Annotated in this window: 51 protein-coding genes and 1 pseudogene (1 of these 52 running past the window's edge); 24 read left to right on the top strand and 28 right to left on the bottom strand. The window is 59.4% G+C overall.

Annotated elements, in window-relative coordinates; all coding sequences use genetic code 11:
- The 5 genes in view from GSQ93_RS21195 to GSQ93_RS21175 are tightly spaced (at most 35 nt apart) and all read right to left on the bottom strand, a layout consistent with a single transcriptional unit that may run on beyond the window.
- Positions 1–331 carry the start of a VWA domain-containing protein gene (locus GSQ93_RS21195; RefSeq protein WP_158937606.1) on the bottom strand. 1,259 nt of this gene lie to the left of the window's left edge, so only the first 331 of its 1,590 coding nucleotides appear in the window; it begins with the start codon at positions 329–331; its stop codon lies off the left edge, out of view.
- The gene (locus GSQ93_RS21190) at positions 321–1,361 is read right to left on the bottom strand and encodes a VWA domain-containing protein (RefSeq protein ID WP_158937605.1); all 1,041 of its coding nucleotides are present in this window, start codon (positions 1,359–1,361) and stop codon (positions 321–323) included. Before GSQ93_RS21190 ends, GSQ93_RS21195 begins: the two co-directional genes overlap by 11 nt.
- Positions 1,348–1,875, bottom strand: coding sequence for a DUF4381 domain-containing protein (locus GSQ93_RS21185; protein ID WP_158937604.1), 528 nt, complete (start codon positions 1,873–1,875; stop codon positions 1,348–1,350). The genes GSQ93_RS21190 and GSQ93_RS21185 overlap by 14 nt, the downstream gene beginning before the upstream one ends.
- Complete coding sequence (locus GSQ93_RS21180; RefSeq protein WP_158937603.1) at positions 1,872–2,834, bottom strand: DUF58 domain-containing protein; 963 nt, start codon at positions 2,832–2,834, stop codon at positions 1,872–1,874. The genes GSQ93_RS21185 and GSQ93_RS21180 overlap by 4 nt, the downstream gene beginning before the upstream one ends.
- Before the next feature lie 35 nt (positions 2,835–2,869).
- Positions 2,870–3,829, bottom strand: coding sequence for a MoxR family ATPase (locus GSQ93_RS21175; RefSeq protein WP_158937602.1), 960 nt, complete (start codon positions 3,827–3,829; stop codon positions 2,870–2,872).
- A gap of 430 nt (positions 3,830–4,259) precedes the next feature.
- Between GSQ93_RS21175 and GSQ93_RS21170 the strand changes: the two genes are divergently transcribed.
- The 4 genes from GSQ93_RS21170 to GSQ93_RS21155 all read left to right on the top strand — a co-directional run bounded on the left by GSQ93_RS21170 (position 4,260) and on the right by GSQ93_RS21155 (position 11,130).
- Positions 4,260–5,513 (top strand): formylglycine-generating enzyme family protein, encoded by a 1,254-nt coding sequence (locus GSQ93_RS21170; RefSeq protein ID WP_158937601.1) that lies wholly within the window; start codon positions 4,260–4,262, stop codon positions 5,511–5,513.
- Positions 5,514–5,583: 70 nt separating this feature from the next.
- Positions 5,584–6,651, top strand: a complete 1,068-nt coding sequence (locus tag GSQ93_RS21165; RefSeq protein ID WP_158937600.1) for an HAD family phosphatase — start codon at positions 5,584–5,586, stop codon at positions 6,649–6,651.
- Between the two features lie 134 nt (positions 6,652–6,785).
- The gene (locus GSQ93_RS21160; protein WP_158937599.1) at positions 6,786–8,477 is read left to right on the top strand and encodes an arylsulfatase; all 1,692 of its coding nucleotides are present in this window, start codon (positions 6,786–6,788) and stop codon (positions 8,475–8,477) included.
- Between the two features lie 64 nt (positions 8,478–8,541).
- Positions 8,542–11,130 carry a fused MFS/spermidine synthase gene (locus tag GSQ93_RS21155; RefSeq protein WP_158937598.1) on the top strand — a complete coding sequence of 863 codons (2,589 nt, stop codon included), beginning with the start codon at positions 8,542–8,544 and terminating at the stop codon, positions 11,128–11,130.
- A 255-nt stretch (positions 11,131–11,385) separates the two neighbouring features.
- Here the strand turns inward: GSQ93_RS21155 and GSQ93_RS21150 are convergent, their stop codons facing one another.
- From GSQ93_RS21150 to GSQ93_RS21120, 7 genes and pseudogenes are all read right to left on the bottom strand, one after another.
- Positions 11,386–11,784 (bottom strand): hypothetical protein, encoded by a 399-nt coding sequence (locus GSQ93_RS21150; protein WP_158937706.1) that lies wholly within the window; start codon positions 11,782–11,784, stop codon positions 11,386–11,388.
- A 407-nt stretch (positions 11,785–12,191) separates the two neighbouring features.
- A complete protein-coding gene (locus tag GSQ93_RS21145) occupies positions 12,192–12,914 on the bottom strand; it encodes a hypothetical protein (RefSeq protein ID WP_158937597.1) in 723 nt (240 codons plus the stop codon).
- A complete protein-coding gene (locus GSQ93_RS21140) occupies positions 12,911–13,627 on the bottom strand; it encodes a DUF2092 domain-containing protein (protein ID WP_158937596.1) in 717 nt (238 codons plus the stop codon). Before GSQ93_RS21140 ends, GSQ93_RS21145 begins: the two co-directional genes overlap by 4 nt.
- Before the next feature lie 115 nt (positions 13,628–13,742).
- Positions 13,743–14,717 carry a transporter gene (locus GSQ93_RS21135; protein ID WP_158937595.1) on the bottom strand — a complete coding sequence of 325 codons (975 nt, stop codon included), beginning with the start codon at positions 14,715–14,717 and terminating at the stop codon, positions 13,743–13,745.
- Between the two features lie 33 nt (positions 14,718–14,750).
- Positions 14,751–15,163: pseudogene (locus GSQ93_RS21130) on the bottom strand (glycine zipper domain-containing protein).
- 92 nt (positions 15,164–15,255) lie between these two features.
- On the bottom strand, positions 15,256–16,662 hold the full coding sequence (locus GSQ93_RS21125) for a DUF1254 domain-containing protein (RefSeq protein WP_254073973.1): 1,407 nt from the start codon (positions 16,660–16,662) through the stop codon (positions 15,256–15,258).
- A gap of 14 nt (positions 16,663–16,676) precedes the next feature.
- Positions 16,677–17,597: a hypothetical protein gene (locus GSQ93_RS21120; RefSeq protein ID WP_254073972.1), complete on the bottom strand. Its 921-nt coding sequence runs from the start codon at positions 17,595–17,597 to the stop codon at positions 16,677–16,679.
- A 611-nt stretch (positions 17,598–18,208) separates the two neighbouring features.
- Between GSQ93_RS21120 and GSQ93_RS21115 the strand changes: the two genes are divergently transcribed.
- The 5 genes from GSQ93_RS21115 (at position 18,209) to aqpZ (ending at position 22,436) form a co-directional block, all read left to right on the top strand.
- Positions 18,209–18,613: a helix-turn-helix domain-containing protein gene (locus GSQ93_RS21115; RefSeq protein WP_158937594.1), complete on the top strand. Its 405-nt coding sequence runs from the start codon at positions 18,209–18,211 to the stop codon at positions 18,611–18,613.
- 87 nt (positions 18,614–18,700) lie between these two features.
- Positions 18,701–19,309: a hypothetical protein gene (locus GSQ93_RS21110; protein ID WP_158937593.1), complete on the top strand. Its 609-nt coding sequence runs from the start codon at positions 18,701–18,703 to the stop codon at positions 19,307–19,309.
- Positions 19,310–19,431: 122 nt separating this feature from the next.
- On the top strand, positions 19,432–20,850 hold the full coding sequence (locus tag GSQ93_RS21105; protein WP_158937592.1) for a DUF2252 domain-containing protein: 1,419 nt from the start codon (positions 19,432–19,434) through the stop codon (positions 20,848–20,850).
- A 177-nt stretch (positions 20,851–21,027) separates the two neighbouring features.
- Complete coding sequence (locus GSQ93_RS21100; RefSeq protein WP_254073971.1) at positions 21,028–21,303, top strand: hypothetical protein; 276 nt, start codon at positions 21,028–21,030, stop codon at positions 21,301–21,303.
- Positions 21,304–21,695: 392 nt separating this feature from the next.
- Complete coding sequence (gene aqpZ / locus GSQ93_RS21095) at positions 21,696–22,436, top strand: aquaporin Z (RefSeq protein ID WP_158937590.1); 741 nt, start codon at positions 21,696–21,698, stop codon at positions 22,434–22,436.
- Between the two features lie 168 nt (positions 22,437–22,604).
- On the opposite strand, the gene GSQ93_RS21090 is transcribed toward aqpZ, so the two are convergent.
- The gene (locus GSQ93_RS21090) at positions 22,605–22,808 is read right to left on the bottom strand and encodes a cold-shock protein (protein ID WP_031362205.1); all 204 of its coding nucleotides are present in this window, start codon (positions 22,806–22,808) and stop codon (positions 22,605–22,607) included.
- A 277-nt stretch (positions 22,809–23,085) separates the two neighbouring features.
- Here GSQ93_RS21090 and GSQ93_RS21085 point away from each other — a divergent pair, with 277 nt between their 5' ends.
- The gene (locus tag GSQ93_RS21085) at positions 23,086–26,541 is read left to right on the top strand and encodes an autotransporter outer membrane beta-barrel domain-containing protein (RefSeq protein ID WP_158937589.1); all 3,456 of its coding nucleotides are present in this window, start codon (positions 23,086–23,088) and stop codon (positions 26,539–26,541) included.
- Positions 26,542–26,670: 129 nt separating this feature from the next.
- Here the strand turns inward: GSQ93_RS21085 and GSQ93_RS21080 are convergent, their stop codons facing one another.
- Together GSQ93_RS21080 and GSQ93_RS21075 are read right to left on the bottom strand one after the other, a co-directional pair.
- Positions 26,671–26,925 carry a DUF6440 family protein gene (locus GSQ93_RS21080; protein WP_158937588.1) on the bottom strand — a complete coding sequence of 85 codons (255 nt, stop codon included), beginning with the start codon at positions 26,923–26,925 and terminating at the stop codon, positions 26,671–26,673.
- A gap of 170 nt (positions 26,926–27,095) precedes the next feature.
- The gene (locus GSQ93_RS21075) at positions 27,096–28,214 is read right to left on the bottom strand and encodes an aminotransferase class I/II-fold pyridoxal phosphate-dependent enzyme (RefSeq protein ID WP_158937587.1); all 1,119 of its coding nucleotides are present in this window, start codon (positions 28,212–28,214) and stop codon (positions 27,096–27,098) included.
- A gap of 175 nt (positions 28,215–28,389) precedes the next feature.
- On the opposite strand from GSQ93_RS21075, the gene GSQ93_RS21070 reads away from it, so the two are divergent.
- From GSQ93_RS21070 to GSQ93_RS21060, 3 genes are all read left to right on the top strand, one after another.
- The gene (locus tag GSQ93_RS21070) at positions 28,390–29,283 is read left to right on the top strand and encodes a LysR family transcriptional regulator ArgP (protein ID WP_158937586.1); all 894 of its coding nucleotides are present in this window, start codon (positions 28,390–28,392) and stop codon (positions 29,281–29,283) included.
- Positions 29,284–29,407: 124 nt separating this feature from the next.
- Positions 29,408–31,117: a dihydroxyacetone kinase subunit DhaL gene (gene dhaL / locus GSQ93_RS21065; RefSeq protein WP_158937585.1), complete on the top strand. Its 1,710-nt coding sequence runs from the start codon at positions 29,408–29,410 to the stop codon at positions 31,115–31,117.
- Positions 31,118–31,152: 35 nt separating this feature from the next.
- Complete coding sequence (locus GSQ93_RS21060) at positions 31,153–31,944, top strand: SDR family NAD(P)-dependent oxidoreductase (RefSeq protein ID WP_158937584.1); 792 nt, start codon at positions 31,153–31,155, stop codon at positions 31,942–31,944.
- Positions 31,945–31,959: 15 nt separating this feature from the next.
- Here the strand turns inward: GSQ93_RS21060 and GSQ93_RS21055 are convergent, their stop codons facing one another.
- Positions 31,960–32,859, bottom strand: coding sequence for an NAD(P)-dependent oxidoreductase (locus GSQ93_RS21055; RefSeq protein ID WP_158937583.1), 900 nt, complete (start codon positions 32,857–32,859; stop codon positions 31,960–31,962).
- Positions 32,860–33,370: 511 nt separating this feature from the next.
- On the opposite strand from GSQ93_RS21055, the gene GSQ93_RS21050 reads away from it, so the two are divergent.
- Positions 33,371–34,264 (top strand): glutamate/aspartate ABC transporter substrate-binding protein, encoded by an 894-nt coding sequence (locus GSQ93_RS21050; RefSeq protein WP_158937582.1) that lies wholly within the window; start codon positions 33,371–33,373, stop codon positions 34,262–34,264.
- A gap of 69 nt (positions 34,265–34,333) precedes the next feature.
- Here GSQ93_RS21050 and GSQ93_RS21045 read toward each other — a convergent pair whose 3' ends face one another.
- The 3 genes from GSQ93_RS21045 to GSQ93_RS21035 form a co-directional block, all read right to left on the bottom strand.
- Complete coding sequence (locus GSQ93_RS21045; protein ID WP_158937581.1) at positions 34,334–34,888, bottom strand: carboxymuconolactone decarboxylase family protein; 555 nt, start codon at positions 34,886–34,888, stop codon at positions 34,334–34,336.
- A gap of 25 nt (positions 34,889–34,913) precedes the next feature.
- A complete protein-coding gene (locus GSQ93_RS21040; protein ID WP_158937580.1) occupies positions 34,914–36,260 on the bottom strand; it encodes an aspartate aminotransferase family protein in 1,347 nt (448 codons plus the stop codon).
- 351 nt (positions 36,261–36,611) lie between these two features.
- On the bottom strand, positions 36,612–37,472 hold the full coding sequence (locus GSQ93_RS21035) for a MurR/RpiR family transcriptional regulator (protein ID WP_158937579.1): 861 nt from the start codon (positions 37,470–37,472) through the stop codon (positions 36,612–36,614).
- Positions 37,473–38,185: 713 nt separating this feature from the next.
- Here GSQ93_RS21035 and GSQ93_RS21030 point away from each other — a divergent pair.
- From GSQ93_RS21030 to GSQ93_RS21000, 7 genes are all read left to right on the top strand, one after another.
- Positions 38,186–38,563: a PAAR domain-containing protein gene (locus tag GSQ93_RS21030; protein ID WP_158937578.1), complete on the top strand. Its 378-nt coding sequence runs from the start codon at positions 38,186–38,188 to the stop codon at positions 38,561–38,563.
- Positions 38,556–39,098 (top strand): PAAR domain-containing protein, encoded by a 543-nt coding sequence (locus GSQ93_RS21025; protein WP_158937577.1) that lies wholly within the window; start codon positions 38,556–38,558, stop codon positions 39,096–39,098. Before GSQ93_RS21030 ends, GSQ93_RS21025 begins: the two co-directional genes overlap by 8 nt.
- A 3-nt stretch (positions 39,099–39,101) precedes the next feature.
- Positions 39,102–39,725, top strand: coding sequence for a type VI secretion system amidase effector protein Tae4 (locus GSQ93_RS21020; RefSeq protein WP_158937576.1), 624 nt, complete (start codon positions 39,102–39,104; stop codon positions 39,723–39,725).
- Entirely contained in the window at positions 39,722–40,336 is a 615-nt protein-coding gene (locus GSQ93_RS21015) for a hypothetical protein (RefSeq protein ID WP_158937575.1), read from the top strand. The genes GSQ93_RS21020 and GSQ93_RS21015 overlap by 4 nt, the downstream gene beginning before the upstream one ends.
- Before the next feature lie 781 nt (positions 40,337–41,117).
- The gene (locus GSQ93_RS21010) at positions 41,118–41,606 is read left to right on the top strand and encodes a hypothetical protein (protein WP_158937574.1); all 489 of its coding nucleotides are present in this window, start codon (positions 41,118–41,120) and stop codon (positions 41,604–41,606) included.
- A 124-nt stretch (positions 41,607–41,730) separates the two neighbouring features.
- Positions 41,731–42,828 (top strand): TRAP transporter substrate-binding protein DctP, encoded by a 1,098-nt coding sequence (gene dctP / locus GSQ93_RS21005; RefSeq protein WP_216857649.1) that lies wholly within the window; start codon positions 41,731–41,733, stop codon positions 42,826–42,828.
- Positions 42,829–43,164: 336 nt separating this feature from the next.
- Positions 43,165–43,908, top strand: coding sequence for an SDR family oxidoreductase (locus GSQ93_RS21000; RefSeq protein WP_158937573.1), 744 nt, complete (start codon positions 43,165–43,167; stop codon positions 43,906–43,908).
- A gap of 406 nt (positions 43,909–44,314) precedes the next feature.
- Here GSQ93_RS21000 and glmS read toward each other — a convergent pair whose 3' ends face one another.
- The 5 genes from glmS to GSQ93_RS20975 form a co-directional block, all read right to left on the bottom strand.
- Positions 44,315–46,132 (bottom strand): glutamine--fructose-6-phosphate transaminase (isomerizing), encoded by a 1,818-nt coding sequence (gene glmS, locus GSQ93_RS20995; protein WP_158937572.1) that lies wholly within the window; start codon positions 46,130–46,132, stop codon positions 44,315–44,317.
- A gap of 88 nt (positions 46,133–46,220) precedes the next feature.
- Positions 46,221–47,588 carry a bifunctional UDP-N-acetylglucosamine diphosphorylase/glucosamine-1-phosphate N-acetyltransferase GlmU gene (gene glmU, locus GSQ93_RS20990; protein ID WP_158937571.1) on the bottom strand — a complete coding sequence of 456 codons (1,368 nt, stop codon included), beginning with the start codon at positions 47,586–47,588 and terminating at the stop codon, positions 46,221–46,223.
- 111 nt (positions 47,589–47,699) lie between these two features.
- On the bottom strand, positions 47,700–48,608 hold the full coding sequence (ttcA, locus tag GSQ93_RS20985; protein WP_158937702.1) for a tRNA 2-thiocytidine(32) synthetase TtcA: 909 nt from the start codon (positions 48,606–48,608) through the stop codon (positions 47,700–47,702).
- A 56-nt stretch (positions 48,609–48,664) separates the two neighbouring features.
- Positions 48,665–49,066 (bottom strand): dihydroneopterin aldolase, encoded by a 402-nt coding sequence (locus GSQ93_RS20980; protein WP_158937570.1) that lies wholly within the window; start codon positions 49,064–49,066, stop codon positions 48,665–48,667.
- Between the two features lie 44 nt (positions 49,067–49,110).
- Entirely contained in the window at positions 49,111–49,947 is an 837-nt protein-coding gene (locus GSQ93_RS20975; RefSeq protein ID WP_158937569.1) for an SDR family oxidoreductase, read from the bottom strand.
- Positions 49,948–49,960: 13 nt separating this feature from the next.
- Between GSQ93_RS20975 and GSQ93_RS20970 the strand changes: the two genes are divergently transcribed.
- Together GSQ93_RS20970 and GSQ93_RS20965 are read left to right on the top strand one after the other, a co-directional pair.
- A complete protein-coding gene (locus GSQ93_RS20970) occupies positions 49,961–51,175 on the top strand; it encodes a class I SAM-dependent methyltransferase (protein WP_158937568.1) in 1,215 nt (404 codons plus the stop codon).
- Between the two features lie 4 nt (positions 51,176–51,179).
- Complete coding sequence (locus GSQ93_RS20965; protein WP_031362236.1) at positions 51,180–51,374, top strand: DUF2905 domain-containing protein; 195 nt, start codon at positions 51,180–51,182, stop codon at positions 51,372–51,374.
- Between the two features lie 12 nt (positions 51,375–51,386).
- Here the strand turns inward: GSQ93_RS20965 and GSQ93_RS20960 are convergent, their stop codons facing one another.
- The 4 genes from GSQ93_RS20960 to GSQ93_RS20945 form a co-directional block, all read right to left on the bottom strand.
- Positions 51,387–52,625, bottom strand: a complete 1,239-nt coding sequence (locus GSQ93_RS20960) for a multifunctional CCA addition/repair protein (RefSeq protein WP_158937567.1) — start codon at positions 52,623–52,625, stop codon at positions 51,387–51,389.
- A complete protein-coding gene (locus GSQ93_RS20955; RefSeq protein ID WP_158937566.1) occupies positions 52,622–53,242 on the bottom strand; it encodes a glutathione S-transferase family protein in 621 nt (206 codons plus the stop codon). Before GSQ93_RS20955 ends, GSQ93_RS20960 begins: the two co-directional genes overlap by 4 nt.
- 33 nt (positions 53,243–53,275) lie before the next feature.
- Complete coding sequence (locus tag GSQ93_RS20950) at positions 53,276–54,232, bottom strand: complex I NDUFA9 subunit family protein (protein WP_158937565.1); 957 nt, start codon at positions 54,230–54,232, stop codon at positions 53,276–53,278.
- A 118-nt stretch (positions 54,233–54,350) separates the two neighbouring features.
- Complete coding sequence (locus GSQ93_RS20945; protein ID WP_158937564.1) at positions 54,351–56,321, bottom strand: lytic transglycosylase domain-containing protein; 1,971 nt, start codon at positions 56,319–56,321, stop codon at positions 54,351–54,353.
- A gap of 23 nt (positions 56,322–56,344) precedes the next feature.
- Here GSQ93_RS20945 and GSQ93_RS20940 point away from each other — a divergent pair, with 23 nt between their 5' ends.
- A complete protein-coding gene (locus GSQ93_RS20940) occupies positions 56,345–56,938 on the top strand; it encodes a 5-formyltetrahydrofolate cyclo-ligase (protein WP_158937563.1) in 594 nt (197 codons plus the stop codon).
- Positions 56,939–57,104 lie beyond the last annotated feature (166 nt).

Here is a 57,104-nt window from a genome sequence, read left to right as displayed (position 1 = left end):
CGGTTGCGTCCATTGAATGGGCGAGTTCAAGGACGATCACGAGCGGCGCCTTGTCCTGGTTAAACGGGGGACGCTCCTGTTGCCAGGTTGGACCCGCAACCGCAATCGCTCCCATGGCGATAAGCACTGCCAGCGTATGGGCCGGTTGAATGCGTCGGCCTGCTGTATCGCCGACTATCAGATGTTCAAGCAACAGAGGGTCGATGATGTTGCGCCACCGAGCCCGGACACTGTTACGTCGAAACCAGATTACGGGCAACAGGGCAGCGGGGACGAGCAACCATAACCATAGAGGCCGCAGGAAATGAAAGGCGGTCAGGTCAATTTCCATGGCTCGCTCCGTCAATCTCCATGGTCTTTGGCCCTTGCTTTCGTCCCGGTGCACGAAGCGCGGCAATCGCTAATGCAAGACAGTGATATAGCGTCAGGATCGACAGCGCGAGAGCCAGCGGTATCCAGAAGAAATCGCGTTGCGGCCGATAAATTTCCCGCTTCACTTTCTCGGGCGTCATCTTGTCGAGCGTCGTGTAGACGTCCGCGAGTTCTTGCGGGTTGCCTAGCGCGTGGAATGCGCGACCGCCTGTTATATCGGAGATTCGCTGCAACGCGTCCAGGTCGACCTTGTCCTCGCCCGTCGCACTCGGGTCGCCGATACCGACCGTATGTATCACCAGCTTGTTGTTCTTCGCTATGTCGGCGGCACGCTCGGGTGGGATGGCGCTGCTCGTGTCGTTGCCATCGGTCAACAGGATTAACACCTTCTCCTGTGCCGGCGAATTCTCCATCAGCTTTACAGTCAGGCCGATAGCGTCGCCTATTGCCGTACGCGGACCCGCCATGCCGATCTGCATCTGATCTAAAAGCAGAAGCACGCTGTCGTAATCGAGCGTTAAAGGCGCTTGTGGATAAGCCGCCTCGCCAAACACCACCACTCCAATGCGATCCCCTTTGCGCTTCGCCACGAAGTCCCTGACCACCTGTTTGACTGCAGTCAGCCGGTCCATGCGCTCGCCGGTTTGCGGATTCACGAAGTCGCGCGTGCTCATCGATTCAGACAGGTCGATCGCCAGCATGAGGTCGCGAGCGGGTTCATCGCGCGTGACAGGCGGCTCGACGAACACAGGTTTCGCAGCGGCAATCACGAGCAAGATCCATAGCAGCGGCATCATCAACCGTTGCACTACGTTGCGGCGCAAACGGACGCCGCCGGGCGCCGGTTGCTCGCCGGCCGCTTGCGCCATCTCGTGGAAAAACGGCATGCGGATCGCCGATGTAGTTGCGCGCCATGCGGGTGCCAGCCACCACACGAAGACCGGCAAGGGCAGCAGCAGGAACATCCACGGGAAGTCAAATTTCCACATGATGGCGCTGGATCCAGTCGCGGGTGACGCTCACCAGGGTCTCGACTTCGAGCGGTGTTATCGAGGCGATCTGTTCAGCGGGTGCGTAGCTCACGAGTGTCAGGAGGGCGCCGCTGCGTTCGTCGAATCGTCCTCGCGTGCGCTTGAGAAACGCGAGCCATTCATCACCGGACAGCGGCGCGACACGTTCGCGCGGAGCGGCAGCGAGCGAAGTGCGTTTGATGAGCGACGGGATGGCGGCGAGCGCGACCGTGCGCCGTTGCGCATCGCTTAGAGCCACCTCGATGTCCGCCAACTCCGCCAGCGCCACTCGCCGGTAATGCTCCCGCTTATAACGACGCCAACCCATCCAGGCGGCCCAAAGCGCGGCCACTATCAGCAAGACCGAAACCGCCGCCCATCCGATGGTTTGAGGCGCCCAGGACACCGGCTCGGGCAGCGGCAACTCCTGCAGCGGCTTGAGTGCCGCAGGCGTATCGGCGGGCGTTAGCGAGGTTAAGGGCGACGCATTCATAAGCCGCTGCCCGTGGTCGGCCTGACGCGTTCACCGAACAGACGTCGAACCTGATCCACGGTGGGTTCATCGGTCGATAACGCCATCAGCGGCACACCACTCGATCGCAGCAGATCCGCCACCTCTGCGGTGCGGCCTTTGAACATGCTTGCAAGCGGCGCTCGGACCTTCTCCTGCTCAATGCGCAGTTCCACTTGAAGACGCCCTTCGCTGACCACCAGCGCGCGGCGCTCGGGCATGCGCTGCCAGAGGGGATCGAAGACCATCGCGGCGATAACGTCATTGTGTTTCGATAGCTGGCGCAACAGCTTGCGAGTACGTTCGCTCGCACCCGCAAAATCGCTCACGATACAAATAAGGTAGTCATGTCCCGCAAGCTGCAGCACGCCTTGAAGCGCGGTATCGAGCTGACCGTAGTTCGTTCTGGACGCGCTCTCGGCATGCAACGTTCTGTTCATCCCCGCGATTGCACCGAACAGCACCTTGATCCGGCTGCGGCTACGCAATGGCCTTACGCGGACGACGTGGTCGTCATCGAAGATCACGCCGCCCACGCGATCACCGGCGGCGAATCCCATCCATACCGCGAGCGCTGCGGCCTCCGCCGCCACTACCGACTTGAACGCACGGCTCGACCCGAAAAACATGCTCATGCGCTGATCGACAACCACAAGAAGCGGCCGGTCCCGCTCTTCGGTGTAAGCGCGAATCTGCGGTTTGCCGAGACGCAACGAAACCTTCCAGTCGATGTGACGAATATCATCGCCGGGAAGGTAGCTGCGAATCTCTTCGAAGTTAAGGCCACGGCCGCGCAACCGCGACGCGTGGTTGCCCGACAAGATGCTGGATAACGGCGCAGGCGCGACGAAGCTCAATCCGCGCGCACGAAATTCGAGCTTCGCGAGATGTGCCGCGTCGACATACACGCGGCCAATAGCAGCTTCGGATGCCACGGCCATTGATCGTCCTCTAGCGTGTGAGCGCGACTCCTGCGCTAAGCCGGCACGGCAACTTTCTCAATCAGGCGGTCGATCACATGGTCCGCGCTGACGTTGTCCGCGTTGGCATCGTATGAAAGTATCAGCCGATGCCGCAGCACCGGATGGATGACGGCCCGCACGTCGTCGGGCGTCACGAAACTGCGGTCCTGAAGCCACGCCTGCACACGGCTCGCACGGTCGAGCCCGATCGCGCCACGCGGACTCGCACCAATTTCGACCCACTTGCCGAGGTCCGCGTCGAGTTCGCCACCATGCCGCGTTGCATTGACCAGCGAGACAATATATTCGTCGATAGCCGGCGCCACCGTGATCTGCCGCACCGCCTGGCGCACGGCGAAAATGACATCCTGAGACAGGGCATCGGTCACTTGAGGCGCGTCGTTGCTTTCACGTCTAAGCAATCGCAACATCTCGCGCTCGCTTTCCGGCGACGGATAAGTAATCAGGACCTTGAAAAGAAACCGGTCCATTTGCGCTTCCGGCAAGGGATACGTCCCTTCCTGTTCAATCGGATTTTGCGTGGCCATCACCAGGAACAAATCCGGCATCTTGTGCGTTTTTCCGGCGACGGAAATCTGCCGTTCTTCCATGGCTTCGAGCAATGCGGACTGAACCTTGGCGGGCGCGCGATTAATCTCGTCCGCGAGAATCAGGTTGCCGAAAATGGGGCCCGGCTGGAATGTCAGCGTTCGCTCCGTGCCGGACTGCAGCAGCGTTTCCGCACCCGTGATGTCGGAAGGCAGGAGGTCGGGCGTGAACTGAATGCGGCTCATGGTTGCCGCCAGCCGCGTAGCAATGGCTTTGACGGTGCGTGTCTTTGCAAGCCCCGGCAGGCTCTCGAGCAGTACATGGCCGTCCGCCAGAAGCGCTATCAACACCTGCCGGACAACGGCTTCCTGACCGACGATTGCTTCATCGACGCTGGCTTCAAAGCGAAGGATAGTTTCACGCATGGGTACCGATCCGTTAACCGTTTCATTATTGGGTACGCGGGCACTGACGCTGTTTCACTGAGACCTTCGCGCAGACGTTAAAGCACACCACGCCGTTCGTCAAAGATTCAGTACCTCTTAAAAAATCATGAAAAAGGCGTGGAAAAGTTGTTGCCTGCTTTTAACAAATATGAGATTGGTGACTACTATCGAAAGCCAAGTTACGCGTTTGTAAGACGCAATGGTGCGACCCATGTGCGCGTGAAAAAACACGCCGCGGGGTAGCTGTTTGCGTCCGGACGCTATCGAGCAGATCACTGGAATAGCGATAGATACAACTGCGCACATATAACGACAGTGTTTAGTCATACTTATTTTCTCTTGGCGCAGCGAGAGATGAATTTATCAAGAGTCCATGCACGATGCCCTGACCGGCGTGAGGTAACAGGCCATGAGTGTACAAAAACGGTTATCGCCCAAAGCGGGTGAGACGAACGAAACCCCATCCAGCACGCCGACAGACGCTAAAGCACGCGCGAAACCTTATCGCAAGCTGCTGCTTTGGGGCGCGCTGCTGGTGATCCTGCCGGCTGCTGTCGGCGCTGCGGTCAGCTTGGCGGTTACGTCCCGTGCCGCGCCGCATCCGCAGATCGTCTACGGCGACGGCACGCGGGGCCCGCTCGACATGGCCTGGGTACCGGCCGGGCAGTTTGAAATGGGAAGCGACTCCAAGCAGGCTCAGGCCAATGAGCGTCCTGCGCACAAGGTCCGCGTGCACGGCTTCTGGATGGACCGTCACCACGTAACCAATGCTGAATTCGCCAGGTTCGTGGCAGCCACCGGCTACGTAACAACTGCCGAGAAAAAACCGGACTGGGAGTCACTGAAAGTCCAGCTTCCGCCTGGCACGCCGCAACCGCCCGACAGCGCGATGGTGGCGGGCGCGATGGTTTTCGTAGGGACGACTCAACCGGTACCGCTGGAAGACTATTCACGCTGGTGGCGTTACGTGCCTGGAGCGGACTGGCGCCATCCTACCGGTCCGGACAGCAACATAACCGGCAGAGACGACCACCCGGTTGTGCAGGTCTCGTATGAGGACGCGCAGGCCTACGCAAAGTGGGCGGGCAAGCGGCTGCCGACCGAAGCGGAATGGGAATTCGCGGCGCGGGGCGGCCTCGATCAAGCCACCTATGCATGGGGTAATCAGTTCGCGCCGGACGGCAAGCAGATGGCCAATGTCTGGCAAGGCCAGCAGCTCCAGTCGTTTCCGGTGGTAAACCCGAAGGCCGGCGGGGCGCTCGGGACCAGCCCGGTCGGAACGTTCCCGGCCAACGGTTACGGGCTGTCGGATATGACCGGCAACGCGTGGCAGTGGACGGCCGACTGGTATCGCGCGGATCAGTTCAGACGCGAGGCTTCCACAGGAAACGTGATCGACAACCCGGCGGGCCCCAAGGATTCCTGGGACCCGGCAGACGCAAGCGCGGGTGTGCCCGTGCAGGCGCCCAAGCGTGTGACACGCGGCGGCTCGTTTCTCTGCAACGAGGCTTATTGCCTGAGCTACCGGCCCAGTGCGCGGCGCGGTACGGACCCCTATAACAGCATGTCGCATCTCGGCTTCAGGCTCGTGATGGACGAGAGTACGTGGGCGGACTCGCATCAGCGGCAACAGTTTGCACGCGCCGACGTCCCGGCCAAATAAGCTCACGTTCCCCACGTCCCGCACTCACTGGTTTTGATCATCGAATGGCGTCACTTGCAAGGGAGTCCTGATGCAGCTTTACCACCGACGACGCGACTGGTTATGTCGCGCCTCCGCTCTCCTGGGCGCCGCGCTGGTTGCCGTGTCGCTTGCAGGCTGTGTCGGTGTAGACAGCGCGGGCAGCACCAACGCAACGCAGCCGGTGTCGCCAGCCACGGCCGACGCCTTGCCGTCCTGGCGCGATGGAACCGCGAAGCAGACGATCACGAAGTTCGTCGGCGACGTCACGCGCGAGGGGTCGCCGAGCTTCGTCGCGCCGGCCGAGCGTATTGCCGTGTTCGATAACGACGGCACGTTGTGGAGCGAGCAGCCGCTGTATTTCCAGTTCCTCTTCATGCTCGATCAAGTCAAGGCTGCGGCGCCCAGCCATCCGGAATGGAAGAGTAATCCCGCCTTCAAGGCGCTGCTTGCCCACGACTATCCCACCCTTGCCAGTCACGAAAAGGAGTTGCTGCAACTGGTCGCGGTTGCGAACAGCGGCATGAGCGTCGACGAATACGACAAGACCATCCGAGACTGGCTGGCGACAGCACGACACCCCAAATTCAAACGGCCGTACACCGAGCTTGTGTATCAGCCGCAACTGGAACTGCTCGCTTATCTACGCGCAAACGGGTTCAAGACGTTCATCGTTTCGGGAGGCACGATCGAATTCATGCGTCCGTGGGCCGGGAAGGTCTACGGCATTCCGCCCGAGCAGGTGATTGGTTCGAGCCAGCTTGTCCGGTACGAACTGCGCGATGGTCAGCCGACGCTTATACGTTTGCCCAAGATCGATTTCGTTGATGACGGTCCGGGCAAGCCTGTTGGCATCTATCGGAACATTGGGCGCAAGCCGATTCTCGCGTTCGGCAATTCGGACGGCGATTTGCAGATGCTGCAGTACACAGCCTCAGGCAGTAGTCCGCATCTCGCGCTGCTGGTCCATCACGACGACGCCGCGCGGGAGTTCGCCTACGACCGGCAATCGAAGGTAGGAAAGCTGGATAAAGCCTGGGACGAAGCAGTTGCCGATGGATGGACCGTGGTGAGCATGAAAGACGACTGGCAAACGATCTATCCCGTTTCAAAGCCGTAGCGGACGAATAAGCGGCAAACAAGCAGCACGAGAGAAACATCGATTCGCAAAGTACTTGCGGTTCGAGCAAGCCAATCCGCATTGCCCCGACAGGGTAGTGCGGAGACTGGAATCAACGTCATTGGAGCAACACGATGAGACCTTTGTTCAAGAAAGGGCGCTACGCAGCGGGGGCGTCGCTTATAGCCTTCGCTGTGATTTGCGCTTTGATCATCCCGCCGACCAATGCACCGGCTCAAACGCAAGGTGCGGTTAAACCCGCTACGCCCGCAGCAACGAGCGCGGCCAAACCCGCTAATCAAAATAGCGCCAAGCCGAACATCCTTGTGATTTTCGGCGATGACATCGGCCAGTCGAACATCAGTGCTTACGCGCACGGCGTGGTGGGCTACAAGACACCGAATATTGACAGTATTGCGGCACAAGGGATGATGTTCACGGACTACTACGCGGAAAATAGCTGTACCGCTGGCCGCTCGTCGTTCATCACCGGTCAGGTGCCGCTGCGCACGGGGCTATCCAAGGTGGGCGCGCCGGGTGCGCCCGTCGGTCTGCAAAAAGGTGACATGACCATTGCGCAGGCGCTCAAACCCCTTGGTTATGCAACCGGTCAGTTCGGCAAGAACCACCTCGGCGACCGGAACGAATACCTGCCGACCAATCATGGTTTCGACGAGTTCTTCGGCAACCTCTATCACCTGAATGCCGAGGAAGAGCCCGACCGCCCGTACTGGCCGCAAGACAAGAATAACCCTTACGTGAAGAACTTTTCTCCACGAGGCGTCATTCACAGCACGGCCGACGGCAAGGTGGAAGATACCGGTCCGCTCAATGCGAAGCGGATGGAAACCATCGACGATGAAACCGGCGCCAAGGCGGCCGACTTCATCACCAAACAAGCCAAGGCCGGCACACCCTTCTTCGTCTGGATGAACTTCACGCGCATGCATGTGTACACGCACGTGCGGCCCGAGTTCAAAGGCAAGAGCGGCATGCCCGGCAATGAATACGCCGATGGCATGTGGGAGCACGATCAGGACGTCGGCAAGTTGCTCAAGCTGCTCGACGACTTGAAGATTGCGAAGAACACCATCGTGGTCTATACGACTGACAATGGGCCGAACATGTTCTCCTGGCCCGATGCCGCCATGACACCGTTCCGCAGCGAGAAGGACTCCAACTGGGAAGGCGCGTTCCGTGTCCCGGCGATGATCCGCTGGCCGGGCGTGATCAAGCCGGGCGAGGTATCGAACGAACTGTTCTCCGGGCTTGACTGGTTCCCGACGCTGCTCGCCGCAGCAGGTGACGGCGGCGTAAAGGACAGGCTGCTCAAGGGATGGGCGCCGAAAGCAGGTGGCACCAGTTTCAAGGATCACCTCGACGGCTACAACCAGCTACCGTATCTGACAGGCAAGGCGCCCAAGAGCGCGCGCACGGAGTTCTATTACTTCGACGACGACGGTCAGTTGGTCGCCATGCGATGGGAGCAGGACAACATGGCCTGGAAGGCAGTCTTCTGCGAGCAGCGCGCGCCGGGGAACCTGAACATCTGGCAAGACCCGTTCGTCTGTCTGCGTTTGCCGAAGATCTTCAACTTGCGCATGGACCCGTACGAACGAGCGGACATTACGTCGGATCAGTACAACGACTGGCTGGCCAAGAACGCTTATCTGACCGGCATCGCGACCATGAAGGCATCGACCTTCCTCCAGACCTTCGTCGCCTATCCGCCTAGCCAGAGACCGGCGAGCTTCAGCGTCGATGGCGTCCGGCGGCAAGTGGACAAGAAGATCGACGAGTCGTTCAAGAAGCGCGGGCTGGAGTAAGCCGTCCCCTGCCGCGTCCGCCGGTTTCAGAGCCGGCGGACGCGGCTTCATTTTCGATGAACCCATGACCCAGACGCTCGCTACTCGTGCCAAGGCGACGCATCGCGAAAAACGCGAGCGTACGCAACGTGAGACCCGCACGCATGAGCGCACGCAACCGGCCGTGCCTGATGCGCCGGGTTTGCACGCCGCATGGGCGGCATTGCTTCTGCTGGCATCGGGTGCGGCATCGCTGATCTATCAGGTCCTGTGGATCAAGCAACTCACACTCGTGGTCGGCGCCGAAGTACTGGCGGTCACCACAGGCGTCAGCGCCTTTTTTGCGGGTCTCGCGTTGGGTGGATGGATATTCGGCCGGCTCGCCGACCGCCAGCACCATCCGCTGCGCGTCTATGCAAGCATGGAAATCGGTGTGTCGATATTGGCCGTCGGCGCAACGCTCGGCCTCGCCCACTCAGCTCAGCCGTTCGCGGCGCTACAAGATCATGTCGGTGCGCTGGCCTGGTTGCTGCCCTTCGCGCTCGTCGGCATTCCCGCCGTCCTGATGGGCGGTACGCTGCCGGTCCTGATGCGCGCAGTCGCGCCGTTATCCATGCATATCGGCCGGGCCGGCGGTCGTTTGTATGCGGCCAATACCGCTGGTGCGATCGCCGGAACGCTAGTCGTTCCGTTTGTACTGATTCCCGCGCTCGGTGTGTTGGGCAGTGCCTTCGCCGCCGCCGCGCTGAATGCTGCTGCGGCGTTGACCGCGCTGCTTCTCAACCGCCGCGTGCATGCGCCAGTTGTGGTCACGGCCGCGCCACCTTCAGCGGCTCCGGCTACGGATCGCGCCCGCCTCGCCCTCGTGCTGTATGCGCTCGCCGGGGGCATCGCACTGGGCTACGAGGTCGTGTGGTCGCAAGCTATCGTCCAGTTCATCAGCACCCGAAGCTTCGCCTTCTCGATCGTGCTGGCCACCTACCTGTGCGGTCTCGTGCTTGGCAGCGCATTGGTGTCGCGTCATGTCGACCGCGCACGCGATCCTTGGGGAGCGTTCGCGCTGCTGATCGCAGCGGCAGGTCTCGTTGCGCTGCTCGAGATCAGCTTCCTCGGCGAATGGTTGTTGCAAGGACAGGCACGGGTAGCCAGCGCAGTCTTCGCGGCTACAGGAAACATGTTCGCTGCCATGTGCGCGCGCTTCACGCTGGCAGGTCTCTGCATCGTCTTCGTGCCGACCTTGTTGCTGGGTGCTGCGTTCCCCTTCGCGATCCGTCTTGGCGTGAACAGCAGCCGTGTAGGACGCGATGTCGGGATCGTCATCGCGATGAACACAGCGGGCGGCATTGTGGGCACGATGCTCGCCGGCTTCGTCCTGGTGCCAAAGCTAGGCATCGTTCATGCGCTTGCGGCACTGGCCCTTTCGGCGAGCGTAGTCGGATTGATCGCAGTCTTTCGCGGTTCCGGCGCCCGTTTATTCGCGCGCGGGTGCGTCCTTGCGCTCGCCGCATGCGCGCTATGCGCTGCGGTGTTCACGCCTTCAGACCGGCTCGCCACGATGCTCACCCAAGCCCGTGGCGGTGACCTGACCTTCTATGCGGAAAGCGAAGGGGGAACCGTTGCGGTCGTCGCGCAAAGGTCAGGCGAAAATCGCTTTAAACGCCTGTACATTCAGGGCGTATCCAATTCCGGCGATGCCATGACGTCGCTACGATACATGCGCTTGCAAGCCATGCTGCCGCTGATCATTCATCGCGGCACGCCGCGCTCGGCGCTCGTGATCGGCATGGGGACGGGCATTACGGGCGGCGCATTGTTGCCTTATCCCGGTCTCGAACACCGGGTGGTTGCCGAATTGCTTCCGGCTGTGGTGCGTGCAGTGCCGCAATTCAAGGGTAACTATGGTGTGAGCACGGACCCGCGCATGGAGATCCGGCTGCACGACGGGCGGCGCGAACTACTGCGCGACTCGCAGCGCTACGACCTGATCACGCTGGAACCACCGCCGCCATCGGCCGCGGGTGTCGTCAACTTGTACTCGTCGGATTTTTATCGATTGGCGGCGTCGCGCCTGCAAGCGGGTGGGCTTGTTGCGCAATGGTTGCCCCTGCCGACGCAAAATGAGGAAGACACGCGTGCGTTGATCAAGAGCTTCGTCCAAGTGTTTCCCTACGCCACGATGTGGACCACCGAGCTGCACGAAATGATGCTGGTAGGTTCAATGGAACCGATTGAGCTCGACGTGCCGCGTATTCGCGAACGCTTCTCGCAACCGGGTGTTGCTGCGGCGTTGCGCGAGGTGGGTATTGCATCTCCGGCGGCACTGCTTGCGACATGGATAACGGATCGCGCCGGCCTCGAGTACTACGCCGCCGATGCGCAACCCGTAACGGATGACCGGCCCGGCATTGAATACGCTGCGTGGGTGCGCAGCGCCGACTTCCCCAAGGTATTGGCCCAGTTGCTGGCGTTGCGCAGCGAGCCCCCGCTACAGGGCGCGGATAACGCGTTCCTGGACTCCGTGCAAACCGAACGCACCACATTGCAGGCTTTCTACGATGCGGGGCTCGCGGCTTATCGCGGGGATCGCGATGCGTGGCAGGAAAATATACGCCGGGTCATGCGCGACGACGAAAGCAATCCGTATTACCGGTGGTTTGTCGGTGTGGGTGGTTGAGCACTACCGCGAGGGAGTGGACTTTGCTTGAGTCTTGCGATGAAGCTTGCGTCCCGCTGCCAGTTGAATGGACGAACGCTCGCGTGCAGGTGTCGGCCGGGCCCGCGCGCGAGCTCCGGGCCGACCATCAAAACTACTGGGCGGGCGCGTTCGTGTTCGTTCTCGTCAGGAATCCATATACGTGCTCCGATGCTCCAAGACAACGTGCTGGGTAATGCGACCGGTTTCCCCTCCAATGAATCGAACGCATGGCGGTCATGCGCACTCGCGGTCACGCTCCTGATGACGCGCATGCAGAGCATGTAAATGGACTTTCGCGCGCTCAGCGGCAACCAGTTCGCGCTTGCCTTTCAAGGTCGCGCTTTTGAACCGCGGGTCGCCCATCGCTGCGACATACTTGTCCCATCGATGCTTCTGATAGCGGCGGAAGAAATCCGGCCCGGGCAGGCCGTTGTCGCATGCAAGCAGCACACCGTAATCAATATCGGGCCCATCGTTGAGTTCCCGCAGAGCGGCGTCGAGCACCTCGTATCGCCGGGTCAACGGGACCGTGCGCTCAAACAGGACATGAAAACGTTTATACGGTAATACCGTACTTTGCAGCGCGGCCCGTTCAAGTGCTCGGATGACAAGGGGCAGCGGATTCGGGTCCATACGAGTCTCCGGTTGAACAACAATCATCGCCATGCACGACCGGCTTGAACGTGAATTGCGTTCCGCCAGGCCCGTGCGGTTGAGTAAAAAATTTACGCGTGTCTCCTGATCCACGATCGCGCCATCTTTTCAGCCCGTTTTTCCAGTAGGGAAATTCGATGACCTGTCGAGGCGATCGGGCCGAACTCCGTGCGTTGCATCGAGGAACGAATTTCCAGGCCGACACGCTGCTGACTATTGCGAATTCGAAAAAAACGTTGCGTAAGCGTCCAGTGATCGAGCTTGATCGAGCGGATCAGCGTACGAACTTATAAAAGCATCGCACTACGGACGATCAGCAATGATCTCTCGCATTTCGCCCAACCGGTCTCGAGTAATGAAAGAACCGGCTGGGCTATCGACACCCATCATCTGGGCGCCGTAACAACGACGTACTGCACTTGAGTTCCAACGTATTGCGGCTGATACCAGTTCGGCCCGCAATGCTGGTAAGCAAGGCCGTTCACCACGATGCTCGAACAGCTCGGCGGCAACGATGCAACCGTCGCGCCGACCACCACGGCAGTCGTCACGCCAACCGCTACGCCCACTGCCACCGGGTTCGCGTACCAACCGCCGTCGTGATAGTGATCATCGTCGTGGTGATGATCATCATCGTGATGGCCGTCGTCGTGGTGACCGTCGTCATGGTGGTCGTCGCCACCGCCGTTGTGGTGGTCGTCGCCTCCGCCGTTGTTACCGCCACCGTTGTGATTGCCACCACCGTTGTTGTGATCGCCCCCGCCGTTGCTGCCACCGCCGTTGTGATCGCCTCCACCGTTGCTGCCACCACCGTTATGACTGCCACCGCCGTTGCTTCCGCCACCGCTGTGACCTCCGCCACCGCCACCGTTACTGCTATGGCCCACACCGCCGGGATGCGCACCCATCTGTTGGCCGCCGCCCGGACCACCGGGGTGAAAACCGCCACCACCGCCACCCCCGCCGCCGCCATGAAAACCGCCTCCTGGCGGTGCGTGGATACTCGTGCGTGCGCCCCCGCGGAAACCAAACGCGTGAACGCTCAACGACGTCGCCAGAAAGACGCCGGCAATACCCGCAGCCGCCAGTTGTTTTGTGCGTGACATCATTCGCTCTCCTCATACGGCGTATGCGTAGCAGGCTTCAGTTCGATCGCTTTTGCATTCGCCGCGGGCCGGAAAGTAAAGGTCGACGCAGAAAAATCGGGATTGAGTTTCCAGTGATAAGTCACGACGTGTCGTGGACGTGCGTCCTGGGTTGTATCGACAATCTCCATGCGGCACGGCAACGGGCGTGTTCCGCTCTGAATCCAGAGCTCCCAGTCGGCGCCCTGCTGCTGATACGCGTAGTGATTGCACCAGCGCGTATCCACGCGCTCCAGCCCGATGAAAAGCGCTGACGTCAACGCCGCGTCATCGACCTTGCCGTCGCCCCAGTAAAACAAATCCGCGAGCGGGGTATCAATGTTGTACACGGTCGACAACTCGCGAACCAGCAGGTCGATCGTGGCCGGCGCAGGGTTCTTCGAGTAGTAGCCCTCGGACGTATTGAAGATGGTGAATGTCCTGCCGTCGTAGATCAGCCCTTTGTCGCCGCGACTTCCGGTGATATCCGCCCTCATGCGATTCGGCCGCTCCACCTTCAGGTCTGTTTCATGAAGAAACGCGACGGTCTGTCCACTATCGAGAACGGCATCGGTCGCGGTCGACGCGGTCACGTCGAGGCGGCTCAGCGAGCGCAGATAGCGTCCCATGGACGACAACGCATCTAGCGCCTGCTGCTGGCGCTCGGGTTGCGCAGCAGTCGCTGCGGATGTGGCCACTGCAGCGCTCGCCGGGTCGGGGCTTGTTTGCGCGAATGCATTGACCGCGCTGATGCCCAACGCGATAAGCACGCCGCGTATTGGTCGGTGATAGTGTCTTGGCACGTCGCCCCCTTTATTGGAAAGTGGCGCTGATTGAAAGTTCGACCGCATTTCCCTTCGGGCGGTTACTCACTGCAAATTCATTGACCCATCGCAGCGATGCCGACACCGGCGTGCTGCTCAGCTTCCCTGACCACGTCGCCGTTGGACCGATCCCCAAGGAATGACCACTGGTGCCACCTGTCAAGTTGGCGATGCCGCCGGTGTCATCGCCGAGCTGCTGAATCCAGCCGCCGACCACACCCACACCCCATCCTCCCGTGAAGCGCTTCAGCGCAAGCAGGTCGAGCACGCTGATCGGGGCGTTGTGGTAGTGCGTCTGGTCGTTAGCCGTATAGAACTCGACACCGTAGTTCGCTGACAGTTCGACGTTATGTTCAGGCAGGAGCTTCGTGTACGCGACAGTCGGAATGAACGTCCACGTGTTCTGTCCGGCGTTGGCAAGACGGCTGGTGCTGTAAGCGCCGGTGGGTGCATACATCTGGACGCTCAACGCAATATGGTCAGTCTTGGTCAGGTGGTATCCAGCCACGACCGGCGTAAAGAAAATATCCGCGAATTGCGTGGCCTTATCGTTTGGCAGCCGGCCATTGAACGACGACACCGACGTGTATTGAAATGGCACGCCGAACGACGATGCAAAGTTCCATCCCCCGGCTGTGATACCCCACGTCTTGACCGCGTTAAGGATGGTGTATGAGACGTGGAAATTGAGACCAGCAGTAACCGTCCCCGCGATTGGGATTGATTTACTTTTCCCGAACGATCCTTCGTAATAGATGGTCGAGACGGAAAAGATCCAGTCCGACGTGGGCGGCACGATGCCGGCATAAGGCATGACCTGCATACCGGTTACCGGTCGCCCGATACCCCCTTCTGTCGCTCGGGCAACAGTTGGAATGCCGAGCACAACACTGGCTAACGCGACCGCCGTCAGCTCCCGGCGCACGCTCTTGCGCGCACCGGCCTGCTTGTTGTACGTGTCCATACTGGCTCCTTCGCTAAGTGGTTTCGCGGTCAATTACTGGACGGTGTATCCCCGCCCCTGCATGCATGCGCCGTAGGCACGCCAGTACGTGTTCATCTCAGCTTGCTGGTTAGCTTGTGCGTTCTGCGCCTGGGCGGCATGTTGCCGACGGCTACGTGCGCCGCCTACTACTGCCCCAGCGGTCGCACCAACGGCCGCGCCGTGTCCCGGGTCGTTGTGGTTCACGTCGCCAATGAGCGCGCCGGCCGCTGCGCCGCGCCGCCTACTCGCGCGCCCGTGGGTCCCTGAGGCGGCGGCGGCGTGCCGGCAACGACCGCGGGATCGATGCCCGTGTTTTGCTTGGCCCACGCGTAGCACGCGCCGTCATCCTGCGACTGCTTGCTGGCGCTTTGCCCATGCGCCGGATACACAGCAGGCTTGGCTGCAAACGCAGTGCTGCCCGTCATGGCAATCACTGCAGTCAATAAAATTCCCTTCATGCCACCCTCAATATCGATTAGTAAAACTTATCTTCCACCGAATCTCGATCGACTCGATGTTAACCTCCACCTGCTTTCTTCGGCTTCACGAGTTGCCATGTTCCATCCAGCACTGCGGCGTTCGGCCCGTAGATGCGCGTGATCAGCGTGTAGGCACCCGTGGGCGCCGGCAGCCAGTTCGCTTCTTTTCCCTTGCCCGGCGATTCATGCTGGACGTAAATATCGAGCGAGCCATCGGCGCCATACTTCAGGTGTTTCGTGCGATCGCCGATCGAATAACGATCGATCGGGTTCGCGACAAGGTGGCGTCCCGGCAGGTCGTACAGCGTCATTGACCAGAAGAACTTGGCAGGCGGAAGGTCTTTCTTGTCGAAGTGCAGAACGTAGGGCTGCGTTCCTACGAGTTGCTTGTTGTCCGCATCGACGTGATACCCGACATACACCGCTTCTTCCTTCGTATTGCCGTAGATACCCATTGCGGCCGCGACCGCACGCGTCATGTAGTCGTTCTTCAAGTCGTCGCGCGAACCGAAGAGACCGAAGGAACCGGTTGTCGATTTCTCGGTAGCGGCCAACGCCTGCTTGCCATCGGTCACACCGCGTTCCAGTGCTTCGCGGGTTGCCGGATCAAGCTTGCTAGCCTCGAACGGCTTGCCCGGCGCAATCCCGATCTTGGCAAAACGCTGCATGAGATCGGCCTCGGACGGATTGGGCGGCTGCGTGAATTGCAATAGAAAATTCAGGTAACCAATGAAGTCGATCGAGGTCGCCCTCGCCTCGTTCCACTTGGGAAAGGTCACGCTTGCGACAGCCGGCGGCGGCGTGGTGTGTTCGAAGCTTGAGAGCGGCGTCAGGCCGTACTGATCCTGTATGCGAACGACGTGACCGACATCGGAGGGACCATTGAGCGCGGTACGGCCAAGCGTCAGAATGAGATCGGTCTCCGACTTGAAGACCTTGTCGATACCCGGCGGCGTCGATCCGCTCCAGCCTGGACCTGCCAGCAAGTAGTGGCCAACGCCGTTGCCGGTCGCGCGAGAGCCGACGTAAGCAAAATTGTAGGTGTACAGGTCAATCCACTGAAACACGTAATAGCGATCGTCGGGAAGTTTCGGAACCGACAATACCCAGGGCTCACGGCGCAGATCCAGCCATGCCCACGAATACGGGGTGTCGTTGTTTGGCGTGACTATTTCCTTGTTGTCAGGCCCGTACACTTGCGAATAATGGCGAAATTTACCGAATCCGCCGATATACGCCTTTGAGTTCCTGTCCTGCGTCTGCTGGTAAAGCGTCTTGTAGTTGAACAACATAGGGTAGGCATAAATGAATGCCTCCTTGGCGATAGCCTCCGTTTCCTGAGGCGTCACGCTGCCCGACTCCTGCTGCGCGGTTGCAGGTGAAATACCAGCAAGCACCACCGTAATCATTAGTATTCCGAATTTAACGAGATATCTAAGTTTCATGGAAGCACCGTCAGTCATTTGCCGAACGTCATGTTCAAGCCGGCAAAAATGGTGAATTGCGGAACACCGCGCCCTGAATGTGCGACCGAATACTGCGGCTCTATGTACGCGTTGTAAATGGTCGAACCACTTTTCCATGCTTTGCCGCCGCCCAGGCCGACGGGGATGTAATAGCTCCCTTGCTGCAGGTCGAACGTCCAGGTGCCGGTCGAGCGTATATACCAGCCACCCGGCAAGTTAAAGATACCGAAAGGCTGGGCCGTCAGCGACTGAACAGCCGGGCGACTATCCTGCCCGGCAAACGAGTGCTGCCACTGCACCAGCGCGCCCAGCAACCGTTCTTTGGTCGCACTCACCGCGACTGCCGCCAGACCGGCTTGCCACTTACCCGTCCCCAAACTTGGGTCGGTGGCGGTCGGCAGGGTAATCAGCGGTCCGACGCCTATCTGAACGCCTTCCTGAGAGAGCAAGAAGATATCGAAAAGGTTGAGATCGCCCAATCCCGTGTTGTATCCGCCATTGGGATCAGGGCGGGTACTGACAGGCAAGGTTCCGCGAAAGATTTGCGGTACGCCTATCACGCCGTTCGGCCCAATTGGAATAGTCGGGCGCAGCAACAAATCATTAGTGTGAGAACTCGTACCGAATACGCTGGGCGTGTAGTAATTTTGAATATTGAATGAAGCAGCCAGATTCAGCGGATTATTGCTTTTATTAGCCTCATCTGCGGCGCTCTGCGCGAACGCCAGATTCGCCCAGGCCGCAATAATCAAGCCAGACAGCGATCTTCGGACGAATAACCGCCTATAGCTGCTCATGGATCTTTCCAACGTTAATTTCACAAGATGCAGATAACCCTTCAGCGTTATTAAAATAACGCTTTTCGGGCACACGAACGGAACCGCTTCCTGGCATGCCGGGAAGCGGTTTTCCATGATTCTATAAATCGGTTTTCCGCGATAAAAGCGGAAGGACGATATGGTTTAAACGAACTGCGTGGAACGAGAAATAGCCATACGTTAGTCCTCTCAGAGACATAACAGGGCACGTGTGTCCCGTGCGGATCTGCTTTGCGCAGTGCGAAAGCAGGATTACATTTGTTACGGATGCTAGCAAACGTTTTACGGTTTGCCAATATTATTTTGTAACTGACGCAGGCCACATTCAATCGGCCCGATACGTTTCATAAAAACGTTAGCAAACGTTCGTCAGGGCAGATAGGTCATCACGCGCGTTAGACAAGATTCCAGTAAATTTCAAGTAAGAAATTTTGTACAAAAGCGACCCCAAATCTGAAAAAAACAGATATTGGTAATGAACTTAACCTCCGGGAACGCTATTCCGACGGCTGGCGCAACAGCGTAATTAACTGCGTTAATAGTTATTCGCCTGACGGATGTCCCCGGATATTTATGTTCTTTTGAAAATCGAAACAGAGGGCCGGAGTGTTTCAAAACAGAGATCTGGCCGCCCTGGCGAGCCGGAGTTAAAAACGAGCGGCGACGGACTGCCGTGCATTCCTGATGAGACAAGGACGAGTGCACAGATGCTTTCTCAGCCCGAGAACCTTCCAAGCGTCGTACGCCGAATGACGGCGGGACAGATGCTGCTCGACGGGGCGTCGCTGGATGACGTTGCCGAGCGCCTTCATCTGTCGATGGCGACAGTGAAACGCTATAAGGCGCTGATTGACGCCGGTGGCCTGGACGCGTTGAAACAGTTGGGCGTGGGCGGACGTTCTTCCGTACTGGATCAGCAAGCCCTCGAGTGGATATCCGCGGCGCTTCACAGTTCAGCCAGGGATCATGGTTTCGACAGTGAGGCGTGGACCAATGCGCGATTGCGGGCATTGATCGAGTCGAGATACGGCGTCCGTTACTCCCGCGTGTACATCTGGCAGATAGCGACCAACCTCGGGCTGGGCCACTTGCTGTCCAAGTCGCGCAGGTAATCACGTACGCAGGCACAGGCATCACACCCCGGCGTTTCGCCGGTCATCCGCATCCATCAACATCGCAACGAACGAAAGGATTCCCTAATGACTCGCAAACACCCGTCGCGGATTTTCAGCATCAACACACTCACGGCAGCAATCGTTGTTTCCGCCCTGTTTGCCGCTCCGGCGTTTTCACAGAACGCAGCCTCTGCCGCCGGTCCAGGCGGAGTGGGTGGCGCCGCCACCGCGGAAGTCCAGGCACGGGTGGTCGGCATCGACACTGCATCGAATAGTGTCTCGTTGCAGGGCGCGGGCGGCAGAGTCGTCGATATTGCCGTGAATCCCGAAGTAGGCGACGTCAGCAAGTTGCAGATCGGCGATGTTGTGCATATCCGGTACGAAAACGCCGTGCTGATCCGCGCCACCAAGGTGGCATCGAACGGTATTCGCGAGCGGGTCGACGAAACCGCGACCATCCCGGCATCCGGCGGCTCGACTGCGACCGCACGTCGGGTACAAGTGCTGGCAACGGTTCAGAAGGTCAACCCTGCAAAGCGGACCATCACGATTCGCGGCCCGAATAAAACAGAAACGTTGCAAGCGGGACCCGACGTTTCGCTCAAGGGAATAAAGGTCGGCGACAGCGTCCACGCCGAATTTATTGAAGCGACTGCCGTACTGGTGACACGCAACGGCGCTCCAATCAAGTAACCGGCTAGCCGGAAAAGGAGCCGTGATGCGGACCGGCCGCTCGTGCAAGGCGACGTGCGGCCGGTGCGTGACCTGAGCAAACAACGTGAACAAGCGGCGTAAGCAACATAAAAGGGGCGTAGATGGCGGCTGAAAACAAGACGGCGTCGCGTATGGCAGCGGGAAAAGCGCACCGCGAGCACATGGCCCGTTCGGCGCACGCCAAGATTGGAACGATCGACCGCGACCCCATTGAACTGCTTGAGCAAAACAGCAAGGGACGCGTAGAACGGCTGATCCCGCTCAGATACGGGCGGATGATGGCATCGCCATTTACGTTCTTCAGGGGCAGCGCGATCCTGCAGGCTAACGACCTTGGCAAGATATCAAATACGGGCTTGGTCATGCCCATTTGCGGCGACGCGCATTTGATGAACTTCGGCGGATTCGCGACGCCGGAACGCCAGCTCGTGTTCGACCTGAATGATTTCGATGAAGTCGCGCTCGGCCCGTGGGAATGGGATCTCAAACGACTGGCTGCAAGCTTCATGGTGGCCGCACGGCACATGCGCTTAAGCCGCCTGACAGGCGAGAGTCTGATCGAATCCCTGGTGACGCAATACCAGACGCGCATGCAGGAATACGCACGTTATAGCGCCCTGGAGCTTTGGTACGAGCGCATTACTTTCGACCGGATGCTTGAGACCGCCGTGACGCCCGAGCGCAGGCGCGCGTTGCGTAAAGGCATGGAAAAAGCAGCGAACCGCACACACGACAGCATGCTTGAGAAGGTGGCTGAATTTAATGACGAAACCGATGCCTGGACTCTTCGCGACATGCCGCCGGGCATGTTCCACGTGCACGGCACGAACACGCTGTTCGAAGCCGATGATGACTGGGTCAAGCTGGGGAACTGGCAAGCGTTGATCAAGGGGATGTTTCCGCAGTATGTGAAAACGCTTAGCCACGACCGACGGGCGCTGCTTAAACATTTCACTGCGCAGGATCTTGCGTTCAAGGTAGTGGGCGTCGGCAGCGTGGGGACTCGCTGCCTGGTTCTGTTGATGATGGATGAACTGGGGAAACCCATGTTCCTGCAGATCAAGGAAGCGCGGCCCTCCGTGATCGAACAGCATTCCGATGCCGAGCGGCTGGACCATGCCGGCGAGCGCGTGGTGCGCGGCCAGCGCGTGATGCAGGCCGCCAGCGACATCTTCCTTGGCTGGGCGACCGGGCCATCGGGACGCCATTTCTATTTCCGGCAGCTGCGGGACATGAAGCTGTCGGCGAACATCGAATTATTCGATATCGACGTGCTGGAAGGTTACGCCCGCTTATGCGGCTGGATACTCGCGCGCGCTCATGCAAAAGCGAGCGGCAAGGCTATCGAGATCAGCGCCTATCTGGGCCAGGGTGCTCAATTCGCTGAAGCGCTGGTGACCTATTCGAAGGACTATGCGGATCAGGTTGAACGCGATTTCGACCTGTTCACCCAAGCCGTCCGAAGCGGCCGGATAGTCGCCCGGACGGACGAGGATATGGCGGCAGACTTTCATGTTTGAACGGCCGGCCAAGTCCAGTGGCAAGCCGTACTTTAAGGAAGCTTTATGCACAATCGATCATCCTCGTGGGGCCGCGCCGGCTGGCTTCGGTTAGCTATTTGCAGCGTATTCCTAAGCTATGCCGCGGGCTCCTACGCAGCCAATCTTGGCTTTCTGATGGACACGCCGATTAGTTATATGAAACAGCGTGACCTGCAGCAACTCAACCATGCTGCACGAACGGCCCTGGACTCGAAGCAGGACGGTGAAGCGCTTGACTGGAACAATGACGGCACCGGAAATCCGGTTCATGTAGAGGGCAGCATTACGCCGCTCAATACGCGCAAGGAGGGTGACCGGAATTGCCGGACGCTTGCTATCGTCGCCAAGGCAAAAGGCCAGACGCAAACCTGGGCGCCGACTGCTTGCAAAGACGGCGGCCCGGATAGCAAATGGCAATTGCTTAAACAGTAGAAAGCGCGGAACGCCAAAGGCGTGCTGCTGCTGATACTTGTACGCAAACCTATTCCGAACTAGGGATGACATCGATTTTTAAAAACTTTGACCTACACTGAATTCGTGCCCAAGCGACCTCACTCCGGGCGCGACTCGATCGCACAACAAGCGATGTTGTAGATGCACTGCATCACGCACTCCACAGGCAATTCGTCCGTATCTACCGCTGCGCGTGCATAACAAGCGCGCGGGTGAGTCTTGTGGCAAGGGCCGGCCAGACACATAACTCGAAGCAGAAACGGAAGCAGGATTGACGACAAAAAAGCAATGCTCTTCGTGAAGCGCAATTGTCACTTCGCGCAATCTGGCCAATTCGTATTGAAACCGTTACCAATCTTGGATGGCACATCATGCGATTACAACAACGTCTTGCCGCGGAAATGTTTGGCACGTTTTGGCTAGTACTTGGCGGTTGTGGCAGTGCCGTTCTCGCGGCCAAGTTTCCCGGAACCGGAATTGGATTTGCAGGCGTCGCATTTGCGTTCGGATTAACCGTCCTGACCATGGCTTACGCATTGGGACATATATCGGGTTGCCACTTGAACCCGGCGGTTAGCGTAGGCCTGGCTGTCGCTGGCCGCTTTCCTCCCCGCGACCTGGCGCCCTATATTGTCGCGCAGGTTGTCGGCGCGACCATTGGGGCATTCGTGCTGTATCTGATTGCGTCTGGCGTGCCCGGATTCGATGCGGCGGCCAGTGGATTTGCATCGAATGGATATGGCGCGCGTTCACCCGGCGGTTATTCGATGGGAGCCGCGCTGATCTGCGAAGTCGTGATGACGTTTTTCTTCCTGATGGTCATTCTCGGTACAACCGACGGACGCGCCATCAACGGTTTCGCGCCGCTAGCCATTGGTCTCTGCCTGACGCTGATTCACCTGATATCCATTCCGGTGACGAATACCTCAGTCAATCCCGCACGCTCGACCGGACCCGCGTTGTTCGCCGGCGGCGCTGCATTGGGACAACTCTGGCTTTTCTGGGTCGCGCCCATCATTGGGGCATGCATTGCGGGCGCGTTATATCCGCGGCTCTTTCCCGAGAAGGTCATGGCGATTGCCCCGGCGCCTTTGGCTATCGATGCGCCTTGATGCGGGGCTGCTGGACGGGCTGATAGGGCCGTAGGGCCATGTTGTGAGCATCCCCGGACAACGGCCGCTCGCAGCGTCTGCGACCTAGCCTGTCCTGATGCAGCAAAAAAACGAATGGCCCGCCTAAGCGGGCCATTCGGTCATGCAATCAAGCCGGGCTGTAACGAATTACAGCGGCTGGATGTTCGATGCTTGCAGACCCTTCGGGCCTTGCTTCGCTTCGTAGCTTACTTTCTGATTTTCCTGGAGTGTCTTGAAGCCTTCCGAGCGGATCTCAGAGAAATGCGCAAAGAGGTCATCGCCACCGCCGTCCGGCGTGATGAAGCCAAAACCCTTCGCATCATTAAACCACTTCACAATACCTGTTGCCATTTGCTGATTTTCCTAGAAGAGACGTAATTCCGTTTGGTAGCGCCACCGGCCGTCAATCGGCCAAGCGTTGCAGACTCCTTTTACCACGCGAAAATGACAGTCTGCAATTGGATTCTGCCCGATGTTTCCAAAACAAAGCTCCAAAAACCGTCACGTGCGCAGTCCGGAGATGCTTCGCGCCAACAATCCGGAAGTCAGATAATAAATAAAACATTTGGTAAGACAAAGAAAAAAGTCTATTTTTAGCTGTCATCGAGGGTCCTGAGAGCACCTGTCCATGAAAAAAGTGCTGGATATCGGCATTTGCAGCGCCGTTTTGGTATCGGAAGCGCTGTCCGGAACCGCCCATGCAGCCTGCAGTTCGACTGCGCCGACGACCGGAACGACGGTTGTCTGTACCGGCACCGGCATTCTCCCGATCGCAGCGGTGGCCGGTTCGAGCGCGGTCACCATTGGAATTGACTCCACGGTGTCCGCCGCCCTGTTCCGCGCGAGCGCGCCGGTCGCATTTAGCGTCGTGGGCGCGAGCAGCCTGTCCAATAGCGGCGGATTGACGTTCACGGGCGGCGGCGGGTCCGGCACCAACCGTGGCGCTGTCCTGCTCGGCACGGGCGATGGAAACCATCTCACGAATACGTCGACAGGCAAGATCACCACAACCGGCGCCTACAACGACGGCATGGCCGCTAACGGCAGCGGCAATACCCTGACCAATAACGGTGCGATTGCTACATCTGGGCCGAATGCGTACGGGATGTCGGCGGCCTGGGGACAGACGAACGTAGGGCAATTAAACAACACCCTGGTCAACACCGGCTCCGTTGCAACGTCGGGAAGCAACGCCCGCGCGGCCTCGATCATCGGCGGCAGCGGGACGATCAACAACAGCGGGAGTCTATCGACGTCAGGGGCGAACAGCCCCACCGCCTACCTGCAAGGCAACAACGACTCGTTGGTCAACACCGGCACCATCACGGCGACCGGCGCGGACTCGGACGCCGTGTTCTCGAACACCGCGGGTTCCAGCTTTTCAGCGACGATTGAAAACCGTGCGGGTGGCCAGATTTTCAGTCAAAGCGGGGCGGCGGTCAGAACCCTGAACGGCGCCAGCACCGTCATCAATGCAGGGCTTTTGCAATCGGGTGGAACCACGGCCGTCTCCATGGGTAACGGCGCCAACACGTTGATTCTCCAGACGGGTTCGCAAATCATTGGCGCCGCTGACGGCGGTGGCGGCCCGGGCGCGAGCACGGTGATTCTGCAGGGAACGGGGACGGCATCGAACGCGTTCACCCGGTTCCAGACCTTGCGCATGTCAGGCGACGCCTGGACCTTCAGCGGCACGGGCGACTTCAATCTTGCCGAAGTACAGACCGGCACGCTCACCCTGACCGGCCTGTTCGCGCCGACAACCGTCGCTCTGGTCGATGCCCCCGGCACGCTCCGGGCGACCGCGCAAAACATGCCGTCGACCGTCACCGACAACGGGCTAGTGCAGTTTGCGCAAACCATCGACGGCAGCTACGCCGGCACCCTGTCGGGCACGGGCGCGGTGGAGAAAGATGGCGCGGGCACGCTCACGCTCGCCCCGGCTGCCGCTGGCGGTAATAGTTACTCCGGCGGAACGACGGTCAACGCAGGGACGCTCGCGATTGGCGCAGATAACGCGCTCGGCGCCCCGACGGGCAGTCTCACGCTCGATGGCGGCACGTTGCGTTTGAACAACGCGCTGGATCTGGCGGCAACGCGTCCTATCGCGCTGGGTGCGGCGGGTGGTGTCATCGATACACAAGGATTCGATACAACCGTCGCGCAGGGAATTTCAGGCACCGGTTCGCTTACCAAACTTGGCACCGGACAATTGCTGCTTCAGGCACCCAACACATTCTCCGGTGGAACGACGATCAGTGCGGGCACGCTCGCTGTCGGTGATATATCGCATTCAAGTGCGACGCTTGGTGGCGGCGGCCCCGTTTCGGTAGCGGCCGGGGCAAACCTTGGCGGGTATGGAAGCGTGGTCGGCGATGTGACGAACAACGGCACTATTTTTGCGGCGAATGCGCTCCCGGGGTTTGCATCGTCGGCATCGGGGACGTTTAGCGTCCAGGGACAGCTCACCAATAACGGACTCGCCCAGATTGCCGGGGCGGGCGTGGGCAATCAGCTTGTCGTCACGGGAAACTATGTCGGACAAAACGCCCGTATCGCGCTCAATACGGTCGTCGGGCCTGACAATTCCGCTTCGGACCGTCTTGTGATCAACGGTGGCAATGCCAGCGGCTCCAGCACGCTGTTGGTGACGAACATTGGCGGTACGGGGGCCGCGACCGTCGCCAACGGCATACAGGTCGTTCAGGCCGCCAATGGCGCCACCTCTGCCCTCGGCGCGTTTTCGCTCCCCGCGTCCATTCAGGCGGGCGCGTATTCGTACTATTTGGCGAAGGGCGGCGTGACGGCCGGGACCAGCGAGAGCTGGTATTTGCGCAATACCGTCGCCCCCGCACCCGTGGTTCCACCGATGCAACCCGGCACGCCATCAGGTTCAGGTTCGACGGCGCCGGGAGCGCCTGCCGGTACATCGCCGGGTGCCCCCACGGGCAGCTCACCCACGGGTACCTCACCGGGCACACCCACGGGCAGCTCACCCACGGGCAGCTCACCCACAGGTAGCTCACCCACGGGCACGCCGCCCGAAAGTACGGCCGACACCGGCCCGATTGCCGCCGCCGGTTCTCCGCCCTTGCCTGCCCCGCCGCCGGCCGGCTCCGCGCCGATTCCCTTGTATCGCCCGGAAGTCGCGCTGTACTCCGCCATTCCCATGGTCGCCAGGCAGATCGGCATTCAGCAAATCGACAACTTCCACGACCGGCAAGGCGACCAGTCCTTGCTCACCGATACCGGCGCGCTGCCGGCCGCGTGGGGACGCGTCTGGGGCGGACATTCGGTCAGCAGCCAGGACGGCGCGGCGAACCCGGAGTTCGATGGCTCGATTTACGGCGCGCAAGTAGGCCACGACCTCTACTCGGACGTGACGGCGTCGGGTCATCGGAACCACTACGGTTTGTTCGTCGGCTTCGCCCGCGCAGTCGGTGATGTCGACGGCTTTGCGCTAGGCTTTCCCAATGTCGATGTCGGCCATCTGGCGGTGAACGCCTATAGCCTCGGCGGATACTGGACGCATGTCGGTCCGTCGGGCTGGTACACGGATGCGGTGCTGATGGGATCGTCGATCACGGTGGACCCGTTATCGAGTCAAGGGACCAGCGCGGGAACGCACGGCACAGCGGTGACGGGCTCAGTCGAGGGCGGCTTCCCGATCGCGCTGGGCGGGGCGATTGTCATCGAACCGCAAGCGCAGATCATCTGGCAAAACTTGTCCCTCAATGACTTCAACGACGGCGTGTCCTCCGTGTCGTTCAACAACGGCAACACATACACCGGCCGCGTGGGCGTGAGGGTGCAGCAAACGTTCAGCAGCGCGGGAATGACGTGGCAACCGTATGCGCGTGTGAGCGTCCTGCGTGCATTCGGCGAAGGCGACAGCACGACCTTCGGCGGAACGACCGTGATCCCTGGCAGTGTGGGACAGACGGCTGGGCAATTTAACGTGGGGCTGGTCGCTCAGGTCACGCGGTCGGGCAGCGCGTTCGTCACGGCGAGCTATCTGACGAATCTGGGCGGTTCACATCAACGGACTATCGGCGGCAATGCGGGCGTCCGGTGGAAGTGGTAGATGCGCTCAGGTTCCCGCCGTCATGGGTGGGCGCGCTTTTCGGCGCGACTTCTACGCTTGGCTCGGTGATTTGCCGCGCTCTGGCTCATTTGCCGGCGGTCTGAGATCGCCCAAGGGCTATGCCCGCTATCACTGACCGAGTTTTGGCGCGTTGCAGTCGGGCGCGCCGTTACTCTTCAGCAGCGGCGTGATGCCATGGCTTTCTGCAATCAGGTAGCGGCAACCCGTTTCGTGATCCGTTTCCACCTGGATGTTGATGTCCTCGGTGGTCTCGCGGGTGAATCGCGGTGATGAGTCGGCACCGGCAGCATGCTTCGGTTCAGCGTTCTCAGCATGTGCGCTGTATCCAACCAACGCTGCAAACGATACAAGTAGCCACTTCATATTTGGTGCTCCGTGATTGGCAGTCCGTGATTGCAGTCCGTGAGTCTTAGCGATATAGCCCCTTAGTGTACGAGTGTATCGACAAGGGTAAAGCGTCAGTGCGACACGGCACTGACCCGCGAGGGGATAGGTCGACAAACCTGGACCAATCGACTGCTCCCCCAGTGGTTTTACTTCGTACCGCGCTCGAGCAAATAGTTCTCAAATATTTTCAGTATCTCCGGCATGTTTCGACGCCCAAAGCCAATACGGAAATGCGCATTGCCATGATCGAGCAGCGTGCTGGGAAGCAGAAGCACGCCGGTGTGTTCGAGGACTTCAGCACAGAAAATCTCTGCGCCCTCTCGCTTCAGTCTGGGAAAAGCGACCGTCCCTGCTGACGGCCGGCGCCACTCCAAAAGCTCGTGATGACGTTCGAAGAACGAATCGAGGATAGCCAGATTGCTCCTGACAATCGACGTATTGCGTTCGATCAACGCGCTGGTGTGACGCACCGCAATGGCCGCGAGATACTCGCTGGGCGCGCTATTGCAGATAGTCAGGTAGTCCTTGAACGTGCTCATGGCAGCGAGCACATCGCGGTCCCGCGTGGCGACCCACCCAACGCGCAGCCCCGCCAAGCCATGCGACTTCGATAAAGCCCCGAGCGATATCGCTTTCTCGTAGACATCGCACGCGGCGGGCAAACGCGCTGAGGGATCATGCTCCAGCCCTCGATAAACCTCGTCGCTGAATAGCCATAGACCACGTTGCCGGCAGAAATCGACGATCGCGTCAAACCGCTCGCGATCAGGCAGATAACCCGTCGGATTGTGCGGCGCGCAGATCACCAATGCCTTCGTTTCCGGCCTGACGAGCTTCTCCAATTCGTCGGGATCCAGGGCCCAATTCTCCGATTCGCGTGCAAACCACGGCGACACGGAAACACCCGCCGCTTCAGCGATCGAGTAGTGCGACTGATAACCGGGCATGTGGACAATCATATGATCGCCTGCCTTGAGCATCGAATGGACGAACGAGAAAATCGCTTCCTGTGCGCCCGTGTGCACGATGAGATTGTCTATGCCAATTGATTCGTACAACGTCGCAATTTCCCGCCGAAGTTCGGGCGCACCCGGATATTCGGTGTATCCGAGGCGCAGGCTGCCAAGCCCTTCCAAAGAACCGGGTTCGAACGCGAGCAGTTCCGCAATCGACATGGATTCCGGGTCGGAACTGCACAGCAGATAGCGTGCGGTGAATTCGTGAACGGCGAAATAACGCTCGAGTTGAAACGGCGATGGAGTCATGGTTTTTCCGGGAGAGGGTGCTGTCTTTGCAGCGGGTAGCGAGGCGCGCACGAGCGGCATCCAGAGCCTTGGGCCGGTAAAAAGGCCGGTGGACGGGCACTACCAAGAGGCGTAGTCTGCCCCTCATCGTTGCTTAAAAGAAGCTAACTTTCCTAATGCGAGTTAAATTTTCCTAATGTTAGATTACGCCTTGCTCGATGCACTCGGCGCGGTCGTGCGCCTCGGCTCGTTCGATCGCGCCGCGCGGGAACTGAACGTGACGCCATCGGCCGTTTCACAGCGGGTGAAGCTGCTGGAGGAAAGAGTCGGAAGCGTATTGGTGAAGCGCGGTCAGCCCTGTATTGCCACGCCGCCAGGCACGTTGCTCTGCCGTCATATAGAACGCGTGCAGCGTCTGGAAACCGAACTGGGCGGGCAGATGCCGACCTTGCCGGGCATGCTCGCCGGGAAGTGGCCGACGTTTCGCATGGCGGTCAACGACGACAGCGTCGGCACCTGGTTCATCGATGCCATCTCCAGCTTCTGCGCCGAACGTGAAATGCTGCTGGACCTGGTTATCGAAGATCAGGAATACACGGCGCAACAACTCCGCGACGGCAGCGTACAAGGGGCGGTCACCACGCAGGCCGAGCCGGTGCAGGGATGCCGCTCGACCAAGCTGGGGCGCATGCGCTACCTGCCTGTTTGCTCACCGGCGTACTTTGACCGGCACTTCAGCGCGGGGGTCACGCGCGATGCGCTGCGTCACGCGCCGCGCGTCGACTTCAGTCCGAAAGATCAGATGCAAAAGCGCTTCATGCGGCGGATCACGCGGGCGGATCTCGATCCGCCGCGGCACCTGATTCCGCACGTTGCGGGCTATCTGCGCGCGTGCCTGTCTGGCATGGCGTGGGGCATGTGTCCCACGCAGATGATCGGGCCGGCGCTCGCATCGGGAGATCTGGTTGAAATGGTGCCGGGCGCGCATATCGACGTCGATCTGTATTGGCAGAGCTGGCGGCTGTCCATCGGCTGGCTCGATGACTTCAGGGCCATGCTTCAGCAGCGCGCGACTGAGTGTCTTGACTGAATTCTCGATTGACACGCGCGACTGAAGAACCTAAAAGCGCGATGCTGTGAGGCCATCTATCATGTCTCCCAAGCGCGAAGGGCTCGCACCGAAGAGCCGGCGGTTTCCAAGGAGGATGGCTGACATGAAGAAGCTCATCAACGACGTCTCCGCGGTCGTGCCCGACATGCTCGACGGACTCGCCGCGCTCAACCCGGGCTTGTCGTTGCTGCAGGGCAGCACGATCATCGTGCGCGCCGATGCCGAGGCGGCCGCCGCACGCGGCGAAGTGGCGCTGATCTCGGGCGGCGGCGCGGGGCACGAACCCGCTCACGGCGGCTACGTAGGTCCCGGCATGCTCAGCGCGGCGGTAGCCGGCGAGGTCTTCACGTCGCCCTCGACCGATGCCGTCCTCGATGCCATCCGCGCCGTAGCCGGACCGGCCGGCGTCCTTCTCATCGTCAAGAACTACACGGGCGACCGCTTCAATTTCGGCCTTCCCGCGGAGATCGCGCGGGCTGAGGGCATTGTGGTGGAGATGGTGATCGTCGCCGACGATGTCGCTCTGTCGGCACACGGCGAGCACGCCGGCCGGCGCGGTCTTGCAGGGACCGTGTTCGTGCACAAGATCGCGGGTGCCGCTGCCGCCGAGGGCCGGCCGCTTAGCGAAGTAGCGCAGATTGCACGCGACACGGCGGCATCGCTTGGCACCATGGGCGTAGCCCTTACGCCGTGCACGGTGCCGGCCGCCGGCAAGCCGGGCTTCCAACTCGCCGACGATGAAATCGAATGGGGTCTCGGCATTCATGGCGAACCCGGCGTGGAACGCGGTGCGCTCGAACCGGCGGGGCAGATTGTCGGGCGGCTGCTTGCGAAGATCATCGACGATCTTGCATTGAAGCCCGATGACCGCGTCGCGTTGCTCGTGAACAATCTGGGCGGCACGCCGTCGAGCGAGCTGAGCATTGTGGCGGGATCGGCGCTGCGATACCTTCGCGAACGTCAGGTTCAGGTCGAACGCGCATGGTCGGGCACGTTCCTGAGCGCGCTCGAGATGGCTGGCGTTTCCCTCACGTTATTGCGCGTAGACGATCAGCGTCTCACATGGCTCGACGCAACCGCGCAGACCACTGCGTGGCCCGCGTTGAGCGGTCGCGTTGCGAAGGCATCAGTCAAGCCGGCACCTGTCGCGCCGGTGGCGGCTAGCGGTGCACGACTCTCGCCTGACTCGTCGTTGCGCCGGGTTATCGAAGCGGTATGCGCGTGTCTTCTCGAAGCGGAACCGGTCCTGACCGAGATGGATCAGCGCGTGGGCGACGGCGATCTCGGCATCAGCTTGTCTCGCGCGGCCCGTAGCATCCTGCACGAGATCGATACCTATCCCTCGGAGAACACACCGGGCGCCGTGCTGCGGACCCTGTCCGCCACGATCCGGCGCGTCGTCGGTGGCACATCGGGGCCGCTTTACGCGGTTATGCTGTTACGCGCGGCAGCGGTTATCGAACAGTCTGGCGAACCCACCGCGAAGGATTGGTCGGCGGCGTTCACTGCGGCTGTCGATGGCGTGACGGCGCTGGGTGGCGCGCATCCCGGCGATCGAACGATGGTCGATGCGCTGCATCCCGCCGCCGTCGCGTTGCAAAACGCGCTCGCGAAATCAGGCGGTATCGGCACGGACGAGGCGTTGAAAGCAGCCGTCGATGCAGCGGCATCAGGCGCGGCGCAAACGACGTCGATGACCCCGCGGCTCGGACGGTCCAGTTACGTGGGTGACCGTGCGCTAGGTTTTGCCGATCCGGGTGCGCATGCGGTCGGGCTCTGGCTTGCCGCGATCCGCAGCGCGCTGAACACTTGAACCTAAGCTTAAGCAACTAAAAGGAGACGATAAAAATGGATCTGAATCTGCGCGGTAAGGTTGTCGTGTTGACGGGCGCGAGCGTTGGCATCGGGCTCGCTGTAGCAGAAGCATTCGCGGCGGAAGGCGCGAACCTGCTGCTCGCAGCGCGACAGGAAGATCGGTTGACCGAGGCTGCCGCGCGTATTGCGAGCGAGTTCGGCGTATCGGCGATACCGGTCGCTTGCGACGTTGCCACCACCGCAGGCGTCGACAAAATCGTTGCTGCTGCGAGCGCAAATTTCGGCGGCGCCGATATCCTCTTCAACAACGCGGGCACGGGCAGCAACGAGACCATCATGGACGCGCCCGATGAGAAGTGGCAGTCGTATTGGGACCTTCATGTGATGGCGGCCGTGCGCCTCGCGCGCGGTCTCGTGCCGTTGATGAAAGCACGTGGCGGTGGCGCGATCCTGAACAACGCGTCGATCTGCGCGACGCAGCCGCTCGGCTACGAGCCCATCTATAACGTGACGAAAGCCGCGTTGATGATGCTCTCGAAGAACCTCGCGAACGAATTGATCAAGGACAATATCCGCGTCAACACAATCAATCCGGGCCTTGTGCTGACACCTGACTGGATCAAGACGGCCAAGGAACTGACACGCGATTCGGGCGGCGACTGGGAAGCGCATTTGCAAAACGTCGCCGATGAACACGCGCCTATTCGCCGCTTCGCCACGCCCGCCGAGCTGGCGAGCTTTATCGTCTTCCTGTGTTCGGAGCGGGCGAGCTATAGCGTGGGATCGACTTATTTCGTCGATGGCGGGATGTTGAAGACCGTGTGACGCGCGCCCAAACGCTCAACTATCTTTACGGCTGACCGGCAAATTATTCTCCCGTCGGATCTCGCGAATGAGCGCGCTATGGTCGAGATCGCCGTCGCCGTGATCGACCATTGAAGCGAACAGCGCGTCCACGATGTGCGCCACCGGCAGCTCCAGCCCGAGGGACCGTGCCCGCGCCAATGCGGTGCGCGTGTCCTTCAACTGATACTTCGCCGCGCCGCCGGGTGCAAACGATTCGTCGATCATGCGTTGGCCGTGTTTGCGCAGGATCGGAGAATCGGCAAAACCACCAGCAAGTGCTTCGATAACCTTCGCCGGGTCCGCGCCGCCACGCTCCGCAAACAACAATGCCTCGGCCACGGCAGCAATCGTGTTTGCCACGATCAACTGATTCGCAAGCTTGGTCTGCTGCCCGGTTCCGGCAGGGCCCACGCGCACCGGGCGGCCCATCGCGCCGAGCATTTCGCGCGTTGCCTCGAAGGTGTTCAGTTCGCCGCCGGCCATGATGGCGAGGGTTGCATCGATCGCGCCTTGCTGGCCGCCTGACACCGGCGCATCAAGATAACGATAACCACGCTCGGCGCTTATCCGCGCCTGTTCGACCGCGGTCTCTACGGGTATCGAACTCATCACGATCACCGTCGCGCCGGCGCTAAGCGCAGTCAGGACAGCCTTGTCGTGGAAAACCACGGCGTCGCAAGTGGGGCCATCGCTTAGCATGCAGATCAGCACGTTCGCGCCTTGAGCGGCGTCTGCCGGCGTGTTGCAAACCGCTGCCCCTTTCTCAGCGAGCGCGGAAGCCTTCTCCTTCGAGCGATTCCAGGCTCGCACGCCATATCCGGCCGCCAGCAGATTACGCGCCATCGGCTCGCCCATCAGGCCGGTCCCTAGAAATGCAATTACCTCGTCCTTCATGCGTCACCTCGTTGTTCGATAGTCGTTATCGGCATGGTCGCCCATCCGGGACGGCGCGGCAACCGCGACGCACGCAAAGCTCTGGATAACTCCTGCATAACTTCGTGAAGTCCTGTGGGCGAAATCTTGATAACTCGGGTGCTGTATATGAAGCGCCGAAAGTTATCCTTCGGCCAAGTGCCAGCTCCACATTTGGTACGCGAGTTACCTTTTCGCTAGAGCGTTGATCCGAAGGGAGATTGACCGCTTATCCACAGAAAGGGTCGATGCTTGTTAACTATTACTATGTATACATATCAATCCATTAAAAACCATAAGACATGGATGCGCATCGTGACTTGATGCTGCCTTTTTTGTGAGCGCAGGGTCGGAATGCGATGACTCACGACATCTCCAGACAACACGCCAACCCTCCGTAGTTAACATATGTTGTAATTTATTTTGTTATGGCAACATATGGTTATGGTGCTGCGAAGCGCTATCGATAACCAACGGAAGACTGAGGAATGTCATGAACCGGACCACATTGCTCGCAGCCGCCGTGATGGCCGCTGTGTCCACGGGCGTCTTCGCACAGGATGCTCAAACCACCTTGGCGAAGATCCAGGCCGCCAATACGATTGCAATCGGACATCGGGAGACTTCAGTCCCCTTCTCCTACATCGATGCCAACAATGAGGTCATCGGTTTCTCGCAAGATATCTGCAACAAGGTGATTGATGCGGTGAAGGCGAAGATCAAGAAGCCTTATCTCAAGGTACGTTTCATTCCGGTCACGTCGCAGAACCGGATTGCGTTGGTGCAGAACGGCACAATCGATCTCGAATGCGGCGTCACTACGAACCTGAAAGCGCGTCAGGCCCAGGTCACATTTTCTGACACGTTCTTTGTCGCGACGACTCGCCTTCTGACGCGCAAGGACTCGGGTATCAAGGACTTCGCTGACCTCGCCGGCAAGACCGTCGTCACGAATCAGGGAACCACGTCCGAGCGAATTCTCCGCAAGATGAACGAGGAGAAAAAGATGAACATGCAGATCATCAGCGCGAAGGATTATGGCGAGGGCCGCCTGACGCTGGAGACAGGGCGTGCAGTGGCCTACATGATGGACGACGTGCTTCTAGCGGGTACACGCTCGCTGGCGTCCAAGCCATCGGACTATGTGCTGGTCGGCACGCCACAGTCTTCCGAAGCCTATGGCTTCATGCTGAGAAAGGACGATCCCGAGTTCAAGAAGCTGGTGGACGACGCCATGAGCGAAGTCATGAAGGGACCGGAGATTAAGACCCTGTACGCCAAGTGGTTCATGCAGCCGGTGCCGCCGAAGAACATCAGCTTTGATTTTCCGATGAGCGACGCGCTTCAAAAGCTGTACGCCGATCCGAACGACACCGCGTTCGAGTAAAGACTCGTAGCGTTAAAAAGCCACCTTCTTTGAGGAAGGTGGCTTTTTTATTGGACGCTTGAAGCGGCGTTATTCCGGGAACGGCAAGGTGGTCTGCCCTTCGGCGCGCATGCCGAACGTGTTCAGGGTCATCGCGACCAACGCGTAGTAACCGAGCAATCCGACCAGATTGATGATGACCACATGCTCGAAACGCGCGACCGCTGCTGCGAATGTTTTATCCGATACTCGACGGGTCTCGTATAGCTCGGTGGCGAATTCATAGATGAGCGCGTCGTCGGCATCATCGAATTCGGGACGCTCGCCTCGATGGATCGCATCGGCAACGGCCTTCGGAACGCCGGCATCCAACGCGATGGGGTAGTGGATGAACCACTCCCCTTGCGATTGCCAACGCGCGGCGGTAACAAGAATAGCCAGCTCCGACAAGCGCAGCGACAAGCCCGTCTTGTATCGACAAAACGCGCCGAGCCGTTGAGCGTGGTCAGCCAATTCCGGGCTATGAATCCATCCCAGGAATGGACCGTTCAAGTTGCCGCGTGGACCGCTCAGAATGCTTTGAAGAACCGTTTTTTGTTCGTCCGTGGCGTTGGCGATATCGAAGTTCGGAAGGCGATTGGTCATGGGTTGTCCAGAGTTTGATTGTCACTTAACGCGTGCCCGGCGCACCGATCGCGGTCAATGCACCATCTATGGCGTCGGTCAGGCGTGCGCCGATTTCATCGATTTGTGCGGCCGTAGTGATGAACGGTGGCGCGAGGAGCACGTGGTCGCCAACGGCGCCGTCCACTGTACCGCCCATTGGATAGACCATCAGGCCGCGCTTCATCGCTTCACTTTTTATCACTGCGTGCAATTTCTTGCTGGCGCCGAACGGTTTTTTCGATGCCCGGTCCTGCACCAGCTCGACGCCGATAAACAAGCCCCGGCCACGGATATCGCCAATGAACGGATGCTTCGCATAATGCGCGCGAAGCAAGCCACGGAGTTGCTCGCCTCTTGCCTGCACATTGTCCAGCAGCTTCTCGTCCGCGATCACCCGCTGGACCTCCAGCGCCGCCGCACAAGCCGTGGCGTGACCGATGTACGTATGCCCGTGCTGGAAGAAACCGGAGCCGTTGACAATGGTGTTGTAGATCTCGTCGCTGACCAGCGTCGCCCCAATCGCCTGGTAACCGGCTCCCAGGCCCTTCGCGATCGTCAGGAGGTCTGGGACCACTCCATCCTCTGCGCAGGCGTACAGGTGGCCGGTACGCCCCATCCCGCACATGATTTCGTCCAGGATCAGCAATACGCCGTACTTGTTGCAGACCGCGCGGATTTTCTTGAAGTATTCGCGCACTGGCGGCACTGCGCCTGCGGTTGCGCCTACAACCGTTTCGGCGACGAAAGCGGCGACCGTATCGCCACCGAGTTCGAGGATTTTTGACTCGAGTTCGTCGGCGAGGCGCTGCGCGAAAGCTTCCTCGGTTTCATCGGCGCGCTGCTCGCGATAAGCGTAGCAGGGGCTTACGTGATGAGCTTCAATGAGGATCGGAAGAAACGGCTCACGACGCCACGCGTTTCCGCCGATAGCAAGCGCGCCGAGCGTATTGCCGTGATAACTCTGGCGACGAGCGATGAAATGACGCCGCTGGCCTTGGCCCTTCTCGACGAAGTATTGCCGAGCAAGTTTGAGGGCAGCTTCTATTGCTTCGGAGCCGCCGGATGTGAAGTACACGTGGCCCAGGCCTTCGGGCGCGTCTGCTATTAAGCGGTCGGACAATTCTTCCGCGACAGCCGTCGTGAAAAAAGAAGTGTGAGCGTAGGGAAGTTGCTGGGCCTGCCGCTTGATGGCATCGATGACGCGCTGATTGCTGTGGCCCAGGCACGATACGGCGGCACCGCCCGATGCGTCGATGTAGCGCTTACCTTCCGAGTCGATGATCTCGATTCCATCGCCTGCGACTGCGATAGGAAGTTTGGCTCGCGGCGCGCGATGAAAAACGGTTGTCATTCTGACCTCAACGTTTGTGACGATGCCCGGGCGTTCGTCGCTTGGAGAATAAGGGTTCTGAGTTGGTGTTCGCGTGGCTTAAGTGACGTTGCTCAAGCATTGGAGGTCGGGCTTAGGCAACCTCAAGCAATCAGTAACATGCGATGCCTTATTCTCCATTGTTACAACATGTGTTGTCAATCCGGATATTCCGTGACCGTACGCGAGTCGATGTTCGTTATAGGGGAGAAACAGGCGCACGTTGACGCAACGGCTGGGTGCTTTCCATGGCGGATTTCATGGCAGCCGAGAAATTCGGACGTGCGAGACCCACGCAAGCGACTGCGCCACGTCCTCGTACTTCAACCATCCTTACGACGAGTAAGCGCCCTTCGCGTGAAGCGCGGATTCGGCTTCTTCGAGCAATTCGACGGCCGATCGTCCTTCAAGCGCAAGCAGATGGGCGACCAAAGACTCCGCTATCGCAGACGCGGCGACGAGCGATGGAAAAAACGACGGGCTTTCGTGCGAAAAAATGAGCACATGGTCGGCGTTGAGAGCCAGGGGTGACACGGCGCTGTCGGTGATGGCGATAAGCTTGCAGCCCTGCTCTTTCGCCGCTTGCGCGACGCGCACGGCTTCAGCCGAATACGGCGCGAAACTTGTTACGACTGCGGCATGCCCTTTTGCCATGCCGCGTAACTGCATTTCCAATGTTCCGGCCTCCCCGTTGATTAAGCTCACCGATGACCGAAATAGCCGATAACCGTAGACAAGGCTAAACGCGACCGGGTAACACGAGCGGAATCCTGCCACGTGGACATGCGGCGCTTTGCGCAGCATCTTCGCGACCTCGACGATCTTCATGCCGTTCTGCGCGAACGTAACTTCTAGGTTGTGGCTTTGCGCGATGGCGAGTTCCTGGACTAGTGATTCGCCGGAGCCGCCTTTGACTAGCGCGCGGGCCTTGGACGTAAGCGCTTCCGGCCGCGTACGGACACGCGCGACAAATATTTCGCGGAGTTCGTTCCAGCCTGGAAAGCCCAGTTGTTGCGATAGCCGCACGAGGGCCGCGGGTTGCACGTTGGCTCGTTCGGCCACCTTCCGCATTGAAAGAACCGCGACCTCGTCGGGGAAGTTCAGCAGGAAACCAGCGCCCGCCTGGAATTGCGGACTGAACTCGGGAAACTTCGCACGTATCGATGAAACCAGGTCTTCGAAATTGGACGACACGAACAAGCCTCGTTAGGTTGACAACATTTGTAGTTTAACGAGGTTGGGGGCGGTGAGGGTGTTGTATGGATCTTGCCGCCGATGAATGTCGAGAAGCAGTCATTTCTCAGCCGGCGTCAGGCTCGGTTCGATTGCGAAGGCAGAGGAAGGAGGATTGGTGATCGGAGTGATATTAATCTTTCGATTTGCCAGCGATCATGGCGGATATTTAGGCGGCAAATTCATGTAAAAAAAACCAGTGCATACATATAGATAGCCGATTCATGGCGAATCCTGTGGCGGATACAGCGACGTAAAACCTATCCGTCTTTCGCGCCGCGAAAAGCATGTCGGATACGGCGTTAGAGAAGTCCAGCGACGGGCAGTTCTCAAGGCAGACCCGCGCATTTGCGAAACGTCTATGGCACTAGCTCGTTTTCGCTGCGCAGTAACTTAATGTGCGGACATGTCGTGCGCTTAGAGCAAGTTTGCGACACCACCATCATCTTGGCGATTGCGCCCGCTTGGTTCAAAGCCTCGTAACGATGTGCGTCATATCGCGCTGGCCGCAATGTCCATCAGCTTTACTCCTTCGTGGCCGGCTATGTCTTTTCGAATTCGCCCGAGGCGTGGGCTTTCTTGGCAATTTTTGACAAAAATTCTCAAGCATGGCGGTTACTCTAGAGAGAGCACTGATTCGGAGGGCAGTGTTCACTCACATAGGAGACTTAAACATGTCAGAACAACAGAAGAGTGAAAGAACGTACCTTTTTGCAACCGTCGGTTCGCGCACTGGCCGCGGCGGACGGGTCAGCCGGGCAACGACTAAAGCAGAATATCAAGGGATGGCATTTGCCCGAGTCGGCGATGTAGTCACCTACGACGACGGCAGCGAGGCCACCATTATTGACGGCGCTGGGTTTGCCGCCACCTGGGAGGACAAGCCATTTGCCCTCGTTGGCTCTCGCCTGAGCAACGGCGATACGATCACTGAAACGTTGCAGGATGCATGCGGTATCGAAGTTCGCGATGCTGAACAGATTCCCGGCCTCTTTGACGACACCTATACGCTTTCCCAGAGCGCCGCACACGGCGGAAGCACCCATGCGTAAGGCGGCAGTACGGCACGGCGACTCAACGACAACCGGCGGCTTTGTCACTGCGTACTCGTCTACTATTCACGATGGTGGAAAAAAAATCGCACTCAGCGGCGATGAGGCAACTTGCGGTCACTGCAAGGGCCTATTCAAGATGTTCGGCACGGGCAAGGGAATTTCCCAGAAGGCGCGATCCATCGTCGTTGACGGCGACTTGGTGCTGTGTCCGTGCGGAAAGAACAGAGTCATCGTAGGCGCTAATCCCCGGGTCTTTGTCAATACACACTCGGGTTCGGCAGTTACGCGCAACGCGGGTGCTGCAGTCACTTCGGAATCTTCTCTCCCGACCGGCATGTTTGACGAGCAGGTCCGCGCCGCCGCAAGCGTTGCACTTGACGGTTATCCGTACCTTATCGAAATGGTCGACGGGCGGACGTATGCTGGACGAGTCGATGCAAGCGGCAAGTTACCCCGCATCGTCACTGATGATGGTGACGAATACACCGTGTATTGGGGCGATCAAGCCCTTTCAAAACAGGGTGGAGTCTGAGCTATGCCGAACGAGAAAACAGTGGTCCGAACGAACTCAACGCCTAATTCTGTCAAGGCGGTGTCTCTTAATGTATTGAGCTTCCAAGAACTATGGGACACCTACGCGACCGGCGATCCGTACGATGATCCAAACGGGCAGTACGGGAATCAATGTGCGATTCGAATGAGTGTGACTTTCCATCGAGTCAACATCGAGATGAAGTCGTTCTCACAGAAGATGATTAAGCCGGCTCCGGGTAAGGCGAGCATTGGCCGAATTTTGCTCGACGGCAAGCCCACCGCAACGAGAGCCGACGAGTTGGCAGAGTGGCTAGAATTGCGGCCAATCGCAGGGGTTGCGTTAGCAGAAAACATAACGGGACCGGACTGGCAATCCAAGATCAAGGGCCGAACCGGCATCATTGCTTTTTCGCGATACTGGACCCGCGATGGAGAAAAATCGGATGATGCGAGCGGGGGACATATTGATCTTTGGAACGGAACGCGTCTCACAATCAGCGGTCCGGTGGACTCGCTTGCAACGATCGGTCGAAGACTGGGCATGACTTCGTTTTTCGGTGGACGCCGATTTGGATTCTCTGATTTGGGACAGTCCAAGCAGATCTTATTTTGGGAAGTGAAGTGAAAAGGCTCCTAGCAATCCTGTCCTTTGCCTTCGCAGGGCTGGTAGCAGGTTGGTTCACTGCAAATTTGCTCCTGGCGTTTACTCCGAAGTGCGGATACGACTGTGAAACCCGGGCGTTCGGAGTATTTTTTATTTCCGCGGTAGGCGGCGGCTTTGGATTTGTCTTGATTGGCCATCTCGCAACACGAAAGCGCCGCCTTACGATCAGGTTAGTGGCAGCTGTTAGCCCTGCATTGAGCGTGCTTACGCTGCTTCCGGCAGGGGGTCTTTACGTTTGGAAACTGCATGGACACTACGCAGAAGCGGAAGCAGCACGACCGGTTAAACCAAGTCTTGATTTCCTGCACATGACCATTGCGACACGTGCTATACAAGCATATACCGGCAGTGATTTTGGTCCAGTCAAGCGGGTGCGAATAATTCCCCAGTGGCAGCGCTGCCTAATTGGTACGGCGCAATGTGAAAAGCGGCCAAGACAGGCGCAGATGCTTTGCAAGGATGGAGTTGTGTACGTGAATGAAGCGGATTGGCGCGCATTCAGTCTTATTCCCAGCGAAAATCTGCCGGATGCTATAGCGCTTCGTTCAATGGATCTCTGCGCTGGTCAGTAGTTAGTTCAACCGGCGTCAACTGACTGCGAGTACCCAGCTACCTTGAGGCATGTCTTTGTATAGATGTCACGCGTCATCGTCGCGAGGGGCCTGAATGGTGTGGCGACATCCGTAGTTCGCTGTGTGCCGATAAAGAGGTTTTCGTCGCGGGCTCGCAGTCGCTCTTACGGCACGGACATCCATCCAGTGAAGCAATCAGGCGAATAATTGACTAAGCGCGTTGAGCGTCTTCAGTTTGGGCGCGATTGACAAACAATGGTGCTCTTGTCATGTTGCAGACTTTTGCACTACATTAAAAATGCCAACCCGCCCCTACGACTCAGATTTGGGTAAGTCGAAGAAAATTCTCTTTTGGGATATGAAGTGAAGCGACTTTGGGCTGTCATATCGGCTATGACGCTTGGGTTTCTTGCAGCATGGTTTTTTGGTTATGTGACAAGTCGGATTGATTGGTCCACTTCAAAAAGGCTCGTGCGGGGATGCTACGAAATTGATCATTGCGATGTACCTTGGTGGGTCATGACAATTTTTATTTCATGGTTCGTTGGTCCAGCACTCGTGTATGGGACAACCGCTTTCGTCGGCATCGGTAAGCGATGGTCTTTCGCGAGATGGATCGCGACGTTCGTCGTCCTTTTATTGATTACTGGCTGCTTGTATTTCTCGTGGTCCGCTTACCGGCCGCTTGGTTGATCGCTAGCACGGCGGGACCCCACCAGTGAGAAGGGAATGAAGTGGGATCTACGCGGCAGAATTCGGGAATCCTGAAAATACTCAAAATATGACCGTGATAGTTTGGAAACACCGCGAATACGTGGGTTGCATCGGCGGAAAACATGACTGGAACCAACTGGCAATCCACGATCAAGGGCCAAACCGGCATCGTTGCTTTTTCGCGATACTGGACCCGCGATGGAGAAAAATCGGACGATGCAAGCAGGGGCATACTGATTTTTGGAACGGAACGCGCCTGGCCATCGGCGGTCCGGTGGACTCGCTTGCAACGATTGGCCGAAGGCTGAGCTTTACGGCTCGATTGGCGGCGGTGGTTAGCACGGCATTGAGCGTGCTCATGCTGCTTTCGGCAGGAGGGCTTTGCGGTTGGAAACTGCACGGACACTACATAAAAGCGGAGGCGGCACGGCCGGTTACGCCGAGTCTTGAATTCCTGCACATGACCATTGCAACTCGTACGGTACAAGGATTACAGGCAGTGATTTTGGTCGAGTCAGCGCGCTGCGAACGATCCCTCAATGGCAACGCTGCCTAATTGGCATAGCGCAATGTGAAAAGCCTTTTGGTCGCCTCGGAGAGCATCGACGTCTTGAAGTCGCGAACGCAAAGTAAGCGACGTTAAATTTTTTGCAACACTGGTCCTTATTCAAAGAGTTGTCGTGACAATAATTAGCAAAATTTTCGATGGACGCGTTATTAGCCGCCGGGGCTTCCTGAGCGCATCGGCCGGTGCGATCACATCCGCGTCACTTCTATCGAGCGCCGTAGCGCAAGTAGTGGCGCCTGCCTCCAGGATACTTACCTACACCGATCATGAACCTCTAGGTGGGATGCGAACTCGGTTCATCAACGACGTTCTCTTTCCGGCCATTGGGAAAGAATCGAACGGGCGCCTCAATATAGTGGGTCATTGGGAGGGGCAGCTTGCCGGCAGTTATGATGCTTTGCGCGCGGTCGGGAACACAGGTGTTGCGGATATGGCTATTGTCGTGCCGGAATACACCGCCAAGGAACTGCCATTGCATCAAATCTTCAAGAGCTTTCCGAAAGGCCCGTCCGCGAGCAGACAAGTTGATTTCTTCCGCTCGGTGTACGCAGAAGCGCCAGCCTTTTCGGAAGAACTTAAGAAGAATAACGTCGTGCCTATATTTCTTGCGACCGGATACCCGGTCGCTTTTTTCAGCACCAAACCGTTAAATAACCTGAACGGCCTAAAAGGGGAGAAGTGGCGGTCTGCCAGCTTCTGGCATCAGGATTTCCTGAAGAATGCAGGCGCTACCCCGGTTTCGATGCATTGGGGACCGGAAATCTACGACGCCTTAAAGGCGCGGACGCTGGATGGTTTGATGGTAAACGTCGACAGCGGGTACATGCTAAAAGTTCACGAGGCTGCACCGTATGTGCTGGTTTCAAAGGATCTGTGGCTGGGCCATCTTTATGTTCTAGCCATGAACAACGATATTTGGAACGGACTTGCGCCAGAGGATCGGGCGGCTATACAGCGCGCTGCTGAAACGTCCTACCGCACTTTGGGGTCGGTAATGGACCAAAACTTCGATGCCCAGGTAGATGAATTGAGGAAAGGCGGCGCCAACGTCCGGATACTAGATCCGAATGAACTGGAACGCTGGGGGGCTGCCACAAAGTATAAGGACGTACAGGATGCTTGGGTGCGAGAGCAGCAACGCAAAGGCGCTACGAATGTTGGTCCTGTCTTCGAAAAGGTTAACTCGATAATGAACGATGTAATGGGTTAGCAGTTGCTATTAGCTAAACCACGCTGAAACTGGCTTTGATGCAAACCCGAGGAGCCAGTAGGTTACGCTCGGGTTTTAACGATCGCGAGCACGCAACGAGTCAGCTTTTCTGCTGGCAATCGATCCGCAACAGGAAGTTAAAGAAGCGTCGCAACTTTTCGCGCAATCGCTGTCCAACACCCACCGCCCTGGTGGCGACGCAAACGTACTGCCTGGCGAAGACGTCGTTTTCGAGAGCGGCAACGTGCAGATCCTGCTCGATGCGTTGCCGCCCTTTACCGGGGGAATGGATTGCAGTTTTTCACGCCACCCGCTTACCGATAGGAGATAAGCCTCATGACTAGATCGACCGCGCTCATTACTGGCGCGAACAAGGGAATCGGCCTTGAAATCGCGCGCCAGCTCGGTGAACAAAATTTCGCCGTGTGGCTGGGCTGCCGCGATCAGGACCGTGGCGAGGCGGCAGCGGCAGGCCTGCGCGCAGAAGGGATCGAAGCAAACTGTCTGGTGCTGGACGTCACCGACGCCAACAGCATCCGGTCCGCCGCTGAGCATCTGCAGGACCAAATTGGCGCGCTCGACGCGCTCGTCAACAATGCCGGCATGAGTTTTGGGCGTCCGTCGCCAGCCAGCCAGGAGTCAGTCGACGATATGCGCGCCATTTTCGACGTGAACGTGTTTGGGGCGGTCAGGGTCACCCAAGCGTTTGTGCCCCTACTGCGCAAGTCGGCAGCGGCGCGGATCGTGATGATAAGCAGCGGCCTGGGCTCGATCGCCTCGACGCTCGATATGACAAGCGAGAACTGGAACGTAGGCTCTGCTGGCTACTGCGCGTCCAAAACCGCACTCAACATGTTCACGGTCAAGTTCGCCAAGGAACTGGCGGCGGACGGGATCAAGGTCAATGCCGCCGATCCAGGCCTGACCGCGACTGATTTGAACGGTCATATGGGCAGCCGCGCGCCTAGGGACGCGGCCGCTATCGCCATCCGGTTAGCCACGCTGGATAAGTTCGGCCCGACCGGCGGCTTCTTCCTCAACGAGAACGCCGACACTCGTCCTCCCAGGCAACCTTGGTAAGGCGAGTTACTCGCCCATCCCGCTACATGAATCTGCAAGTAAGTAGCCATGGGATGCCCGGCAACTATACGTTGGCTAAAAGTCGCCTTTTGTTGCCGGGATTGAGAAATGTAGGTGTCCGCGACAAGCTTTATTTCGGGTGTTATTTTCATGCAAAAGAATCCGTACTGAGTAAAGCTAGGCAGCTCGACCCGTAGTTCATATTCACGCGGGAAGGATTCAATGGATTCCTGTGGGGGCTTCGAGTTCCTTCCGTTCGGTCGCAAGCGAATCGTTCGATAGTTCGCCAGATTTTCCGCTGTGCACAAAGTATTGACGACCAACGTGTCGCTGACGCATTTCTATCCTGTGGTCAGCAGCTGAACGGGCCACAGGTTCGCAACGTTATTCTCACGAACCCATCCCCTCACTCCACTGTCACACTCTTCGCCAAATTCCTAGGCTTATCCACATCCGTCCCTCTCGCACAAGCCGTGTGATAAGCCAGCAACTGCAGCGGCACGACATGAAGAATGGGCGACAGCAACCCATAATGCTCAGGCATCCGAATAACGTGAATCCCATCCTCGCTAACAATCCGCGTATCGGAATCGGCGAAAACATAAAGCTCGCCCCCACGCGCCCTGACCTCTTGCATATTCGACTTAAGCTTCTCCAGCAGCGCGTCATTAGGCGCCACCGTCACCACTGGCATAGCCTCCGTCACCAGCGCCAACGGCCCATGCTTCAACTCCCCAGCCGGATAAGCTTCCGCGTGAATATACGAAATCTCCTTAAGCTTCAACGCACCCTCAAGCGCGATCGGATAATGCAGTCCGCGTCCGAGAAACAGCGCATTCTCCTTGCGTGAAAACTCTTCCGACCAGGCGATAATCTGCGGCTCCAGCGCCAGCACGCTATTGAGCGCCGCCGGCAAATGCCGCAACTGCGTCAGATATTCCGTTTCCTGCTTTTCACTCACATGCCCGCGCAACGTCCCAAGCGTCACGGCCAACACAAACATCCCGACCAACTGCGTCGTAAATGCCTTAGTAGAAGCCACGCCAATCTCAGTCCCCGCATGCGTCAAAAACGCGAGCTTCGTCAACCGGACCATCGCGCTGGAAGCGACATTGCAAACAGCCAGCGTATGTTTATGCCCCAGCGACTGCGCATGTTTCAACGCGGCCAGCGTATCGGCGGTCTCGCCCGACTGCGAAATCACTACAACCAAAGCCCGTGGATTCGGCACCGATTCGCGATACCGGTACTCACTCGCAATCTCCACTTGCGTCGGGATCTTCGCAACCGATTCAAGCCAGTACTTCGCCGTCATTCCCGCGTACGAACTCGTGCCGCAAGCCAGGATAAGCACGCTGTCGATATCGGCGAAAACTTCTGCCGCGTCCGCCCCGAACAACTCGGCGGAGAAGCGATCGGTTTGAGGAATGGTGTCGGTGATCGCGCGCGGCTGCTCGAAGATTTCCTTCTGCATGAAGTGCCGATACGGCCCAAGCTCAACCGCACCGCCATACGCCGCGACCACGCGCACTTCACGCTGCGCAGGCATTCCATCGCGATCGACAATCTTCACGCCGTCCAGCGTGATCTCGACCACATCGCCTTCATCCAGGAACGCGAAACGGTCGGTGCTGCCGGCAAGCGCGAGCGCATCGGAGGCGAGGAAGTTCTCGCCATCGCCTACTCCAACCACCAGCGGCGACCCCTGCCGCGCGCCGACAACCGTATGCGGCTGATCCTTGTGGATCACGGCAATGGCGTACGCGCCATGCAATTCCTTCACGGCGTCACGCACGGTCTGGAACAGATCGCCGCGATACATGCTGTGGATCAAATGCGCGATGACTTCGGTATCGGTCTGCGAGACAAACTCATAGCCCTTCCCGCGCAGCATGGTCCGCAACGTCTCATAGTTCTCGATGATCCCGTTGTGCACCAGCGCGAGTTCGTTGCGCGAAAAGATGGGATGCGCGTTGTCGGTGACGGGCGCGCCGTGCGTCGCCCAGCGCGTGTGCGCAATGCCGGTTGCGCCTTCCAGATGCGTATCGCGGACCTGATCGGCGAGATCGGCCACGCGCGCCACGCTGCGCGCGCGCTTCGGTTCGCCATCGGCAATCACGGCCACGCCGCAGGAATCGTAGCCGCGATATTCAAGCCGCCGCAGACCTTCGACCAGCACCGATACGATGTTACGTTGCGCAACCGCGCCGACAATTCCGCACATGGCGTCGTCCTCTACAGATTGTTTTTGAATCGCTCGAAAACGCCCGGCGCTCGCCACCCAGGCCCGCGCTCAAGCACTCGCGCACTCGCTATTTGTTCAGGGTTTTCTTTACAGGCCGTACGTAACCGCTCTTGCTGACCTGAGTTTTTTCGTTCAGCACGAGTTGGTCTTCCGCGACATCCTTCCAAACGGTCGTCCCGGCCGCGATGGACGCACCGCGCCCCACGCGCACGGGCGCAACCAGTTGGGTATCGGAGCCGACGAACACGTCGTCCTCGATCACCGTGCGGAATTTGTTCGCGCCGTCGTAATTACACGTGATCGTGCCCGCGCCGATATTCACTCGCGCCCCAATATCCGAGTCACCGATATAGCTCAAATGGTTCGCCTTCGACCCACGCCCGAACACCGCGTTTTTTACTTCGACGAAGTTGCCCACGTGCGCTTCGTCGCCGAGCACCGCACCCGGCCGCAGGCGCGCATACGGTCCCAACACGACGTTCGCGCCGGTCGTACTGCCATCGATGTGCGTGAACGCATCAATTCGCGTCCCCATGCCGATCGACGCATTGCGAATCACGCAATTCGGGCCGACGGTCACGTTATCCTCCAGCGTCACATTGCCTTCGAAGACGCAATTCACGTCGATAGACACATCGCGTCCGCACGTCAGCGTGCCGCGCACATCGATGCGCGCGGGGTCCAGCAACGTGACGCCGGCAACCAGCAGCGCCTCGGCAACATTGCCCTGGTAAATCCGTTCGAGTTCGGCGAGTTGCTGCTTGCTGTTCACGCCGAGCGTTTCCCACTCTTCGTCCGGTTGCGACGTGACCACTTCGATGCCGGCTTCGAGCGCACGCTCGACGACATCGGTGAGATAAAACTCGCCCTGCTTGTTGTCGTTTTTAAGCGATGCCAGCCATTCGCCAAGCTGCGCGGTCGGCGTAATGACAATGCCGGTATTGATCTCGGCAATCGTCAACTGCCCGGCGTTGGCGTCTTTCTGCTCGACAATGCACTGCACGGCGCCCGTCGGATCGCGCACAATGCGGCCGTACCCGGTCGGATCGTCCAAAGTGACTGTCAGGACGCCGTAGCGGCCGCCGGATGCTGCATCGGCCAGGCGTTGCAGCGTGCTGACGCGGGTGAGCGGCACATCGCCGTAAAGAATGAGCGTAGGCACGGAAAGGTCGAGCAGCGGCAGCGCTTGCTGAACCGCGTGGCCGGTGCCCAGTTGCTGATCCTGCACGGCAAATTGGACATCGGGAGCACCGACCGCCTTCTGAACCTGTTCCGCCCCATGTCCGATCACGACGACAAGCCGTGTGGGCTTGAGCGCACGCGCAACGTCGAGCACATGGGAGAGAAGCGGCCGGCCAGCCAGGGGATGAAGGACTTTCGGCAAGGCGGAACGCATGCGCTTGCCCGTGCCTGCCGCCAAAATAACAATGTTCATGGCGTCAGCTTCGCTGAAGTGTTGGGAGCCGCCAATATAGCACGCGGGGGTGGGCGGCTAAACCCGGTGCGGCCTTGCTGAGCAACGATTCTGGGGGCTTCTCGGCCGGCGTCAAATATCGTCGAACTGAACAATCGAAATAGTCTGCGAGGTTGACTCCGTCGAACACGGGTCTTCATCGAACGCGATATCCCCGGCCGGATCCGCCACGCCCGTCGCGCGCAATCCGGCAAACGGAAACAGCCCGTGATCCATCAAATGCGATGGCACCACGTGCCCCAGCGCGTTGAACATGTTCTCCACGCGGCCCGGGAAACGCTTTTCCCAATCGCGGATCAGCGCCTTCATTTCCGCGCGCTTCAGGTTCGGCTGACTGCCGCACAGGTTGCACGGAATGATCGGGAACTCGCGCAACTCGGCGAACTTCTCCAGATCCCGTTCCTTCGCGTATGCCAGCGGCCGAATCACGATGTTCTTCCCATCGTCAGATTGAAGCTTGGGGGGCATGCCCTTCAGCTTGCCGCCGTAGAACATATTCAGCAGCAACGTCTGCAAAATATCGTCGCGATGATGGCCGAGCGCAATTTTCGTCGCCCCAAGCTCACCCGCCACCCGATACAAAATCCCGCGCCGCAATCTCGAACAGAGCGAACACGTCGTCTTGCCTTCCGGCACGAGCCGCTTGACGATGCTGTACGTATCCTGATTCTCGATATGAAACGGGATATCCAGCTTGCGCAAATACTCGGGCAGCACGTGCTCCGGAAACCCCGGCTGTTTCTGGTCGAGATTCACAGCCACGATCTCGAAGTTGATCGGCGCGCGCTCGCGCAGTCGCATCAGCAATTCGAGCATCGCGTACGAATCCTTGCCGCCGGACAGGCAGACCATGACCTTGTCGCCGTCCTCGATCATGTTGTAATCCGTGACGGCCTCGCCCACCTGACGCGCCAGCCGCTTGAACAACTTGTTGTTCTCGTAGGCCTGTTTCTGCTCGCGGCGCGTCAGCGGTTCACGCATTGTCGGGACGGATACCGTCTCCTGAACCACCGGCGTTTCCGCTTCCGTTAGCGAACTCATGCTGCCACCTCTTTGATGCGAAAGACTTCAACGCCCACGGCATCGCAGTCGGGATAAACGTCCGGCTTTTCTGTGGAAACCACCACCGCCCGCACATTCGGATGTTCGAGCAGCGCGGCAGCGACGTCATCGCAGAGTGTTTCCTGCAAGTGGATATGCCCTTTGCCCACGCGCTTGGCGATGGTCGAGCGCATGAAATCGTAATCGACGACTTCGCGCAGCTTGTCTTCAGTCGGCGTCGATAACGCCAGCGGCACGAACAATTCCACGTTAATCACCACGCGTTGCTCGCCCCGCTTTTCGAAATCGTGCACGCCAATGTTGATGCGCACTTCGTAATTGCGCAGAAAAAGCCGCCGGCAATCGGCGAGCCGGGGATGCGAAAGTGCGGCAAGCATGGTCGTGTCCTGGTGATTCAGATTAACTTACTAAAAGCGACGAATTAAACGCCGCCCGAAGCGCGGCCTGCGGTCAAAAACATGATGTCGCGCGGCGACGGCACGAGATGCTGCCCGCCATCGACTACGAGCGTCGTGCCCGTCACGCCCGCTGCGTCGGCGAGATAACAAGCGGCCGCAACCACATCCTCCACCCGCGAAGCCCGGCCCAACGGCGTTACCTTGTGCGCGGCCTCAAACTCGGCCGACGTCATGTCGGCGGACGGCAGCGTAAGGCCCGGCGCCAGCCCGACCACGCGCAACTTCGGCGCAAGCGCCTGCGCCAGCGCGACGGTCGCGTTTTCCAGCGCCGCCTTGGTCAGCGTGTACGACAAATAATCCGGATTCATGTTGTACAGCTTCTGGTCGAGCACGTTGATGACGCAGCGGCGTTGGGTTTCATCGTCGGCGGCGGCATCGGGCGTGGCGTCGAACAGCGCGCGCGCCAAGGCCAGCGGCGCACCGACGTTGACCGCCATCATCTCGAGCAGCCGCGGGTAGCTGAAATCGCGCGCGGTATCTTCGACAAAACTCGACGCGTTGTTCACCACGCAATGCAAACCACCCAACGTTTCGATACACGCCGGCACCAGCCGCGCCACGTCGCTTTCCACGCCAAGGTCCGCGTGCAGCGCGACGGCTCGGCGGCCGAGGGCGCGGATCGACTGGACGACTTCCTGCGCCTGGCCCTCAGAACCGCCAAAATGCACGGCGACGTCCCAGCCACGCGCGGCGAAACCGAGCGCCAGCCCGCGGCCGATGCGTTTTGCCGCGCCGGTGATCAGCACCACACGGGTTTTCGGCCCGGAAGAATCTGGAGAAGTGGACGAAGAAACGCTCATTTACAATGCCGGAATGAATCCAAAAGCTCACGAATCCGACAGTTTACCTGTTCCCGGCCCCGACGCGCTCGCGCAGTCCGAGGCGCTGACGGCACGCATCCGGGCGGAAATCGCGTCGGCGGGCGGCTGGCTGCCGTTCAGCCGGTATATGGAACTGGCACTTTACGCGCCCGGCCTCGGCTATTACACCGGCGGCTCGATGAAATTCGGCAAACGCGGCGACGACGGCAGCGACTTCGTCACCGCGCCGGAAATGTCGCCGTTGTTCTCGGCCACGCTGGCGCGGCCCGTCGCTCAGGCGTTGCGCGACAGCGGCACGCGCAATTTGATGGAATTCGGCGCTGGCACAGGAAAACTCGCCGCCGGCTTGCTGAACGCGTTGAAAGCGCTGGACGTTCCCTTCGACAATTACGCGATCGTGGATTTGTCTGGCGAATTGCAGGAACGCCAGCGGGCGACGATTGAAGCCGATGCCCCCGAACTGGCATCGAAGGTGACATGGCTCAGCGTTTTGCCGGCCCACTTTGAAGGCGTGGTGATCGGCAACGAAGTGCTCGACGCCATGCCCGTGCGCCTGGTCGTGCGAAAACTGGGCGTGTGGCATGAGCGCGGCGTATCGTGGACGAACAACCGTTTCACGTTCGATGACAAACCCCTGCTAGCCGCGCTCGATGACCCGCTGCTGGCCGAAATAGATGCCACCATCGATGAAGTCAACGACGAGCCGTTTATCGAATACTTGAGCGAAACGCACGAAGCGGCGCTGGCTTTCACGCGCACAATTTGCACGATGCTCACGCGCGGCGCGGCGTTTTTCATCGATTACGGCTTTCCACGGCGCGAGTTTTATCACGCCCAGCGGGCGCAAGGCACGGTTATGTGCCATTACCGGCATCGGTCGCACGGCGATCCGTTCTTGTATCCCGGGCTGCAGGACATCACGGCGCACGTGGAGTTTTCGGGGATCGCGGAGGCCGGCACGGACGCGGGCGCCGATTTGCTCGGCTTTACATCGCAGGCGCGTTTCCTGATGAACGCCGGCATTACGGATGCGCTTGCGGACCTCGATCCGAGTGACGCCCGGCGCTTTCTGCCCGCTGCGAATGCCGTTCAGAAGTTGTTATCGGAGGCGGAAATGGGCGAGTTGTTCAAGGTGATTGCGTTCTCGCGGGGTATCGACGACACGCTGCTCGCATTCTCGTCCGGCGACCGCTCACATACCTTATGAAATCATGATCCGCTGGGTACTCACCACGTTCATTGCGTTGTCGATTCTCTCGGCGTGTTTGCCTTGGATGAAGAAACTCGGCATCGGCAGGTTACCCGGCGATTTCACGCTGCGCCTGTTCGGACGGGAATATCCGTTCCCGTTCATGTCGACCATTTTGCTGTCGCTGGTGCTGTCGTTGCTGGCGCGGGCGCTTTGATTTGATTCAAGGCTAAAGCTTTTGGAGCACGGCCTCCACCGCCGTCACGCGTGCTGCGTGAACCGCGTCCTTGATCTTCGCCGGCTGGTCTGCGTACTGCTGCGCGACAGCGCCGGCATCGACTGCACGCGCCGCCACCAATGCTTCACGCAAACGCTCGGCCTGCGGATACGGTTGCTGGCTCAAACCGAGCCGGCCGCGGGCATCGGAGACACAGGCTTGCAGCGCTTCGGCAAACCGCGCGGGCTTGCGCAGCGCGTCGCAACGCTCGAACAAACGCACCAGCGCCGCCGCCCCAAACTCCATCACCCGATGAATATTCCCGTGCTCACGCGCCACCAGCAGCGCGAGATCCCGACATTCGTTCGGCACGCGCAAACGCTCGCACAACGGCTTCAGCAGATCGACACTACGCCCTTCATGGCCGATATGGCGCGGCAGGATGTCGTCGGGCGTGGTCGCCTTGCCGAGATCGTGAGTCAGCGCGGCGAAGCGCACCGGCAACGCATAACCGTGCGCAGCGGCGTAATCCAGGACCATCATCACGTGCACGCCGGTATCGACTTCCGGGTGATAGTCGGCACGTTGCGGCACACCCCACAGCGAATTCACCTCCGGAAGAATCCGCGCGAGCGCGCCACATTCGCGCAGCACCTCGAACATCCGCGATGGCGTTTTTTCCATCAAGCCACGCGACACTTCCTGCCACACGCGCTCGGGCACGAGCGCATCGACTTCACCGTCCGCGACCATGCGTTTCATCAGCGCGAGCGTTTCGTCAGCGATGGTGAAATCCGCGAAACGCGCAGCAAACCGCCCGATGCGCAGAATTCGCACCGGATCTTCGATAAACGCCTCACCCACATGCCGGAACACCCGCGCTTCCAGATCAGCGCGGCCATTGAACGGATCGATCACCGGTCCAGTCAACTCGCCGTCCGGCCTCACTTCCCGCGCCATTGCGTTCACGGTCAGATCGCGGCGGGCGAGATCTTCTTCGAGCGTTACGTCAGGCGCGTAGAAAAACTGAAAACCGTGATATCCCGCCGATGTCTTCCGCTCGGTCCGCGCAAGCGCATATTCCTCGTGCGTGTGCGGATGCAAAAACACGGGAAAATCCTTGCCGACCGGCTTATAACCTTGCGCCGTCATCTGCTCGGGCGTGGCACCGACCACGACGTAATCCCGGTCCTGAACCGGCAGGCCGAGCATGTCATCGCGGATCGCGCCGCCCACGGCGTAAATGTTCATTGCTCGTTCCGTGCGCCTTCGATCCACTCGGCGACAATAGGCAGAGCCGTGATGCGGGCGGCGTAAGCGAGCGCCGTTTCGCTCAGCTTGGGCGCGTAGGAATTGAAGCGCATGACGACCGGCGCGAACATCGCGTCTGCTATACCGAACTCCTTGCCGAACAAGAACGGGCCACCGTGCGCGTCGAGGCAATTGCGCCAGATCAGGTCGATTCGCTTGACGGTGGCCAACGCGCCCGCCGTGAGTTCTTGGCCGAACGCCTGCCGCTGGATATTCATCGACATTTGCTCGCGCAGATCAGCGAATCCCGCGTGCATTTCCGCGCTGATGCTGCGGGCGTGCGCCCGCTCGGAGGCATCGCGCGGCCACATGGCGTGCTGCGGGAACAGTTCAGCCAGCGTCTCCATGATCGCGACGGATTCCCACACGGCGTCGCCGGCATCGGTCACGAGGCAAGGCACTTTCCCCGATGGCGAATGCGCGAGGATATTCGCGGAGGAATCCGGCCGCGCGAGGCGAATCATCACTTCCTCGAAAGGAATGCCGAAGTGCTTGAGCACGAGCCACGGCCGCATGGACCATGACGACATATTCTTGTCACCAATAACGAGTTTCATCGCAAATATCTGAGGTTAAATAACTAGCAAAAATCAACGCCCGGCGGACGCGCGAAACGTATCGAAACGCGAGCGTGACGACGATCCTGTGAGATACATCGGCGCAATAGCTTCGATGCTCGCCGGTTCTTCAATACCGAGTTCCGGCGCCACCGGCCCGGTTGCTACGCTAGGCGTTTTCATCGAATCGAGATTATCGCGCGACATCATGGGTTCGCCAGGCGCGAGTTCAAGCGACATCGCCTGAAGGCGCCCGAGGCTGTTGGGCAACCGGATGATCTTCGCGTTTTTGCCGATCGCCGCGCCGCTGAACCGGACCAGTTCTTCGAGCGTGTACACCGTCGGTCCGGCGAGTTCATACACGCGGCCGCTGGCGGCATCGAGATCGAGCACATTCGCGAAGGCCTTCGCAACATCGCCGACAAAAACCGGCTGAAACTGCGCTTGCGAACACGCCAGCGGAATCACCGGAAAGATCCGCTCGAGGAACGCGAACTGATTCAGGAAGTTGTCTTCGGGACCGAACACCACGGAGGGACGAAAGATCGTGGTCGCCAGATTCGATTCGCGCACGGCCTTTTCGCCATCGCCTTTCGAACGCAGATACATGCTCGGCCCTGACGGATCCGCGCCAAGCGCGCTCATGTGAATCAAGCGCCGCACGCCCTTCGCCTGACACGCCGCCACAATCTTGCTGGGCAGCTCGACGTGCGCCTTGGCGAATTGAGGACCGTAAGGGTCGCCGCGTTTGCCTTGCAGAATGCCGACCAGATTGATGACTGCGTCGGCTTGAGAGACAAAGGCGGCCAGCTGGACGGGATCGAAGACATTCGTTTCGATCACATCCACAGGCAGCAGCGTCAGATGCGCTGCATTCTCGCGACGCCGCGTGGCAACACGCACGTTCTTGCCAAGCTCGACAAGCGCGTTGACCAAATGACTGCCGATAAACCCCGATCCGCCGATCAACGCAATGGTTTGATGCCGCATGTTCGCCTCTGTAAGTGGCGGTCCGCGAAAGCGTCAGGGCGGCGGCGCCGCGCGTGACTTTCGACTAACCGTATCGACCGGAAAAGCGAAACGCGCGGCGGGTCTTGTTGCTGGGCCCTTATGGCGCGATATAGCCGAGCCGCGTTTTCAGCGATTGCGGACGGCCTTCAAACAGCGCCGCGTAGTACACGGTGTTCGAAAGCACGTTCTTGACGTAATCGCGGGTTTCCGTGAACGGAATGGTTTCAGCAAAAATCGCGCCCTCTACCGGTGCGTTGAGCGTGGAACGCCATTGCGTCGGGCGTCCCGGGCCCGCGTTGTAACCGGCGGTGGCGAGAACGGCGGAATCGTCGAACTGGTTGTAGACCATGGCCAGATAATTCGTGCCGAGCAGGATGTTGGTGTCGAGGTCGTTCATCTGTTCACGCGATACGGGTCCCATGCCGATTTTCTTCGCCACGAGTTGCGCGGTGCCGGGCATCAACTGCATCAGGCCGCCCGCGCCCACTTCCGACTTAGCGTTGATGATGAAACGCGATTCCTGGCGGATCAGGCCATAGGCCCATTCGACATCGAGTCCGGTGTTCTTCGACTCACGCTCGACCACATCACGATACGGCGAGAGATACCGCAGCGAGAAATCGTGTTCGGTCTTGGTTTTGTCCGCCGTGTTCACCGCGCGGTCGAACAATTCGATGCGCTTTGCGTACTGCGCGGCTGCGATCAATTGGCGGTCCGTCATGGTACGCAGCGGCCAGTTCCATTCGCGGTTGCCTTCGAGCCGAAGGTTCATGGCGTAAAACTTCTGCGACAGCGCAAAACCCGGCACCGATGCAGCCTGGGCGATTTCGGCGTCGCTCACTTCCGTGCGCGGCGGCACCGTGATCTTCTGGCCAAGTTCTTCGGACGCCAACTGACCGTAGAAATTGAACTGATCCGCGATGCTCGTGAATTCCTGATTGGCCGTGGCAACGTCCCCCGCTTGCTTCAGCGAGCGTGCGTGCCAGTAGATCCACGCGGGCTGGTTGCGCAGCGTCGGCGGCATTTGTTCGATCGACCAGCGCACCATGATCCAGTCGCCGGCAAGCAATGCACTGCGCGTGCGCCATTCATAGGCGGGGTTCGACAACGGCGCATTCACCGAAAGCCGGTACCAGTCCACCGCGCTCGGCATGCGCTTCACCGCCGCCTGATAACCAATCGTGCCCCAGCCGACAGCGCGTTCCGACGGCGTCAACGCCGGTGCAACCGAGCTGAACGATGCTGCGGCCATGGCCGGATCGTTGCGCGCCATGCGCGTGATGGCGACGAGTGCCAGTTGATGCGACGACGTGTCGCGACCTACGCCGCGTGCGAGATACAGCGGCGGGGTGCTGGCGGCGGTATCGAAGACGCTTTGATCCGGGCGTTGCTGGCCCAGCGCGTCCGCGATCTTGCTGCCGGTGTTCGTATAGTTTTGTTCGTAGGCGAGGCGGATTTGCTGCCAGACGTCGTCGGCGGTGAATTGCTGCGAGACGGCCAGTGCGTTGATCAGGTCGACGCAACCATCGCCATACCATTTAGGATCGACGAGCAGAGCGCGCGCGGCGTCCGCGACATTTTCTCCGCGCGACGCCCGTGCTTCGAGCGCGTAGCATTTCACTTGCGTGTCGTCGTTCAGTACGAAGCGCGGGTATTGATCGAGGAAATTGCGCCAGTCGTGGCGAGCGCCGAGCACGGTCAGATAGTCGTTGCGCATACGGTCGGCGATCGCCTGGCCGTCATAGCGCTGCAGGAACGCGAGCACCGGCTCGTCCGGTGCGTCAACGCGCGCGTGTCCTTGCGAGTCGAAGAGTTGCGGCTTGATGGTGTAGTAATCGATATAACCCGGCGCCGGATAATTCGGAATTTGCGCGGCCAATTGCATGGCACGGCCGGCGTCATTCGAGCGCGCGGCTTCGCGCAACTGGATGAAGATGCGGTCGTCGGGCGAGAGCGAATAATCAGCGGCTGTAGGGCGCACGGCGGATGCGGTACCGCATCCGATCAGCGTGATCGCGGCGAGCGCGGTTGCAACTGCGAGATATACTCGTTTGAGACGTTTTGACATCGTTATTTCTGGAGCGCGAAGTGATGCAAAGCATAGCACGCAACCCTCTGCTGGAAACCAAAAGCGCGCTGCGTGCAAACCTGCTTGCAACCCGCGAGGCACAAGGCGCTCGGGCCGATCAAGATGCACGTGGCGAAGCGTTGGCGCGGCGTCTGATGGAAGCGGTCGCACGCTTTCCCGATGCCTCGTGCATTGGGTTTTATTGGCCGGTGGCCGGAGAGTTCGATGCGCGCGATGTGCTGACTGTCTGGCTGGCGCTGAATGCATCGCGGAAGGCCGCTTTGCCGGTGGTGGTTGCGCCGAGGGCGCCGCTGGTTTTTCATGCGTGGCAGCCGGGCGCGGCGATGAAGAAGGGGCGGTATGGCATTCCCGTGCCGGAGGAGGAGCGGGTGGTTGTGCCGGACTTGCTCGTTATTCCGTGTGTGGGTTTCGATGCCGATCGGTATCGACTGGGATATGGCGGGGGGTATTACGATCGGACGTTGGCTAATTGGGCGCGGGGCCTGACGCCGGCGACGATTGGGGTGGCTTTTGAGTCCGCTAAGTGCGATGCCCTGCCGAGGGGGGAATTTGATTTGCCTCTCGGGGCGATTGTGACCGAATCGGAGGTTTATTGAGTGTTCGCACCGGTGGACGGTTTGGGGGTTTTGGTTTGGGGGTCGCGGTGAGTGTCAGGTTTTGAGGGGTGGCGGTTGGGGGCGATGCTGGGGTGGTGCTTTCGGTGTTAGTGGTCGGAGTCAATGCCGGGGTGGTGCTTTCGGCCTTAGCGGTCTACGAGAGTCA

It is taken from the genome of Burkholderia sp. S171, assembly GCF_009766085.1.
In the GTDB taxonomy this organism is placed as follows: Bacteria; Pseudomonadota; Gammaproteobacteria; order Burkholderiales; family Burkholderiaceae; genus Caballeronia.
The sequence above is the reverse complement of the archived record's forward strand: the minus strand, read 5'-3'. Positions and strand labels throughout refer to the sequence as shown.

What these genes read in the sequence shown, in the direction of transcription:
- GSQ93_RS21190 (WP_158937605.1), bottom strand. Translation starts at nt 1,361, where the DNA reads ATGTGGAAATTTGACTTCCCGTGGATGTTCCTGCTGCTGCCCTTGCCG.
- GSQ93_RS21185 (WP_158937604.1), bottom strand. Translation starts at nt 1,875, where the DNA reads ATGAATGCGTCGCCCTTAACCTCGCTAACGCCCGCCGATACGCCTGCG.
- GSQ93_RS21180 (WP_158937603.1), bottom strand. Translation starts at nt 2,834, where the DNA reads ATGGCCGTGGCATCCGAAGCTGCTATTGGCCGCGTGTATGTCGACGCG.
- GSQ93_RS21175 (WP_158937602.1), bottom strand. Translation starts at nt 3,829, where the DNA reads ATGCGTGAAACTATCCTTCGCTTTGAAGCCAGCGTCGATGAAGCAATC.
- GSQ93_RS21170 (WP_158937601.1), top strand. Translation starts at nt 4,260, where the DNA reads ATGAGTGTACAAAAACGGTTATCGCCCAAAGCGGGTGAGACGAACGAA.
- GSQ93_RS21165 (WP_158937600.1), top strand. Translation starts at nt 5,584, where the DNA reads ATGCAGCTTTACCACCGACGACGCGACTGGTTATGTCGCGCCTCCGCT.
- GSQ93_RS21160 (WP_158937599.1), top strand. Translation starts at nt 6,786, where the DNA reads ATGAGACCTTTGTTCAAGAAAGGGCGCTACGCAGCGGGGGCGTCGCTT.
- GSQ93_RS21155 (WP_158937598.1), top strand. Translation starts at nt 8,542, where the DNA reads ATGACCCAGACGCTCGCTACTCGTGCCAAGGCGACGCATCGCGAAAAA.
- GSQ93_RS21150 (WP_158937706.1), bottom strand. Translation starts at nt 11,784, where the DNA reads ATGGACCCGAATCCGCTGCCCCTTGTCATCCGAGCACTTGAACGGGCC.
- GSQ93_RS21145 (WP_158937597.1), bottom strand. Translation starts at nt 12,914, where the DNA reads ATGATGTCACGCACAAAACAACTGGCGGCTGCGGGTATTGCCGGCGTC.
- GSQ93_RS21135 (WP_158937595.1), bottom strand. Translation starts at nt 14,717, where the DNA reads ATGGACACGTACAACAAGCAGGCCGGTGCGCGCAAGAGCGTGCGCCGG.
- GSQ93_RS21125 (WP_254073973.1), bottom strand. Translation starts at nt 16,662, where the DNA reads ATGAAACTTAGATATCTCGTTAAATTCGGAATACTAATGATTACGGTG.
- GSQ93_RS21120 (WP_254073972.1), bottom strand. Translation starts at nt 17,597, where the DNA reads ATGGAAAACCGCTTCCCGGCATGCCAGGAAGCGGTTCCGTTCGTGTGC.
- GSQ93_RS21115 (WP_158937594.1), top strand. Translation starts at nt 18,209, where the DNA reads ATGCTTTCTCAGCCCGAGAACCTTCCAAGCGTCGTACGCCGAATGACG.
- GSQ93_RS21110 (WP_158937593.1), top strand. Translation starts at nt 18,701, where the DNA reads ATGACTCGCAAACACCCGTCGCGGATTTTCAGCATCAACACACTCACG.
- GSQ93_RS21105 (WP_158937592.1), top strand. Translation starts at nt 19,432, where the DNA reads ATGGCGGCTGAAAACAAGACGGCGTCGCGTATGGCAGCGGGAAAAGCG.
- GSQ93_RS21100 (WP_254073971.1), top strand. Translation starts at nt 21,028, where the DNA reads ATGAAACAGCGTGACCTGCAGCAACTCAACCATGCTGCACGAACGGCC.
- aqpZ (WP_158937590.1), top strand. Translation starts at nt 21,696, where the DNA reads ATGCGATTACAACAACGTCTTGCCGCGGAAATGTTTGGCACGTTTTGG.
- GSQ93_RS21090 (WP_031362205.1), bottom strand. Translation starts at nt 22,808, where the DNA reads ATGGCAACAGGTATTGTGAAGTGGTTTAATGATGCGAAGGGTTTTGGC.
- GSQ93_RS21085 (WP_158937589.1), top strand. Translation starts at nt 23,086, where the DNA reads ATGAAAAAAGTGCTGGATATCGGCATTTGCAGCGCCGTTTTGGTATCG.
- GSQ93_RS21080 (WP_158937588.1), bottom strand. Translation starts at nt 26,925, where the DNA reads ATGAAGTGGCTACTTGTATCGTTTGCAGCGTTGGTTGGATACAGCGCA.
- GSQ93_RS21075 (WP_158937587.1), bottom strand. Translation starts at nt 28,214, where the DNA reads ATGACTCCATCGCCGTTTCAACTCGAGCGTTATTTCGCCGTTCACGAA.
- GSQ93_RS21070 (WP_158937586.1), top strand. Translation starts at nt 28,390, where the DNA reads ATGTTAGATTACGCCTTGCTCGATGCACTCGGCGCGGTCGTGCGCCTC.
- dhaL (WP_158937585.1), top strand. Translation starts at nt 29,408, where the DNA reads ATGAAGAAGCTCATCAACGACGTCTCCGCGGTCGTGCCCGACATGCTC.
- GSQ93_RS21060 (WP_158937584.1), top strand. Translation starts at nt 31,153, where the DNA reads ATGGATCTGAATCTGCGCGGTAAGGTTGTCGTGTTGACGGGCGCGAGC.
- GSQ93_RS21055 (WP_158937583.1), bottom strand. Translation starts at nt 32,859, where the DNA reads ATGAAGGACGAGGTAATTGCATTTCTAGGGACCGGCCTGATGGGCGAG.
- GSQ93_RS21050 (WP_158937582.1), top strand. Translation starts at nt 33,371, where the DNA reads ATGAACCGGACCACATTGCTCGCAGCCGCCGTGATGGCCGCTGTGTCC.
- GSQ93_RS21045 (WP_158937581.1), bottom strand. Translation starts at nt 34,888, where the DNA reads ATGACCAATCGCCTTCCGAACTTCGATATCGCCAACGCCACGGACGAA.
- GSQ93_RS21040 (WP_158937580.1), bottom strand. Translation starts at nt 36,260, where the DNA reads ATGACAACCGTTTTTCATCGCGCGCCGCGAGCCAAACTTCCTATCGCA.
- GSQ93_RS21030 (WP_158937578.1), top strand. Translation starts at nt 38,186, where the DNA reads ATGTCAGAACAACAGAAGAGTGAAAGAACGTACCTTTTTGCAACCGTC.
- GSQ93_RS21025 (WP_158937577.1), top strand. Translation starts at nt 38,556, where the DNA reads ATGCGTAAGGCGGCAGTACGGCACGGCGACTCAACGACAACCGGCGGC.
- GSQ93_RS21020 (WP_158937576.1), top strand. Translation starts at nt 39,102, where the DNA reads ATGCCGAACGAGAAAACAGTGGTCCGAACGAACTCAACGCCTAATTCT.
- GSQ93_RS21010 (WP_158937574.1), top strand. Translation starts at nt 41,118, where the DNA reads ATGACCGTGATAGTTTGGAAACACCGCGAATACGTGGGTTGCATCGGC.
- GSQ93_RS21000 (WP_158937573.1), top strand. Translation starts at nt 43,165, where the DNA reads ATGACTAGATCGACCGCGCTCATTACTGGCGCGAACAAGGGAATCGGC.
- glmS (WP_158937572.1), bottom strand. Translation starts at nt 46,132, where the DNA reads ATGTGCGGAATTGTCGGCGCGGTTGCGCAACGTAACATCGTATCGGTG.
- glmU (WP_158937571.1), bottom strand. Translation starts at nt 47,588, where the DNA reads ATGAACATTGTTATTTTGGCGGCAGGCACGGGCAAGCGCATGCGTTCC.
- ttcA (WP_158937702.1), bottom strand. Translation starts at nt 48,608, where the DNA reads ATGCGTGAACCGCTGACGCGCCGCGAGCAGAAACAGGCCTACGAGAAC.
- GSQ93_RS20980 (WP_158937570.1), bottom strand. Translation starts at nt 49,066, where the DNA reads ATGCTTGCCGCACTTTCGCATCCCCGGCTCGCCGATTGCCGGCGGCTT.
- GSQ93_RS20975 (WP_158937569.1), bottom strand. Translation starts at nt 49,947, where the DNA reads ATGAGCGTTTCTTCGTCCACTTCTCCAGATTCTTCCGGGCCGAAAACC.
- GSQ93_RS20970 (WP_158937568.1), top strand. Translation starts at nt 49,961, where the DNA reads ATGAATCCAAAAGCTCACGAATCCGACAGTTTACCTGTTCCCGGCCCC.
- GSQ93_RS20965 (WP_031362236.1), top strand. Translation starts at nt 51,180, where the DNA reads ATGATCCGCTGGGTACTCACCACGTTCATTGCGTTGTCGATTCTCTCG.
- GSQ93_RS20960 (WP_158937567.1), bottom strand. Translation starts at nt 52,625, where the DNA reads ATGAACATTTACGCCGTGGGCGGCGCGATCCGCGATGACATGCTCGGC.
- GSQ93_RS20955 (WP_158937566.1), bottom strand. Translation starts at nt 53,242, where the DNA reads ATGAAACTCGTTATTGGTGACAAGAATATGTCGTCATGGTCCATGCGG.
- GSQ93_RS20950 (WP_158937565.1), bottom strand. Translation starts at nt 54,232, where the DNA reads ATGCGGCATCAAACCATTGCGTTGATCGGCGGATCGGGGTTTATCGGC.
- GSQ93_RS20945 (WP_158937564.1), bottom strand. Translation starts at nt 56,321, where the DNA reads ATGTCAAAACGTCTCAAACGAGTATATCTCGCAGTTGCAACCGCGCTC.
- GSQ93_RS20940 (WP_158937563.1), top strand. Translation starts at nt 56,345, where the DNA reads ATGCAAAGCATAGCACGCAACCCTCTGCTGGAAACCAAAAGCGCGCTG.